We start from the raw sequence: 56,018 nt of genomic DNA on the forward strand, positions 1-56,018 counted from the left end.
CTCCCTGACATGGGTCCATCGTGCAATATTCTTCCACTCAGTGGAAGCGACCTGTCGGCTCATCCACCGCCGAAGCAGGATGCTTCCCATATGCGGACTCAAGTAGGGATCATCGGCGCCGGGCCTGCCGGCCTGCTCCTGTCGCACCTGCTCCACCTGCGCGGCATCTCCTCGGTGGTCCTGGAGAAACGCAGCCGTGACTACGTCGAGCGGCGGGTGCGAGCCGGGGTGCTGGAGCAGGGCACGGTCGACACGCTCATCGCGGCCGGCGTCGGCGAGCGCCTGCTCCGCGAAGGGCTGCCGCACCACGGCATCGAGCTCAGGTACGACGGCGAACGGCACCGCATCGCCTTCGAAAAGCTCGTGCCCGGCAGAGCCATCACCGTGTACGGCCAGCAAGAGGTGGTCAAGGACCTCATCGCCGCCAGGCTGGAGGCGGGCGGCGACATCCGCTTCGAGGTCGAGGACGTGGCGGCGCACTCCCTGGCGGACCGGCCGTACCTGACCTTCGGCGGTGAGCGGCTCGACTGCGACGTGATCGCCGGCTGCGACGGGTTCCACGGCGTGTCCCGGCCGGCCGTCCCGCCGGGCGTGCTGCAGACCTACGAGCGCGACTACCCGTTCGCCTGGCTGGGCATCCTGGCCGAGGCGACGCCGTCGTCGGACGAACTCATCTATGCCCGGACCGAGCGCGGCTTCGCCCTGCACAGCATGCGCTCGCCCACGATCAGCCGCTTCTATCTGCAGGTGCCGCCGGACACCGACGCGGCCGATTGGCCCGACGAGCGCGTCTGGGCCGAGCTGAGGACGCGCCTGGAGACCGTGCCCGGATTCACGCTGACCACCGGCGAGATCATCGAGAAGAGCGTCACGCCGATGCGCGGCTTCGTCACCGAGCCCATGCAGTACGGCCGGCTCTACCTGGCCGGCGACGCCGCGCACATCGTGCCGCCCACCGGCGCCAAGGGGCTGAACCTGGCCGTCGCCGACGTCCGGGTGCTCACCGAGGCACTGACCGCGTTCTTCCACGACGGCAGCACCGGCGCGCTCGACGGCTACTCGGCCGCCTGCCTGAAACGGGTGTGGCGGGCGCAGCACTTCTCCTGGTGGATGACCACGCTGCTGCACACCTTCGACTCCGACGACGCCTACGGGCGGCGGCTACAGCTGTCCCACCTGGACTATGTGACCTCCTCCGAGGCGGCGGCGACCACACTGGCGGAGAACTACGTAGGACTCCCCTGGTGAGCCGTAGGCAAGCGACCCCGCAACCGCGTATGCAAGCGACCCCCGCAACTGAAGGAACGCGATGACCCATCCGCCCTATCTGAGCCCAGGCTACGGCAGCACCGTCCTGCGCGCCCCCTCCCAGCCGCCGGTGGCGTTCAAGGCCGACCCGGACGCGATCGAGCTGACCAGCCCCGTCTTCGGCCACCAGGAGGTCGGCGCGCTCGACGCCGACCTGACCAGGCAGCACGACGGCGAGCCGATCGGCGAGCGCATCATCGTGACCGGCCGCGTCCTCGACGCGGGCGGGCGTCCCGTCCGCGACAGCCTGATCGAGCTGTGGCAGGCCAACTCCGCCGGCCGGTACGCCCACGCCGGCGACCAGCATCCAGCCCCGCTCGACCCCAACTTCACCGGCGGCGGCCGCTGCCTCACCGACGCGGACGGCCGCTACCGGTTCGTCACCATCAAGCCCGGCGCCTACCCGTGGCGCAACCACCCCAACGCCTGGCGCCCCGCCCACCTGCACTTCTCGGTGTTCGGCCAGGCGTTCACGCAGCGGCTCATCACCCAGATGTACTTCCCCGGGGACCCGCTGATGGCGCTCGACCCGATCTATCAGTCGATCCCCGACGAGTCGGCCAGGCAGCGCCTCATCTCCTCCTACGCCCACGACGTCACCGAGCCCGAGTGGGCGCTCGGCTACACCTTCGACATCGTGCTCGGCCGGACCCCGGTGGAGCCCTCATGACGACCCCCTCGCAGACGATCGGCCCGTTCTACTCCCACGCGCTGCCCTACCCGCACGACTGGGAGCTCGTCCCCGGCACCCACCCCGAGGCGATCACGCTGTCGGGCACCGTCCGGGACGGCGCGGGCGAGCCCGTGCCCGACGCGCTCCTGGAGATCTGGCTCGGCGACACCGGCGACCGGGGCGCCCTGCTCCGCGGCGACGGCCAGGTGTCCGGCTTCGGCCGCTGCGCCACCCGGCCCGACGGCGGCTACCGTTTCCGGCTGGCGCGGCCGGCCGGGCCGTACCTGTCGATGCAGGTCTTCGCGCGCGGCCTGCTGCGGTCGGTCCTCACCCGCGTGTACCTGGAGGACCGGCCAGATCCCTTCCTGGACGGCCTCGACCCCGACCGCCGCGCCACCCTCATCGCGACCGGGCCGGCCGGTGACCACCGGTTCGACGTACGGCTCCAGGGCGAGGGCGAGACGGTCTTCCTTGATTTTTGACGCGACTTCTGACGCGGGCCCGCCGTCCTGCTCGGACGGCGGGTTGCTGGCGCCGGTGCGGGCGGGCACCCGGGTGGAGGCGCTCACGTCGGATCGGGCGTGGGTGCGGGCCATGCTGGACGCCGAGGCGGCGCTCGCCCGTGCCCAGGCTCGCGCCGGCCTGATCTCCGGCGAGGCGGCGGCCTTGATCGACCGTACGGCGGCGGCGCTCACGGTGGACGCCGCCGACCTCGCCCGCCGCTCCCGCCAGTCGGCGGGTCCGGTCGTGCCCCTGGTCACCGACCTGCGCGCGGCCGTGTCCCGGGCCGGCGGCGAGGACGTGGCCCGCCTGGTCCATCTGGGGGCCACCACCCAGGACATCCTGGACACCGCCGCCATGCTGGTCGCCACCCGGGCGGTCGCCGTCATCACCGCCGACCTGGACGCCGCCCTGGCCCTCGTGGCCGACCTGGCCCAGCGTCACCGCACCACCGTGATGGCCGCCCGGACCCTCGGGCAGCACGCGGTGCCGACGACCTTCGGCCTCAAGGCGGCCGGCTGGCTCACCGGCCTCCTGCGCACCCGCGACCGCCTGCGCGCCCTGCCCCTCCCCGCCCAACTCGGCGGCGCCGCAGGCACCCTCGCCGCCCTGGTCGAAGCCACCCGCAGCGAGGCCGCCCGCAGCGAGGCCGCCCGCGAGGCCGCCCGCGGGGAGGCAGTCCGCGGGGAGGCCGCTGGTGATGCGTCGCTGCGGGTGCTGGCGCTGGTCGGGGTCTATGCCGAGGAGCTCGGGCTGGCGATGCCGCTGGCGCCCTGGCACGCGGAGCGGTCGGTGATCGGCGAGCTCGGGGCCGCGCTGTCCGGTACGGCGAGAGCCCTCGGCAAGCCGGCGACGGACGTGATCCTCATGGCCCAGACCGAGGTCGGCGAGGTCGCCGAGTCCTCGCAGGGCGGCTCCTCCGCCATGCCGCACAAACGCAATCCCGCCCTGTCGGTGCTGATCCGCTCGGCCTCGTTCCAGGTGCCCGCGTACGCGCAGGCGCTGGCCCAGGTGGGGGAGCACGAGCGGGCGGCGGGGGCCTGGCAGGCGGAGTGGGCGCCGTTGCGCGAGTGTCTCAGGCTGACCGGGGGCGCCGCCGAGACGGCCGTGGAGCTGGTCGGCGGGCTGCGGGTCTTCCCCGACAGGATGCGCGCCAACGTGGAGCTCACCGGCGGTCGCACGGTCTCCGAACGGCTCGCCGCCCACCTGGACAGGGACGACCTGCGCGCGATCCTGGACCGTGACGGCCCGCTCGACGTCCCACCGGACGCGCTGGACCAGGACGCCCCACAGGACCTGCTGGACCCGGCCGGCTACCTGGGCGCCGCCCCGGAGCTGGTCGACCGGATTCTCGCCGCCTACCGGGCGCGATCGTGAACGTCAGTATCGGAGTGAGCACGTGAAGCTGCATCACCGCCTCGACGGACCCGCCGACGGACCGCTGCTGATCCTCGGCCCGTCACTGGGCACCACCCTGGACGTCTGGCAGCCCCAGGTGCCGGCGCTGGCCGCCGCTTGGCGGGTGCTCAGGTACGACCTTCCCGGGCATGGCGACTCGCCGCCGGCCGAGGGGTTCACCATCGACGACCTGGCGCAGGCCGTACTGGATCTGGTGGATGAGCCGTACGTCGCGATGGGTGGGATCTCGGTCGGCGGCGCGATCGCCGCCACCGCGGCGGTCATGGCGCCGGAGCGGGTACGGAGCCTCGTCCTGTGCTGTTCGTCGGCCCGGTTCGGCGAGCCGGGGCCGTGGCTGGGACGGGCGGCGCTGGTGCGCGGCAAGGGCGTGACCTCGCTCGCGCCGGTCCTGGCGACGCGCTGGTTCTCCGCGGGCTACGACGGCGGCTGGGTGCTGGACATGCTGGGTCAGGTCGACACCGCGTCGTACGCCGCCTGCTGTGAGGCGCTGGCCGCCTTCGACCTGACGCCCCGTCTGCCGGAGATCGCCGCCCCGACGCTGGTCGTGGCCGGAGCCGACGATCCCGCCACCCCGATCGAGCACGCGCTCACCCTCGCCACCGGCATCCCGGGCGCACTGCTCGCGGCGGTGCCCGGAGCGGCGCACCTGGCGAGTGTCGAGCGCGCCGACGCGGTGACCCCCGCGATCCTGCGCCACCTCTCCCACACACCGGTGCCGACGGCCGGGACAGGGGACTCGCGGCAGGGGAGTGCCCAGGGGACGTCCGGGACGGAGGGTCCGGGGAGTGCCGATGGGGCGGCCGGGACGGGCGGCTCGCGGTGGGGGAGTGCCGATGGGGCGGCCGGGATGCGGACCCGGCGGGAGGTGCTCGGGGACGCGCACGTCGATCGTGCCATCGCCGCCACCACCGACTTCACCAGGGACTTCCAGAGTTTCATCACCCGCTACGCCTGGGACGAGATCTGGAACCGCCCCGGCCTGGACAGGCGGACCCGTAGTTGCGTCACGCTCACCGCACTGGTCGCGCACGGCCACCTCGACGAGCTCGCGATGCACGTACGCGCGGCCTTACGGAACGGCCTGACGCGCGAGGAGATCGGTGAGGTGCTGCTGCAGAGCGCCGTGTACTGCGGGGTTCCGGCGGCCAACGCCGCCTTCGGCGTGGCCCAGCGCACGCTCGCGGCCCTGGATGCGGAAGAGTAAAAGGGTTTTGTCATGGTTTAGGGTTTAAAGGGTGAATCTCCAGGAAGGCTGGGCCGCCTCGCCGCTGCGATCGGTGATGGACCTGCTCGGCCACACGCAGCTCGACAGAATGACCACCGAGCCGGGACTGGTGTCCGCGGTGGACCAGCACGCCGCCGAGCTGCGGGACGCGATCCCGATGGACCGCGAGACCCTGGGCGACTACGTGCTGGGATTCCTGGACGAGCTGCGCGACCGGGAGTGGATGTTCGACGGCGAGCTCGACGCCCCCGCGCTGCGGCTCACGGCGGCCTGCTGGCTCGCCAGGGAGTCAGGCTTCCTCGAAGACGGCCTACCGGCCTGAACGACCTGGCGTCCGGCGGCCCGTACGGCTGGCCGGCCTGTACGGATCACCGGCCTTCAACGGACTACCGGCCTGTACGGACTACCGGCCTTCAACGGATCACCGGCCTTCAACGGATCACCGGCCTTCAACGGACTACCGGCCTGACGGACCGGCCGGCCCCGGTACGCGAGCCGGCCGGTCCACAGGCGTTCAGGGCTGGTCGTAGCCCGACCGGGTGGCGCCGCCCGGCCCGGGGCCGGTGGTGCGGGTCGTCGGCTGCTCGGTCATCGAGGCGGCGTCTCCGCGACCTCGCTGGTACGCCTCGGCCTGTGCCCTGGCCTGGGGCGCCTCGGCCTCGACACGGCCGATCCACCGCTCCCACCGCTGCTGCATCGGCCGGATGAGACCGCCACCGATCCCGATGGCCGCGATCGCGCCGATGGTGGCGAGCACGGTGATCAGCACCGGTGTGGTGACCGCCGTGGCCACCCCGATCTGGGTCAGCGCGGCGATGATGCCGAGCGCCCAGATGAACACCTGGGCGGCGACGGCCAACAGGCGGCCGTACGACAGCCCGCCCAGTGCGCCCCTGATGACGTCGCCGACGGCCTTGGCTATCGCCCCGGCCACGACGATGATCACAATGGCGACGATGGCGCTGGGCAGCCATGCCACCACGCCGTTGAGCAGCGCGGAGATCGGGTTCGGCCCGAAGACGCTGAAGGCGATCTGCAGAGTGACCAGGATGATCGCGTAGAAGACGATCTTCCCGACCAGGCTGCTGGCGTCGTACTGGCTACGGGACAGCCACCGCTGCACGCCGCTGCGCTCCACCAGCCGGTCGAAGCCGACCCGCTCAAGGATCTTGTCGACGACCTTCATCAGCACCTTCGCGATGATCCAGCCGATGACGAGGATGATCAGGAACGCGATGAACCTCGGGACGAACGTCGCAATCTGCCGCCAGGCATCCGATATGCCTTGGCCTATGTTGATGTCCACGGTTTCCTCCTCCGAGGAGCCAATGCCAACGCGCTACCCGGTCAGAAGGCCGATCACGCACATAGCGTAATCAATGGGCTGCATTTTGCATTTTCGGGACAATTGACAGAGCGGCGTCTAGGTGAAGGCCTTGACCCGGCGAAGAACGAGAGCGGTGTCCACCGTCTGGACGCCGGCCAGGGCGCCGAGCCGGTCGCTCAGCCGCGCTCCACTGCGTCAAGCCCGGCGTCAGGTGCTGACCGGAGCTCTCTTGTCGCGGAAACCCGACACCGAAGCCTCGATCATGGGAGTCTTCCGACACGGCTCGCGAGGCGGATGACCGGTGCGGATCGGCTGAGCATGCGGACTCCGCATCCGGACTCCGCAGCCGGAGAATGGAAAAGCCCCAGGTCGGCGGGTGCCGAGATCTGGGGCTTTCGTGAGGTGGACGATACTGGGATTGAACCAGTGACCTCTTCCGTGTCAGGGAAGCGCTCTCCCGCTGAGCTAATCGTCCGTATTGAGTTAGGTCACTCAGAGCGGAAGACGGGATTCGAACCCGCGACCCTCACCTTGGCAAGGTGATGCTCTACCACTGAGCCACTTCCGCGTGGCGTTGCACTTTACTTTAGCGGATCCCGGAGGGTCCGCTGACCTACGCCGAGGTGGAGACGGGATTTGAACCCGTGTAGACGGCTTTGCAGGCCGCTGCCTCGCCTCTCGGCCACTCCACCAGGAGTTTGAACTCCGAGCGGAAGACGGGATTCGAACCCGCGACCCTCACCTTGGCAAGGTGATGCTCTACCACTGAGCCACTTCCGCGTGCGTCCGGCACTGCCGGTCACGGGAAAACCATATCGCCTTCGCGGAGTGCCCGTGTGCACGGAGAGGACTGTGAAGCCAAAATCAACGGATGATGCGTACGTCTTTCGCCCGGACGAACCCGACCCGGTGGCCGAGCTGGATCTGGTGGTAACGCAGGTCCCCCTTGACCATGACGTTCTTGGCCGGCTTGAACGACGTCGCCGACTGGTAGGTGCCGGTCAGGGTCTGGCCGACGGTGTAGGACTGGCCCTGGGGGATGGTGTACGGAAGCGGGACATGGGGCTGGAAAGCGGCCCCCGTGCCCCTATAAGCGGATTTTTCCGGGTACGCCCGGCCGTACACCTTGACGGTGGGTTTGATCGGAGTGACGAGCGGGCCTCGGGCCGGGATGGCGGTCGGCCGTGACGGCGGGTTGTGGAACCAGGCCTTCTGGCCGAGATACCAGATGGCCGTCCAGGCGCCGCGCCGCTCGGCGACCGCGTACCGCTGGCCGGTCGAGGCGCGGGCGCTGTGGTCGTAGACGCTGTACGTGCTGGGCTTGCCCACCCGCTTGCCGATGTCGTCGATCAGCTGGGCGCGGGGGTGCGGCTCGGTGCGCAGCCACACCACCGAGGCGCCGTGCGGGGGACACGCCCGGGCGGGCTTGGCGGACGTACAGCCGGTGAAGCGGGGCCGGTGGTCGTCGTAGGACGGCCGGATGAGGACCGACCCGCCGCCCTCCTGCCGCGCGTCCTCCTCGTACCACTGCTCCGGCGCGTCCTCCTCGTACAGCGCGTCCCAGCCGGGGCTCGCGAACCCGTCGTCGTACGGCGCGTCCACCTCCGACGGCGGCTCGTGCCAGGTGCCCTCGAAGGACCGGTCCCCGTCGTACGGCCGCTCCCGCAGGGCCTTATCGTAACGGCCGGCCCGGCCGAACGGCTTGCCCAGCAGGTCGAAGTAGTGGGCCCAGTCCCAGTAGGGGCCCGGGTCGTCGTGCATGGCGGGCAGGGTATCGGGGGTGGTGCCGGGGACGTTGTCGTGGCCGAGGATGTGGGCGCGGTCGAGCGGGATGTCGTGCTCGTCCGCCAGGTAGCGGACCAGGTCGGCCGAGGCCCGGTACATCGCCTCGGTGTACCAGGTGCCGCCCTTGGCCAGGTAGCCCTCGTGTTCGATGCCGATCGAGCGGCTGTTGACATCCCAGTTGCCCGCATGCCAGGCGATGTCCTTGCTCAGCACATGCTGGGCGACATGTCCGTCGTTGGAGCGGATCGTGTAGTGCCAGCTCACGTACTTCGGGTTCTTCACCAGCGTCGGGATGCCGGGGTAGGTCCCTTCGGTGTCGTGGATGATGATGTAGTCGATCGGCCGGGCGTGCGCGAGACGGTCGTGGTTGCCGTAGTCCTTCTTGCCGGTCCGCTTGTATGCGGCCGGCATCCACTCGCAGGTCAGCGTGTGCGGGCACTCGGCCCGGCTCGCCGCCCTGCGCAGCGGCGCGGGTGCCCGCAGGCCCGGGTCGGCCGGCAGTCGCACCACGGAGCCGTCGTCCGTACGGCGTGAGACTCCGTCGCGGATCACCGAGAGCACCTCGTCGGCGAAGCTCCGCGAGCCCGCGTACCGGGTGATCGCGCCGTGCCACTGGGCCGGGTCGGTGACGGGCCGCTCCTGGAAGGAGGCGAGCAGCGCGGCGCCGCCCCTGATGTTCGCGGCCGGATCGCTGCGCAACCGCGCCGCGCTGAGCCCGGTCAACCGCCCGGCCTCCCGCAACATCGCCCCGCCGCCACCAGCCTCCCGCAACATCGCCCCGCCGGTACCGGACGCACGCGCGCTCTCGGAGGCAGGGAGCTCGGTCCGCGGGGAGTCGGAGGGGGAGTGTCGCATCGGCCGGGCGGTGTCGCCTCGGGCGTCCCCGTGGGCATGATCGACCCCCGCCCGCTCCGGGCCGGGAAGGGCGGGAAGGGCGGTGAGGTCCACGAGGTGCATCGGCCCGTAGCCGCCCGCCGTGCTCGGCTCCCCGGCGTGCGCGTCCCAGCGTGACTGCAGGTAGGAGACGCCGAGCAGAACGCTCTGCGGCACCCCGTACTCCCTGGCCGCCGCGGCGAAGTCACCCTGCCGCCCCGGCTGCTGGCCCGGCACGACCAGGGCGCCGGCGGTGGCGGTGAGCGCGACCCAGAGCAGCATGACGAACCCCCACGTAAATGTCACGAGACGAACACCCACCGTAACCATTCCCCGATGGCGGTGGGTCAGACGGGGCGGGTGTTACGGGAGAGACAGGCCAATTCCTCACCATCTCGTGGTGCTTCACCCATATTCGCGTGGGTAAGCCGCTCAACCTCCCTGAACGAACGCGGAAGCACGTTAGGGCTAATTCCTGCCCGATTTCGGGCAGAAACTTGGCGTGGATCGATCAATCTGCGTAATGTCCTCCTCTGTGTCCACGGCACGGCATCCCTACGAAGACCTCATCGCCCACCTGACCAAGACCAGTCCCCTCGGTCCTGGTGAGGCGGCACGCGTGGTGGCCGACGTGCTGTCGTACTTCTCCGAGACGACCGAGGAGTTCGTACGGCGGCGCCACGGCGAACTGCAGGCCCGCGGCCTCACCAACGACGAGATCTTCCCCAGGGTCGCCGCGGAGCTACGGGCCCGCCGGGTGGCGGCCCCCGAGCTTTCCCTGCGGCAGCTACGCCGGATCATCTACGGATAGGAGACCTCGGATGTGCGGAATCGTGGCTTACATCGGGCCGAAGGACGCGGCCCCCATCCTGCTCGAAGGGCTGCAGCGGCTGGAATACCGCGGCTACGACTCCGCCGGGGTCGTGGTCTCCAACAAGGGACTCAAGCTGCGCAAGGTCAAGGGCAGGGTCGCCGACCTGGCCAAGGTGGTGCCGGCCCGGTTCAAGGGGACGCTCGGCATCGGCCACACCCGGTGGGCCACGCACGGCGTGCCGAGCGACGTGAACGCGCACCCGCACCTGTCGGCCGACGAGCGCATCGCGGTCGTGCACAACGGCATCATCGAGAACGCCGACGAACTGCGCGCCAAGCTGGGCGCCGACGGCGTGGTGTTCGCGTCCGAGACCGACACCGAGGTGCTCGCCCACCTGATCGCCCGCGCCGTCGACGAGAACGACTCGCTGGAGGAGGCCGTCCGCAAGTCCCTCAAGAGCGTGGTGGGGACGTACGGCATCGCGGTGATCGACGCCGAGCGGCCGGGTGAGGTGGTCGTGGCGCGCAACGGCAGCCCGATCGTGATCGGCATCGGCGAGAAGGAGATGTTCGCCGCCTCCGACGTGGCCGCGCTGGTCCGCTACACCCGCCAGGTGGTGCACCTGGAGGACGGCGAGCTGGCCGTGCTGCGCGCCGACGGCTTCCACACCTTCGCCAGCGACGCCAGGGAGACCGCCAAGGAGCCGCTGACCGTCGACTGGGACGCCGGCCACTACGACACCGGCGGCTACGAGCACTACCTGCTCAAGGAGATCTCCGAGCAGCCCGACACCGTCACCCGCACCCTGAGCGGCCGGCTCGACGAGCGCTTCAACGTCGCCCACCTGGGCGGGCTGAACATGGACGCCCGCGAGACCCGCTCCTTCCGCCGGGTGAAGATCATCGGCTGTGGCTCGGCCTACTACGCCGGCCAGATCGGCGCGCAGCTCATCGAGGAGCTGGCCCGCATCCCGGCCGACGCCGAGCCGGCCAGCGAGTTCCGCTACCGCAACCCCGTCGTCCACCAGGACACCCTCTACGTGGCGATCAGCCAGTCCGGTGAGACCTACGACACCCTGGCCGCCGTGCAGGAGCTCAAGCGCAAGGGCGGCCGCGTCATCGGCATCGTCAACGCCGTCGGCAGCGCCATCGCCCGCGAGGTCGACGGCGGCGTCTACCTGCACGCGGGGCCGGAGGTGTCGGTGGCCTCCACCAAGGCGTTCACCTCGACCGCGGTGGCGTTCGCGCTGCTGGCGCTGCACCTGGGCCGGGTGCGCGACCTGTCACCCGCCGACGGCCGGCGCATCTGCGAGGGCCTGCGCAGGCTGCCCGACCAGATCGGCGAGATCCTCACGCAGAGCGACAAGATCGCCCAGCTCGCGCAGAAGTACGCCGGCCACGCCAGCATGATGTTCGTGGGCCGGGTGCGCGGCTACCCGGTGGCCCGCGAGGGCGCGCAGAAGCTCAAGGAGATCTCCTACGTGCACGCCGAGGCCTACCCGGCCAGCGAGCTCAAGCACGGCCCGCTCGCGCTGATCGGCCCGGAGATCCCGACGGTGGCGATCGTCCCCGACGACGAGCTGCTCGACAAGAACCTCACCACGCTCGGCGAGATCCGCGCCCGGGGCGGCAACGTCCTGATGGTCGGCCACCGGGAGCCGGACGCCAAGCTGGCCGACGACGCCATCGTGGTGCCGAAGAACGAGATCGAGCTGGACCCGATCCTGCTGACGATCCCGCTCCAGCTCCTGGCCTACCACGCGGCCGTCGCGCTCGGCCGCGACGTGGACAAGCCGCGCAACCTGGCCAAGAGCGTCACCGTCGAATAGGCGGTAAGACAAGGCTTACCGTTCGGATGGGTCATAGTCGGATTCGGCCCTGTGTCCCCCTTGACACTGAGCCCATAGTGTCAGAAAGGTGTCCCAGTCCGACCCCCACACACCCAATGTCGCCCGGATGTACGACTACCTCCTCGGTGGCAAGGACAACTACGCGGTCGATCGTGAGGCCATCGACAGGCTGACGGACCTGATTCCGGAGGCGCTGCCGCTGGCCCGCGCCAGCCGCGGCTTCCTCCAGCGGGCGGTCCGCTACGTCGCGCAAGAAGGCGTGGAGCAGTTCCTCGACCTCGGCAGCGGCCTGCCCACGCAGGGCAACGTGCACGAGGTGGTGCCGCACGCCGTGGTCGTCTACGTCGATCAGGACCCGATCGTGGCGGCGCACGCGCGTGGGCTGCTGCGGGAGGAGCCCCGGGCGGTCTTCGTCGAGGACGATCTGCTCGACCTCGACCGGACGCTGGCGGACGTCTCCGGCTTCCTCGACCTGAGCGAGCCGGTCGCGGTGCTGATGGTGTCGATGCTGCACTCCTTCCCGGCCGCCAAGGGCCCGCACGGTGACCCGCATGCCATGGTGGCGCGGCTGCGCGAGGCACTGGCGCCGGGCAGCTATCTGGCGCTCTCGCACACCACCTCCAGCGGCCGGCAGGAGGGCGAGGCGGCCACCGACCGCAGTCCGGAGGAGATCCGCGCCTTCTTCGGCGACTTCGAGCTGGTGCCTCCGGGCCTGGTGCAGGCGGCCGACTGGCGCCCGGACCGGCCCCGGCTGGTGGGCGGACCGCTGCTGCCCTCGTACGTGCTGGCGGGCCTGGCCCGGAAACCGTAGCCCTATGTCCGACTTTTCGTGACCGAAACGGGTCGCGCCACTGATGTGTAACTCTGCGTCAAGTGTCAATAACTTGATGTAGGGGGTGCGGTCATGCGGCGAAGGCTGTTTCTCGCGGGCGGGCTGGGGGTGGCCGCCTGCCTGGCCGGCTGCGGCACCGAGCGGTACGTCCCGGGGGCGCGGCGACCGTACACGATCCGCGCGGGGGGAGAGCGGTGGCGTCCGGTGACGCGGGCGTTCGTGGGGGCGGTGCGCGAGGCCGGCTTCCCGGTGACCGGGCCGGGGCAGGCCGTCCGGCTCACCGTCACCGGGCTGCCGGCGCTCGCCGCGGCCGAGCTCAACGACGGGCAGACGCTGGTCGAGACGGCGACGCCGCTGGCCCGGCTGGCGGGCGAGGTCGAGGTCGTGCTCGTGCCCGCCGACTCCCGCTTCCGCACCTTCGACGACTTCGGCGCCCACCTGCTGGCCCGGCCCGGCCAGACGCCGCTGGCCGGCGGGCCCCTGGGGGATCCCGACCACCTGCTGTTCGGGCTGATCGCCAAGGGGGTCGGCGCCGACACCCGGCAGGTCGACTACACCGGCTACCCCAACAGCGCGGAGGCGGCCACCGCGCTGTTCGCCGGCCGCGCCGCCGCCGTCGTCGGCACGCTCGCCGACTGGCGCGCGCACATCGACCAGAAGCGGGTACGGGTGCTCGCCGTGTCGTGCGCCAAGCGCTTCCCCGGGCTGGACGCGCCGAGCCTGCTGGAGAGCGGGGTCCGCGTCGACTTCGCCAACTGGTGCGCCGTCGTCGGGCCGGCCGCCATGCCGGAGGAGGTGCACGCCCCGGCCGTCGGCATGTGCGAGGAGGTGACGGGGTCGACGGCCTGGCGGCGGGTGTGCCGTACCGGAGGGTGGCTGCCGATCCCGCTGGCGGGCGAGGAGTTCGTGCAGTGGCTGGCCTCGGAGGTCCGGCGGACCAAGGCCGTGATGCGGGACCTCGGGCTCCTGGGAGCCCGTTGAGCCACAAGATGCTGGGGTAGTTGCGGAAACTGCCACTAGATGTAGGATCCTGCTCGTCGCTGGTTCGCCTCCTGGAGGCGGAGCAAAAGGGAACCCGGTGCGATTCCGGGGCTGCCCCGCAGCGGTGAGCGGGAACGACCGCCGTCACACGCACTGGAGAGATCCGGGAAGCGACGGCCAGTAGGAGGATGCCAGGCGCCCGCAAGCCCGAAGACCTGCCGGTGATGAGAATGTCCAGGGCCTCGAGGGAGGGTCCGGGGGCGTCCGCGGCCGGCGTTCGAGGCGAGCCGCAGTGCTCTCGTGTGCCCTCATCGGGGATGAGCTCGCGAGGAGAGAGCACGTGACACAGATCGTTGAAGGTGATCGGCGGCTGGCCATCGAGGAGGCCGCCGCACGGGTGATCACCGACCCGGCCAACTCCCGGGTGGCCGCCCGGCTGCTGGCCGAGGAGATCGCCGAGGAAGCCGCCGGGCACGGGGTGCGCACGTTCGCCGAGTCCGTGGCCGCCACCCACGCCGCCGGGCTGGTCCAGGACGCGCTGGCGGCGTTCGTCGCGGCCAACGCCGCCGAACTGGACGCGCTGATCGCGGACGAGGCCGACGAGCGCTTCGAGTACTTCGGCCTGCGCACCGTCTACGACCGCTACCTGCTGCGCCACCCGGACACGCGGGCCGTGCTGGAGCGGCCGCAGCACTTCTTCCTGCGGGTGGCGTGCGGGCTGTCCACGACGGTCGCCGAGGCGGCCGAGCTCTACGCCCTGATGTCCACGCTGTCCTACCTGCCGAGCTCGCCGACGCTGTTCAACTCGGGCTCGCGGCGCCCCCAGCTCTCCTCCTGCTTCCTGCTCGACTCACCCCGCGACGAGCTGGAGGCGATCTACGACCGGTACGGCCAGGTGGCCAGGCTGTCGAAGTACGCCGGCGGCATCGGCATCTCCTGGACCCGGGTCCGCTCCCGGGGCTCGCTGATCAAGGGCACCAACGGGCACTCCAACGGCATCGTGCCCTGGCTGCGCACGCTGGACTCCTCGGTGGCGGCGGTCAACCAGGGCGGCCGCCGCAAGGGCGCGGCCTGCGTCTACCTGGAGACCTGGCACGCCGACATCGAGGAGTTCCTGGAGCTGCGGGACAACACCGGCGAGGACGCCCGCCGCACCCACAATCTCAACCTGGCCAACTGGGTGCCGGACGAGTTCATGCGCCGGGTGGAGGCGGACGAGCCCTGGTCGCTGTTCGACCCGAAACAGGTCCCCGACCTCACCGACCTGTACGGCGAGGCGTTCACCCGCGCCTACCGGGCCTACGAGGCCGACGGGCGATTCGTCCGCCAGATCCCCGCCCGGACCCTCTACGGCCGCATGATGCGCACGCTGGCGCAGACCGGCAACGGCTGGATGACCTTCAAGGACGCGGCCAACCGCACCTCCAACCAGACCGCCCGCCCCGAGAACGTCATCCACCTGTCGAACCTGTGCACCGAGATCCTCGAGGTCACCAGCGACGCCGAGACGGCGGTGTGCAACCTCGGCTCCATCAACCTCGCCGCCCACCTGCGCGCGGGCGACGGGATCGACTGGGACAGGCTGCGCGCGACCGTACGGACCGCCGTGCGCTTCCTCGACGTCACCATCGACCTCGGCTTCTACCCGACGCCCGAGGCCGCGGCGGCCAACGGGCGGTGGCGGCCGATCGGGCTGGGCGTGATGGGGCTGGCGGACGTGTTCTTCACCCTGCGGCTGCCGTTCGACTCGCCGCAGGCGCTCGCGCTGTCCACCCGGATCGCCGAGGAGATCGCGCTGGCCGCCTACGACACCTCCGCCGACCTGGCCGCCGAGCGGGGCCGGCATCCGTCGTACGACGACACCCGGGCCGCCGGGGGAGTGCTGCACCCCGACCACTACGGTGCCGCCGGCTCGCCGCGCTGGGACGCGGTGCGCGCCAAGGTCGCCGCCCATGGCCTGCGCAACTCCCTCATGCTCGCCATCGCGCCGACGGCCACGATCGCCTCCATCGCCGGCTGCTACGAGTGCATCGAGCCGCAGGTGTCCAACGTGTTCAAGCGGGAGACGCTGTCCGGCGAGTTCCTCCAGGTGAATCGCTATCTGGTGGCCGACCTCCAGGCGCGCGGCCAGTGGACCCAGCGGGTCCGCGACGACCTCAAGCGGGCCGACGGCTCGGTCCAGCACGTGCCCGGCATTCCCGAGGACCTCAAGGCCCTCTACCGCACGGCCTGGGAGCTGCCGCAGAAGGCGCTGATCGACCTGGCGGCGGCGCGGCAGCCGTACATCGACCAGTCGCAGTCGCTCAACCTCTTCATGGCCGAGCCGACCATCGGCAAGCTGTCGTCGATGTACGCCTACGCGTGGAAGAGCGGCCTGAAGACCACCTACTACCTGCGCTCCCGCCCGGCCACCCGCATCGCGCAGACCACCGTCCAGCGGGTCGCCCCGGACGTCTGCTCCCTGGAGAACCCGGAAACCTGCGAAGCCTGCCAGTAAGCCCCCCTTCTTCACGGAGAACCTCCTTATGCTGCTGGACCCTGGAATGGACCTCACGCTGCGCCCCATGCGCTACCCGGACTTCTACGAGCGCTACCGGGCCGCGATCCGCAACACCTGGACGGTCGAAGAGGTCGACCTGCACACCGACCTGGCCGACCTGGCCAGGATGACGGCCCAGGAACGCCACCTGATCAACCGGCTGGTCGCCTTCTTCGCCACCGGCGACTCCATCGTGGCCAACAACCTCGTGCTCAACCTCTACCAGCACGTCAACGCCCCCGAGGCGCGCCTGTACCTGAGCAGGCAGCTGTACGAGGAGGCCGTCCACGTGCAGTTCTACCTGACGCTGCTGGACACCTACCTGCCCGACCCCGAGGAGCGGGTCAAGGCGTTCGCCGCCGTCGACCACATCCCGTCCATCCGCGACAAGGCCGAGTTCTGCTTCAGGTGGATCGACTCCATCAACGGGATCGACCGCCTGGAGAGCCCCGGCGAACGCAGGCTGTTCCTGCTCAACCTCATCTGCTTCGCCGCCTGCATCGAGGGTCTGTTCTTCTACGGCGCGTTCGCCTACGTCTACTGGTTCCGCTCGCGCGGCCTGCTCAGCGGGCTCGCCACCGGGACGAACTGGGTGTTCCGCGACGAGTCCATGCACATGGAGTTCGCCTTCAGCGTCGTGGACACCGTCAGGGCGGAGGAGCCCGAGCTGTTCGACGACGAGCTGAGCGCTCAGGTGACCCGCATGATCGAGGAGGCCGTCGAGGCGGAGCTGGCCTTCGCCCGTGACCTGTGCGGCGACGGCATGCCGGGGATGAGCGTCGAGCAGATGCGCTCCTACCTGCAGTATGTCGCCGACCAGCGCCTGGCCAGGCTGGGCATGCCCGCCAGGTACGGCGCCGCCAACCCGTTCGCGTTCATGGAGCTGCAGGACGTGCAGGAGTTGGCCAACTTCTTCGAACGGCGTGTTTCCGCTTACCAGGTGGCTGTCGAGGGCAATGTGAGCTTTGATGAGACGTTCTAGGTAGTTTGGTGGGCTATTTCAGGAGGTTATGAGGGTGTCGTCGACGGCCCACTGGTTGATACTCGCCGGCTCCATCGCCGGCGTGATCCTGCTGGTGGAACTGGCCAGACGGATGCTCGTCAGGGCCGGGCGCAAGTGGGACCTGGCCCGTCACCTGGTGGAGCGCTGCACCTGGCCGATGTTCGCGGTGGCCGCGACGTTGACGTTCAGCCTGGGGTTCATCCCGTCGATGCTCGGCATCTCGCGTGAGGAACTGGCCGTCGGCGCCATGATCGAGCGAGTGGTCGAGGTCGCCTCGATCGCGGCGCTCACCTGGCTGATCATCCAGGCCAGCTACGCCTTCACGGACCTCGTCATGGACCGCCTGGTCCAGGTCGAGGGGGAGCGCAACCGGCGGGCCCGGCGGATTCTCACCCAGATCGGGCTGGTCCGCCGGGTCGCCACCGCCGCCGTCATCATCATCGCCTTCGGCGTCATGCTGTTCTCCTTCCCGCAGGTGCGGGCGCTGGGCGCCGGGCTGCTCGCCTCCGCCGGCATCGCGGGCGCCATCATCGGCATCGCCGCCCAGCCGACGCTCGGCAACATGGTCGCCGGCCTGCAACTCGCCTTCAGCGACGCGCTCCGCCTGGATGACGTGGTCGTGGTGGAGGAGGAGTGGGGCCGCATCGAGGAGCTCACGCTCACCTACGTGGTGCTGCGGCTGTGGGACGAGCGGCGGCTGGTCCTGCCCGTCTCCTACTTCACCCAGAATCCGTTCGAGAACTGGACCAGGCACGGCAGCCGGGTGGTCGCCGCGGTCTATCTGCGGGTCGACTGGGCGGTGCCGGTCGACAAGCTGCGCGAGGAGCTCTACCGGTTCATCCAGGACAGCCCGCTGTGGGACCAGAAGGACTGGACGCTCCAGGTCACCGACGTGCTGCCGAACGGGCTGGTGGAGTTGCGCGGCCTGATGAGCGCCGCGGACTCGGCCTCCGCCTGGGACCTCAAGTGCGACGTACGCGAGCACCTCGTCACCTACATCAGGGAGAACTACCCCGACGCGCTGCCCCGCTTCCGCATCGAGACGCCCGAGAGCCGCGCCGGGGTGCCATGGCGCAACGGCGGGCGTGGCTAGGCTCTGTGCGGTGGCCCGCGACGCTCTGTGAGGTGGCCCGCGCGGTTTATTCGGTGGCACCCGAGGCGATCACCGGGCTACCGTGGACAGCGTCCAGCAAGAAGAGTCCGGCACCAGGGAAGGCGGCAGCGGTGAGCGCACTGAAGTCCCCCCTTGAGGCGGGGCCGGCTGCCTGGTGATCTGAGACGGACACCAGGACGGCCGCCCAGGGTTTCCCTGAGGCGGCTTTCTCATGCCTTCATGTACGACCGAGTGTGGGGCAGTTCGGCCGCCCGCCTGCCTTGGGAGCAGGAGCATCGCAGGTTCGAATCCTGCCACTCGGACGACGGCCCTGAAAGAAGAGGGCCGCGGGTTCGGCCTGGCCGGTGGGAATGGCGCCCCCCGGCCGGACACGAGCCCTCGCCCCGGGCAAGGCCCACGCCAGCCCAGCCCGGGGCCCAAGCCGCTCTGGCCCAACTTGGCAAGAGGCGCCGCCCTCAGGAGGCGGAGGTTCAGGGTTCGACTCCCTGGGGCGGCACCCGGATGATCAGTTGCCGTCGCGCCCAGCGTGGCGTGCGGGTCGGGCTCGAAGGCCCTCCGTATAGTGATGGATCGATGACACTTCGTGATCACGGGGGGAATATCATGAGAAGTGCCCTTATCGCCGCGGGCGGGGCTCTGTTCGCCGCAGCAGCGCTCACCGCCGGCCTGGCGGGGCCGGCCACCGCGGCCGTCGAAGACCAGTCGACCCGGATCTGCGACATGCAGACGCAGGAGGTCAGGACCTGGCAGAACGTCTACGGCCCCGACAAGGTCGCGCAGGGGACGCGCGACGCCGCCGCCTGCCAGAACCAGCACGACCACGGTCATGGCCACCGTCACCACTACGACGGTTTCGACCACCATGGCCTGGACAGCTGGGCCCTCAGGTACGCGCTCCTGCGTGACGAGTGGCGTCTCAACGGCTGAGCGCCGTTCGGCCTGACCGGTCCCGGGAGCTCACGCCGAGCCCCGGGACCGTCCTGTGCCTGTCACTCTTCGTCTCGCTGTCCGTCTCGCTATTCGCCTGGCTCTTCGCCGGCCGCCCAGACGGCCTGGAACGCCGCCTCGCCGATCTCCGTCAGGTCCCAGATCTCCAGCGCCTGGTCGGTGAGGAAACCGTGCTCGTCCTGCAGGTGCCGCCACCAGTAGAGATGAACGCCACGCCGGGCGTCGATCTCGATCTGCCGGATCGCCCAGTGCTCGCCGTCGCCCTCGACGCTCTCGAACAGCCACACCCCGCCGTCGCCGTCATCCCCGCGCCAGTGGCGCCGGGGCAACTCCGACTCGCTGAGCTCTCGGATCCGGGGTTGGCGAAGATCTGGCAGCACCCCATCACTCTAGGCCCGTCCGGAAGCGGTCTCAGCGGTCGACGATCTCGTTCTTGCCGATGACGACGACGCCGCCGCGGGTGAGCGCGAAGCGGGTGCGGTCGTACTCCAGGTCGAAGCCGATGCGCGCGCCGTCCGGGATGACCACGTTCTTGTCGATGATGGCCTTGCGGACCACGGCGCCCCTGCCGATCTTGACGTTGTCCATCAGGACCGAGTCCTCGACCACCGAATGGGAGTGCAGCACCACCATCGGCGACAGGATCGACCGCAGGGCCAGGCCGCCGGAGATGATCACCCCGGGGGAGACCAGCGAGTCGATCGCCCGGCCCACCCGGTCGCCGTCGTTGTGCACGAACTTGGCCGGCGGCAGCGGGTCGTGGCCGGTGTGGATGGGCCACTTGTCGTTGTAGAGGTTGAAGATCGGGTGCGCGGCGATGAGGTCCATGTGGGCCTCGTAGTAGGCGTCGAGCGTGCCCACGTCGCGCCAGTAGCCACGGTCGCGCTCGCTGGAGCCCGGCACCACGTTGTGCGCGAAGTCGTAGACGTCGGCCCCGCCCGACTTGACCATCATCGGGATGATGTTGCCGCCCAGGTCGTGCTTGCTGGTCGGGTCGAGCGCGTCCTCCCGCAGCGCGTCGATCATCGCCTGCGTCTTGAACACGTAGTTGCCCATCGAGGCGAACACCTCGTCGGGCGAGTCGGCCAGGCCCACCGCGTCCTTGGGCTTCTCCCGGAACGCGACGATCCGGCGGCCCTGCGGATCGGTCTCGATCACGCCGAACTGATCGGCCAGCGACAGCGGCTGCCGGATGGCCGCCACCGTCACGTCCGCGCCCGACTCCTCGTGCTGCTCCACCATCTGCCGCGGGTCCATCCGGTAGATGTGGTCCGCGCCGAACACGATGACGTGCTCGGGCATCTCGTCGTAGATCAGGTTCAGATTCTGGAAGAGCGCGTCGGCCGAGCCGGAGAACCAGCGTGGACCCAGCCGCTGCTGCGCGGGGACCGGGGTCACGTAGTTGCCGAGCATCGACGACAGCCGCCAGGTGCGCGAGACGTGGCGGTCAAGGCTGTGGTTCTTGTACTGGGTCAGTACGACGATCTTCAAATAGTTGCCGTTGGCCAGGTTGGACAGCACGAAGTCGATGAGCCGATACATGCCGCCGAACGGCACCGCCGGTTTCGCCCGGTCCGCCGTGAGAGGCATGAGCCTCTTTCCCTCTCCACCTGCCAGCACGACCGCAAGCACCCTCCGGGACCTCATGCCCAGGACGCTACCCCCAATTGGCCCATCTATCGAAGAAACCTCGTCCGGCTCTCTCCCGCCGTGTCCCATTCTCCGGAGATATGTACGGCCATCGCCGCACGTTCGATCCCGGTGTCGGGGCTGTCGATGTGTCCTGAACGGGCGGCTTGCTCGTAAGGTCGTGTCATGCGTGTTGATCTGCTCAGCAGGGAGTATCCACCGGAGGTCTACGGCGGCGCCGGCGTGCACCTGGAGTACCTCGCCAGGGAGTTGCGCAAGCTGGCCGACGTGCGAGTCCGGTGTTTCGGGGCCGAACGGGACGAATCTGGCGTGTCCGCCTATCAGGTGCCGGGTGGGCTGGAGTCCGCGAACGCGGCCTTGCAGGTGCTCGGCGTGGACCTGGAGATGGCCGCCGCGTGCGCGGGCGCGGACGTCGTGCACTCGCATACCTGGTACGCCAACTTTGCCGGGCATGTCGCGAAGATGCTGCACGGCATCCCGCACGTCGTCACCACGCACAGCCTGGAGCCGCTGCGCCCGTGGAAGGCCGAGCAGCTCGGCGGGGGCTACGCGATCTCGTCGTGGGCCGAGCACACCGCCCTGGCCGCCGCCGACGCGGTGATCGCGGTGTCGGAGGGGATGCGCCGCGACGTGCTGGCCGCCTACCCGGGGATCGACCCGGCCAAGGTGAGCGTCATCCACAACGGCATCGACACCGCTGAGTACGCACCGGACGACGGCCACGAGGTCCTGAGAAAGCATGGCATCGACCCCGCCCGGCCGTACGTCATCTTCGTGGGGCGGATAACCCGGCAGAAGGGGCTCGTCCACCTCCTGCACGCGGCGCGGTCCTTCGCCCCCGACGCGCAGCTCGTGCTCTGCGCGGGCGCGCCGGACACCCCGGAGATCGAGGCCGAGGTCGCCGGGCTGGTGCGCGGCCTGGACCGGGAGGGCGTGTTCTGGATCTCCGAGATGCTGCCCAAGCCGCAGATCATCCAGTTGCTCACGCACGCCGCCGTGTTCGTCTGCCCCTCGGTGTACGAGCCGATGGGCATCGTGAACCTGGAGGCGATGGCGTGCGAGACCGCCGTGGTCGCCACCGCCACCGGCGGCATCCCCGAGGTGGTCGCCGACGGCGAGACCGGCCTGCTGGTGCCCATCGACCAGGCCCCCGACGGCACCCCGCACGACCCGGGCCGCTTCGCCGCGGACCTGGCCGAGCGGGTCAACGCCCTGCTGGGAGACCCGGCGCGGGCCGCGGCCATGGGGCGGGCGGGCCGGGTGCGCGCCGTCGAGCACTTCTCCTGGGAGCGCGTCGCGCGCCGCACCGCGGACCTGTACGCGTCACTGCGCGAAACGGGCTGATTGGGTCTTGTAGCGGCCCTGCTTCGGGCTCACTCTGGGCGGCAGGAGGCAGTGAGATGTCGCACCCGCTCGGAGTCAGCCGGCCAGATCTCGAAGTCACCGACCTGCCCACGCCCGAGGAGGTCTTCAAGGTCTCCCGGATCGGGCCCTTACAACTGTTCAAGTACGCCGTGGGGCCGAGCCTGATCGCCCTCGGCATCTCCATCGGCAGCGGCGAGTGGCTGCTCGGCCCGCTGAGCGTGGGGCAGTACGGCTTCGTCGGCGTCGGCTGGGTCATCCTGGTCTCGGCGATCCTGCAGACGTTCTACAACGTCGAATGCGCCCGCTACGTCATGGCGACCGGGGAGACGCCGGTGGTCGGCTGGGGCCGGGTGCCGCCCGGCTGGCGGCTGTGGATCCCGCTCTCGGTCCTGATCGTCATCTTCGCGTTCATCGCCGGCGGCTGGGCCGCCTCGGCGGGGCAGGGCGTGTACGCGCTGGTGCACGGCACGATCCCGCCCGCCGGCGCCGAGGAGCCCCGGCTGTGGGCCATCGCCCTGCTGGTGCTGATCTTCCTGATCACCGCGCTGGCCCGCCGGATCAGCCGCGCGCTGGAGCTGGCCAACTGGCTGATGGTGAGCGCCATCCTGCTCGCCCTGCTCGCCATCGACCTGCTCGTGGTGCCGTGGGAGCTGTGGTGGGAGGGCATCCGCGGCTTCTTCACCTTCGTCGCCCCGCCCGCCGGCATCACCGCCACCCAGCTCGGCGCGCTGGCCGGCTTCACCGCCCTCGCCTCCGGCCTCAACTGGTACGTCCTCGGCCACTACCGCGACAAGGGTTACGGCATGGGCCACCGGGCCGGATACATCTCCGGGCTGCGCGGCACCCGGAGCGAGATCCTGGCCAGCGGCGTCACCTTCCCCGACAACGACCTCAACCGCGGGCTGTGGCGCCGGTGGTACCGCCTGCTGATGGTGGACATGTGGGGCGTCTTCTTCGTCGGCGCCATCCTCGGCATGCTGCTGCCCACGCTCCTCATGGCGCAGGCGGTCCAGCTCTCCGGTGAGACGCCCACCCGGGCCAACGTCCCCACGTTCGTGGCCGCCGCGCTCGGCGACGAGTACGGGCAGACGGTCTTCTACGTGGGGCTGGTGCTGGGGGTGCTGATCCTGTTCTCCACCCAGCTGGGCATCTTCGAGGCGATGGTGCGGGTGACGACCGACGCCGCGCACGCCACCAGCCCACGCCTGCGCCGCCTGGTCGAGGGGGATCCGCGCCGGTTCTACTACCCGTTCATGATCACTCTGCTGGTGGTCATCTCCATCGTCATCCACCTCAGCCTGCCGGTCGCGCTGGTGGAGTGGTCGGCGAACATGTCGAACCTGGGCGCGCTGATCTACCCGTTCTTCCTCATGTACCTGAACAGCAAGCTGCCCCGGCCGGCCCGGCCACGGCCCTGGCACTACGTCATCCTGGGGCTGAACTTCCTGTTCTTCGGATTCTTCTTCGTGAACTTCATCGCCGACTTCATCGGCGAGCCGCTGATCACCTTCTGACCTGACCTGACCTGTCCCGCCGCGCTCCGGGCGCGGCGGGCAGGCGGCTAGCGCGCCGGTTCGAGGACGACGATCGGAATCTCCCGATCGGTCTTCTTGGTGTACTCGTCGTAGTCGGGCCAGGCCGCGGTCATCAGCCGCCAGAGCTCAGGCCGCTCCTGGCTGCCGGCCGTACGGGTGGCGGCCCTGAACGTGTCGCCCTTGATCTGTACCTCCACTTCGGGATTGACCTGCAGGTTCTTGTACCAGTCGGGGTGGTCGGGATCGCCGCCCTTCGACGCGACGACCACATAGCTCTCGCCATGCGGCTGGTAGATCAGCGGCGTCGTATATGGCTTGCCTGACTTGCGGCCTTTGGTGGTCAGGAGAAGAACCGTGGTGTTGTTCCAGTCGTGTCCCTCCGCGCCGTCGGTTTCCCGATAGCGCTGGACATGTTCCTTGCCGTAGAGCATGTGGGTTCGCCTACCCCAGCAGTCCGTGACCTCACCATCACGCTCAGGGACTTGTACGAAGAGTTGACGACCCCGGACCTCGCTCATGCGCGATCCGGTCCTGTACGGCGGGGCCACGCTGGTGAGAGCCTTTCCCCATGAACGCTCCGCCCGGACCTCTCGCTGCCCGTATCGAGGAGTTCGAACGGACCGCCGACCCCAGACTGGTGCTGTCCGGGGCCGCGCTGACCGAGGCCGAGCGGGCGATGCGGGCCTGCACCGGCGAGGCGGCCGACGCCGCGATCTGGCGTCTGATCAGCAGACTCCACCTGGCCCGCTACCGGCTGGACGGATCCGGCGGCGAGGCGGCCGTGGCAGGGGTGTTCCTCGCCGCCGCCGCCGTGGTCGACCCCGGCGGGATGCCGGAGACGACGAACGTCCCCTCGGCCGACGCGCCACAGACCTGGGCGGAGCTGGTCGACGAGGTCCTGCACCACGTGGATCCGGACACCTCCCCGCATGTCGGGCTGCTGCTGCACGCCCTGATCCGCCGCGCGCTCAGCACGCCGTCGGCGCAGGTGTGCGACCAGCTGGTGGAGTCCCTGCTGCGGGAGACGATGGAGGACCCCCATCCTTCCTGGGCGCCGGAGGCGCTGGCGATCCTGGGCGGCGGGCTGTTGCGGCTGTTCGCGGCCACGGGGGAGCCGGAGGCGCTCGACGACGCGGTCCACGTACACCTCAGGGCCGCCCTCGGCGGGCCCGGTGGCGCCCGCCGCCTGCGCGAGCTGGCGGGGGTGCTCGGCCTGGCCCTGCCCGGCGACCCCGAGCTGATCGGCGCCCACCTGGTGGCCGCCCAGCGGCGGCCGGGCGGCCACGAGCGGTCCCAGGCGCTGCTCGCCCTGTTCGACCTGGCCCAGTCCCGGGCCACCGCGTCGGCCGCCGACGCCGACCTGCTGGCCTTCATCCGGATCGGGCAGGCCACGCTGGACTTCTGGCACGACGACCACCCCCACCCGCGCGTGGTCGCCGGCTACGCCGCCGGACTGGTCGAGTGGTACGTCGTCACCGGCGACATGCGGTCGCTGGAGGCGGGCCGGGAGATGGCGGAGGTGCTCGGCACCCCCGTGCGGGAGATCCCCGACAGGCTCGGCCGCGACCAGCTGACCCGGCTCGGCCTGCTCGCGAACCGGCGCCTGCGGCGCTGGCGGGTGGGCGACGACCCGGCCGACCTGGAGGTCGCGATCCAGACTCTGCGCCAGGCGGTCGCACGTACCTACGCCGGTCACCCGGACCGGCCGCGGCTGCTGTGCGACCTGGCCGGCGCGCTGGTCCAGCAGGCTGGGCTGGGAGAGCACCCGGGCGAGGCGACGGCCGCCGCCCGCTCGGCCGTCGCGGCCTGCGGCGAGGACGACCCGCTGCGCCCGCGAGCCCTGCTGCTGCTCGGCCAGGCCCTGCGCCTGGACCTGAGCATGACCGCCGCCGACGAGGGCATCGCCGCGCTCCGCGAAGCGCTCGCCGCCGACCAGGAGCCGTCGTTCCTGGCGGAGGCGTACGGCCTGATGTCCGAGCTGCTGCGCCGGCGGGCGATGGACGGCGACGAAGGCCGCGAGGCCGATCTCGACGAGGCCGTGACCACCGCCCGCCGGGCCGTCGAGGCACACGACCGCCCCAAAACCCTGAGCACCCTCGTCAAGGCCCTCCTCCAACGCTTCAGAGAACCCACCCCCCACCCCACCACAGCCCCGCACCCCACCGCGGTTCCGCACGCCGCCCCCCACACCACGGCCGCTACGCGGGGCGCTGCCCCGTACGGCGCTGCCCCGCACGCCGACGGCACCCCCGACCTTCTTGACACCGCTGACCTCGCTGAGGCGCTGGGGCTGGCCAGTCGCGCGCAGGGGGACCGTGAGCTGCGTACCCAGCTTCGCTGGGCGCTCGAGGAGACGGACCTGCTGACGCGGCCCCCGGGCGAGGATCTGGCGCGGGCGGCGACGCGGCTCGCGCTGGTGTACGACGAGGAGGAGACGGCGCGCTTGCTGCTCCGGATCGGTGAGCGGCACGCCCGGGTGGCGGGCGAGGCCGGCCCCTTCCTGGCGGCCACCGCCGTCCAGCTCGCCGAGCGGGAGCGGCTCCGGCTCGCGATCGAGCTGCTCGAACGGGCCGGGCCGGCGTTCACCACGGCGGGCGAGCCGGTCGAGGCCGCCGACGCGCTCTCCCTTGTCGGCAGCCACCACCAGGAGCTTGGCGAGTGGGAGCCGGCGCTGCGCGCCTACCAGCGCGCCGCGGCGGCCTACCGCGAGCTGAGCGAGGGCCCCGGGGAGGCGGCACAGGTCGGCAAGATGGGCGCCGTGGCGGCCCGGGCAGGCGACCCCCAGCGGGCCATCGAGCTCCACGTACGGGCCGCCGCCTTGAGTGCCCAGGCCGGACTCGCCGCCGAAGAGGCGTCCCACAGAAGTGATGCGGCCGCCGCCTACCTCGCCGCGGGCGACCCCGGCGCGGCACGGGAGTGCGCCGGCCGGGCCCGTGAGCTGTACCAGGCACTCGGCCAGGCCGAACGGGCGGCGGCTGCCCTGATCGACAGCGCGCGAGCCTGCGTGGAGCTGGGACGCCTGCCCACCGCCGCCGAGCTGATCACCACCTGCGCGGCCGAGCTGGAGGCCCTCGGCGCCTGGGACGACGCCTGCCAGGCGCTGGACTCGCATGCGCGGCTGCTCTACAGGCTGGGACATGCCGAACACGCGGCCGCCTGCGAGACGAGCATCGTCGACATCGTGCGCCGGCACGGCCAGCGGCGTGACCCTGCCGACGAATGGCTGCACATCGCCCGCCGCCGGCACGCGCGCGGCGACCTGCCGGCCGCCAGACGCGCGTTCGAGCTGGCCGAACGGGCCTACAACACCATCGGCGACGCCGACGGCCTCGCCGGCGTCCGCTACGACCTCGGCGTCCTTGGCTACGGCGACAACGCCCTGGAACAGGCGGCCCAGGACTTCGCGACAGCCGCCGAAGCGTACGCCCGCCTACGGGCAGGGTCCGAAGAACCCGCCCCCCGAGGAGGGGCCGAGAGGCCCGCTGCCCCCCGGGCGGGAACAGAGGAGTCCGCCATCTCATGGGTGGGGGCCGAGCCTGCTGCCCAACAGGTGAGGGCCGAGGACTCCGCCGCCCCCTGGACGGCAGCCGAGGACTCCGCCGCCCCGTGGACGGGAGCCGAGGAGTCCGCCGCCCCACGGGCAGGGGCCGAGGAGCCCGCCGTCCCGCGGGCAGGGGTCGAGGAGTCCGCCGCACGGCGGGCAGCGGTCAAGGAGTCCGCCGCCCGCACCATGCGCGGCGTCTGCCTGATGGAGCTGGACCGCTTCGACGCCGCGGCGGCCGAGTTCCACCGGGCGTTGGAGCTCGCGGCCGGTGAGCGGGATCTGACGGCGCTGTACTCCGTCACGCTGGCGGAGGCGGAGCTGGCGATGATGACCGATCGGCTCGCCGAGGCGGAGACCGGGCTGCTCGCCGCGCACGGCCTGGCCACCGGCGACCCGGTGCGCGAGGCGATCGTCAGAGAGCGGATGGCGCGGCTCGTCTCGCACACCGGCGACCCGGAGACCCTGCGCCTCGCCGGCGCGAGCTTCCGCGACCACGGCCGGCCACACCTCGCCGCCCTCGTCTGCCTCCGGCTCGGCTTCGCCTTCGAAGCCCGTGGCGACCTGTCCCGCGCCAGGGCCGCCTTTGAGGAAGGTCTCGCCGCCCTCGCCGAGGAGACGCTGACACCCCTCCCCGACGCGCCGTACGAGGTGCTGGCGGGCCGCACGGCCGGGCTGGTCCCGCGCGCCGTGACCCGCCTGGCGGCGATCCAGCGCACCCTCACCACCCCCGCCCTCGACCGCCATCACCTCTCCACTCCCACTCCCGACCGCCACCACATCTCCCCACCCTTCCCACGAGCCGGCGGCACCAGCCCCGCCCTCCGGGCTGAGGCCTCGGATCTGGCGCGTGGCGAGGGTGATCCGGTGCTCGGAGGTGAGGTGTCGGATCTGGTCCGTGGCGGGGGCCATCCGGTGTTCGGGGGTGAGGTGTCGGATCTCGTTCGTGGCGGGGGTGATCACGCGTTCGCCGGTGAGACGTCAGATCTCGCCCAGCCCGCCTCGTGGAGTGGCCCTGAGTCTGTCCAGGGCACTTCGCGGAGTGGCACTGAGTCGGCCCAGGCCGCCTCGCGGAGTGGCACTGAGTCAGCTCAGGACATCTCGCGCGGTTCCGTGATCCCGGACGAGCTCGCCGACCTGGCACGTGCCCTCTCGGGGGCCGGCAGCGTCGATCTCGCGCTGCCGGGCGAGTTCGACGGGCGATTGCGCGTTGAGGGGGCCGAGAGCGGGATGACTGAGGCGCAGGAGGACGAGAGGTCGGCCGGTCCGGCGTGATCGTGCTGAGAGCAGCACCGCGATCCTCGCGGGGGGGAGCGGGCGCGGTCAGAGGTGGAGACGACCGCACGGTGAGCAGGTCGCGGTCAGAGGTAGGGGCGGGTCACGGTGACCAGGTCGCGGTCAGAGGTAAGGGCGGGTCACGGTGACCAGGTCGCGGGCGGCGTGCCGGGTGTCGACGTAGAGGGCGGTGTCGGGGGTGCGCTCGCGCACGTCGCGGTCGCGGATCGCGAAGACCGCGGGCGCGACTCCCACGTCGCCGTAGCGGACGGTCACGGCCGCGCCGATGGCCTGCCGCATGTCGGCGAGCACGCCACGGGCCGTGTGCCCGGCCCCGGAGGCCGCGAGGTGGCCGAGCATCGCGGCGAACCGGGACTCGGCCTCCGCCTGGGGCCGCTGCTCGGGCAGCACCGGACGGTCGAGCCAGAACACCTTGCCCGCCAGGAAGGCGTCATAGCTCACGCCCTCGTGGCTGAGCGTGCGCGCCGTGTCGGCGAGCAGCTCGCCGAACTCCGCCAGCTCGGCCCGCGGCGGCAGGTCGGCGGTGACGAACAGGGGCACGATCAGCGAGTCCAGCATGGGGCTGCCTTCCCTCCTTGAGGAGCCTCATCGTAGAGCGCCCCACCGACAATCTCCGCGCCCACCGCCCGGCGCGTCCCACCCGCCGTGCCCACCGCCCCCGCGCGTCCTCTCCTTCCGCGTACCGCCCCCGCGCATCCTCACTCGCCGCGCGCCAAGCCACGGGCGGCAGAATCTGTCGGGTACGAAGCCGCGGGGGATGTCATCCGTCGGGGGCCGAGGTGCGGGCGGCGTTGGTGAGGCGGGTGGAGACGAGGCGGAGGTGGGCCGGTAGTTCGGGTGGTTCGTGTACCTCGAAGGGGGCGCCCAGGGAGACGAGCCAGGAGGCCAGTTCGTCCAGTGAGTTGGCGCCGCCGATCACGAGGCAGGTGGTGGCGTCGATGGGCTCGACGGTGGCCGCGGCGGGGGTGGACCGCTCGGCGACGGCCTCTGCGGACGCGTGTACGGTGAAGCGGCCCTGATAGCGGTAGGGGGCGTTGGAGAGCTTCCGGGAGGCGTACCCGGCGAGGTCGGGGTCGGGGGGCTCGCGCGGGGTGAAGCGCGGACCGCCGGGGGTGCGCAGCCGGAGCCGGTCGACCCGGAAGATGCGCCAGTCGTCGCGCCCGGTGTCGTAGGCGACGAGATACCAGCGGCGGCCGGTGGCGACGAGCCGGTACGGCTCGACCGTGCGGGTGCCGGCGGTGCCGTCCGGCTTGCTGTAGTCGAAGCGCAGGCTCTGGTGGTCGCGGCAGGCGGCCGCGATGGCTGACAGCGTGTCCGCGCCGACGGTGGCGGGCCCGCTCAGCGGTACGGTCATCGACCGCAGGGCGTTGACCCGGTGCCGCAGCCGGGCGGGCAGCACCCGTTCGAGCTTGGCCAGCGCACGCAGGGAGGTCTCCTCGATGCCGGCCACGCTGCCCTGCGCGGCGGTGCGCAGCCCGACGGCGACGGCGACCGCCTCCTCGTCGTCGAGCAGCAGCGGCGGCAGGTCGTGCCCGGCGCCGAGCCGGTACCCGGCCAGCCCGGCGGTGGCGTGCACCGGGTAGCCGAGCTCGCGCAGCCGGTCCACGTCGCGGCGGACGGTGCGGCCGGTCACGCCGAGCCGGTCCGCGAGCTCAGCGCCGGACCAGTCACGAGGGGTCTGCAAGAGGGACAGGAGTTTGAGCAGCCGGGCGGACGTTTCCCACATGTCCGCCAGTATCCCGCCCACCTAGGACCGTAGTTGTCCTAACCGGGGCCTAACGTAGTCCACATGAGCAACGACATTCACCCTTTCACCATCGATATCCCGCAGGCCGACCTGGACGACCTCCGTGAGCGCCTGGCCCGGACCCGCTGGCCGGACGAGCTGGACGGCGCCGGATGGCCGTACGGCGTGCCCGTCTCGTACGCCAGGCAACTGGCCGCCTACTGGCGTGACGGCTACGACTGGCGGGAGCATGAGGCGGCGCTGAACGCGTTCCCGCAATTCACCACGGAGATCGACGGCCAGAACGTGCACTTCCTGCACGTGCGCTCGCCGGAGCCGGACGCGCTGCCGCTGCTCGTCACGCACGGCTGGCCGGGGTCCGTGGTCGAGTTCATGAACGTGATCGGCCCGCTCACCGACCCCCGCGCGCACGGCGGCGACCCCGCCGACGCCTTCCACGTCGTGGCCCCCTCCATCCCGGGCTTCGGCTTCTCCGGGCCCACCGTTGAGCGTGGCTGGGATCTGAACAGGGTCGCGCGGGCCTGGAAAGAGCTGATGCACCGCCTCGGCTACGAGCGCTACGGCGCCCAGGGCGGCGACTCGGGCGCGACCATCTCGCCCCAGCTCGGCAGGATCGACCCCGAGCGGGTGGTGGGCGTGCACGTCAACGGCGGTCTCGGCTTCCCCTCCGGCGACCCCGCCGAGTTCGAGGGCCTGTCGGAGGCCGAGCTGGCTCGGCTGGGCGCCTACACCAACCAGGACGGCGCCGGCTACGCGATGCTCCAGTCCACCCGTCCGCACACTTTGGCCTACGGTTTGCACGACTCCCCGGCCGGGCAGCTCGCGTGGATCGCCGAGAAGTTCAAGGAGTGGACCGACCCGGCCCACGACCTGCCCGAGGACGCGGTGGACCGCGACCAGTTGCTGACCAACATCAGCCTCTACTGGCTGACCGGCACCGCCGGCTCCTCGGCCCGCCTGTACAAGGAGAGCGCCGCGTCCTGGGGGCGGCCGGTCGAGCCGTCCACGGTCCCGCACGGCGTGGCGGTCTTCCCCGGCGATCCCGGCGTCCGCCGCATCGCCGAGCGCGAGCACAAGGTGATCCACTGGTCGGAGTTCGGCAGGGGCGGCCACTTCGCCGCCATGGAGGCCCCGGACCTGCTCGTCGGCGACGTCCGAGCCTTCTTCCGGCTGGTGCGCTGACCGCTCAGCGCTCGGCCCACTCGCCGTCCAGCGCGGCGTGGATGACGGAGTCGCGCCAGCCGGCCGGGGTGGACACGTGATGGCGCAGGCGGCCCTCCTCCACCATGCCCGCGGTGAGCATGGCGAGCTGGGCCGGCAGGTTGGCGGGGGAGCGGGCGCCCCAGACGCGGTGCAGGCCGAGCTGCTTGAAGCCGAACGCCAGCAGCAGCCGGACCAGGTCCGTGCCCATGCCGCGTCCCCACCGGTCGGGGCGCAGGCCCAGGCCGATCTCGGCGCTGTGCGGGCGCTCGGCGTCAATGTGCAGGCGGGCCACGCCGATCACCTCCTGGCTCTCGACGTCGAGCACCGCCAGCACGTACAGCAGGCGCGGCTCGGCCGCCGCGGAGCGCACGCCCTCCTCGACGAGCGCGGCGACCTGCTGGAGAGTACGGGGGGAGAAGGGCATGTACTGGGTCGCCTGGGGATCGCCGTAGACGGCGTGCAGCGCGGCGACGTCCGCCTCGGTGACCTCGCGAAGCCACAGACGCGTCCCGGTGCACACAACTTGCCGCATGCGCAGAAGGTAACGCGAGATCACCGATCTTGACAAGCCTTGTCAAGTAGCGAGTTGACTCCCGTAAGCTCGCGCGACAAGTTCGGCGATGGCGCTGTGCGCGCCGAGCGGCTCGGCGTGTCCCGCGCCGGCCTGGCCGGCGGCCTTCTCCACGACGTCGGCGGGGGCCTCGTGGCCGATCAGGCAGGGGGCGATGGCCAGTCGCTCGGCGCCGGCCGCGCGCAGCCGCTCGGCCGCCAGCGGGACGCCGGGCTCGCTGTCGAGCGAGGCGGCGATCACCGGCAGGGTGAGCCGGGAGGCCAGCAGCACCGCGGTGGGCTGCACGGCGTGCACGGCCCGCTCACCGCCGACCGTGCCGAGGATGACGCCGTCGACGGGGCTGTAGACGTTCAGCAGGCGAACGCGGTCGGCCCTGGCCAGGCCGCGCTCGGCGAGCCTGATGTGCAGCGCCTCCGCCAGCAGCGGGTGCGGGCCGAGGGCTTCGGTCACGGTCGCGCCGGATCCGCTCGCCGCGACGGCCTTGTTGATCTCCGCCAGGACGATCGGGTCGTCCCAGGTGACCAGAGGCACCACGACGGCCTGGCGGTCCGCCGGTAGCGATTCGGTCAGCGTGTCGACGGCGGTGAGCCGTACTTCGATCTGGGGGTTGTCCACGCGCACGACGGCGGCGATCTCGGCGGCCACGCCCGACGCGCTGCCCGGGGCGGCCAGCACGAGAACGGGCGCGTCCGGTGGCAGGGACGTGGGGACGGGGCGTCGGTGGCGGCCGCCCCCCGGCCGGGGGGAACGTTCGCGTACAGGGAGGCTCACAGGCGCGCAGTTTATGCGCAAAGGGGGTGCGACGTTCCAGAAAACGGCGGCGATTCCGTTACAACGGCCGGTAAATGTGACTAAGATCACGTCGAAACGCCCGAATACGTTGACTTACTGGCATAAAACGTCAGACTCAGCAGTAACTAGAAACGCGTTCTAGAGCGACAGTCAACTCCGTCCCGGAGGATGGGAATGAAGCCGTTCTATGTCCGCGAGCTCAGTGTCTACCCGGTGGGCGGCCGGCGGGTCCGCCTGCTGGCGATCGCGGTGCTGGCCAGCCTGGTGGCCAACTTCGAGACCACGATCGCCACGATCCTGCCCCTGCTGATGACCGACCTCGGCATGTCGCTGGAGGAGTACGGTCTGATCGCGGCCCTGTCGGTGCTGGTCGGCGGGCTGTCGGCGGGGGTCGGCGGCATTCTGTCCGACCGGTGGGGGCGGGTCGCTCTGCTGGTGCCGACGCTGACCGTCACCGCCGCGTGCAACTTCCTGCTCGCCACCGTCGACTCGGTCGGCTCCCTGCTCGCCGTCCGCTGCCTGATGCTGTTCATCGAGGGGGCGGGGATCACCATCACCGCGTCGCTGGTGCGCGACTTCTCCCCTCGGGTGGGGCGGGCGCAGGCGTTCGGGTTCTGGACCTGGGGGCCGGTCGGCGCCTCGTTCCTGGCCTCCGCGCTGGCGAGCTTGACCCTGCCGCTGTTCGGCAACGCCTGGCAGTCGCAGGCGATCATCATGGGCATCGTCTCGCTGACGCTCTGCGCGATCATCATCTGGCAGATCGCCGAGCCGTCGGCCGCGCTCCGCGCGCAGGTGATGGGCGCCGAGTCGGCGGTCAGCGTCACCGAGAAGATCGACCCGGGCCGGGTCAGGGAGCTGTTCAGGCATCCGCACCTGTGGGCGCACGTGTTAGGCAACACCGGCTGGCAGGTGCTCTACTGGACCTTCGCCATCTTCGGCCAGACGATCCTGGTCACCTCCTTCGCCATGGACGCGGCCACCGCCAACGGCGTCGTGGCGCTCGGCATCGTGCTCAACGCGGTGGCCGTCATCCTGGTCGGGCGGATCTCGGACCGGCTGCAGCTGCGCAAACCCTTCACGGCGGCGGGGACGCTGCTGACCATCGCCGCGCTGGCCTACTTCGTCGGCCTCTTCGGCCGTGACGTCTCCACCCCGCACGTCATCGTGGTCTGGGCGCTGCTCTACCTGGTGCTGGGCATCGCCTACGTGCCGTGGATGGCGAACTTCTCCGAGAACGCCGAGGACGTCGACGCCCGCCTGCAAGGGGCCGCGCTCGGCATCTGGGGGATGGTCGTCCGCGTCATGATCGTGGCCCTGCTGGTGATCTCGCCGCTGGTCGTCGCCGCCGGCGGGTGGCAAACCTGGCTGCTGGTCGCGCTGGCCGGCCAGGTGGTCTTCCTGGCCGCCATGCTCGTCTTCAAGGGCCGATGGCGGGCGGCGCCCAAGGTCGCCGCCTGAGGGGACGAGCCCGCCGTCCGGGGAGGTCTGAGGGGACGAGCCCGCCGTCCGGGGGAGGCTTGAGGGACGAGCCCGCCGTCCGGGGAGGCCGTGCCGGACGGCGGGCGCCCCCGCCACGGGAATGGTCAGCGAGTGGGCACCACCACTGCCTGCGGGTTGCCGGGGGCGTAGACGGTGATCCCCTGCGGCAGCGCCTTCAGCTTGTCGATCTCCGCGCAGGCCGGGCACTTGTCGTAGCCGTTCTGCCTGGCCTGGTTCGCGTCCGCCTCCGCCCTGGCCTGCGCCACCCTGGCCTGCGCCTCCGAGACGGCGGCGTTGGCGGCCAGCGAGCGGTCCACCGCCTGCTGCACCTCCCCGGGCAGGGTGACCTTCACCAGGGTGAACCGCAGGCCGGTCAGGAAGTCGCCGCCCAGCGTCCGCGGCAGGTCGCGGGCGAGCGCGGCGTTGACGCCGTTCTGCACCGTGGCGATGTTGATGTTGCTGTCCCGCGCCTTGAGCGCGGAGCTCTCCAGCAGCGCGCACGACGGCACCAGCTCGGCGCAGCGCATGGCCCCGACCTGGGCGCGCAGCGCGTTGTCGATCACCGGCCGGACCGCCTGGCCGAAGAAGGCGGACCAGCCCTCGTCGCCGTCCCACGCGTACAGGGAGCTGTCGTCCTGACTGCGGTAGGTACGGGTGCCGTACTTGTCGTCGAACGACTTCAGCGTCGCGTGGTCCAGGTTGAGCGTGAAGTAGAGGGTGCCTTCGATGCCCACGTTCACGCCGTCGCTGCTGGGCACCGTCACCACGTCCACGCCGAGGGTGGTGGCGCGCTTGGCGTCCGCGGTGATCGTGTAGAACCGCTGCTGCGCCGGGTAGCTGTGCGTGGACGACCACAGGCCGGCCCAGGTCAGGCCGGAGCCGGGGTCGATCACCTGGCGGATCCGGGTGTCGTCGAACGGGCCGCCGTCACGGACCACGGTGACGACGCCGGGGTCGGTGCTCTCCAGGCCGGTGACGACCCCGAGCAGGAGAGGGAGCGCGATGATGGCGGCCACGACGGCCAGGACTGTCCTCAACTCGGGCCTCCACGCGGGCGGCGGTGGCAGCCGCCGCCCGCGGCTTTCGCGGCGAACTTTCGGAGGGACGACCTCAGACGTGCTGCGGCACGTCGGCGGGGTCGAGGTCGTGGGACTCCGGCGCGATGGCCAGGCCCACGGCGGTGATGGCCAGCGCGGCCACCACGTAGACGGACACCGCGACGGTGGTGCCGAAGGAGTCGAACAGCTTGATCGCGATGATCGGGGCGAGCCCGCCGCCCACGATCCCGGCGACCTGGTAGCCCATCGAGGCCCCGCTGTAGCGCAACCTGGTGCTGAACAGCTCGGCGATGAAGGCCGCCTGCGGGCCGTACATCGCGGCGTGGCAGAGCAGCGCCACGGCGGCGGCGAGCACGATCAGCGGGAAGGATCTGGTCTCCAGCAGCGGGAAGAACGCGAACACCCAGATCGCGGCGCCGATGACGCCCGCCAGGTAGACCCGCCGCCGGCCGAAGCGGTCCGACATCGAGCCGAACAGCGGGATGAGCCCCAGTTGCAGCGCCGAGGCGATCAGCACCGCGTTCAGCCCGAGGTCGCGGTCGAGGCCCAGCGGGCCGGTCAGGTAGACCAGGATGTAGGCGGTGAAGGTGTAGAAGGCCACGTCCACGCCGATGCGCGCGGTGAAGGCCGACAGCAGCGCCCGGGGGTGCGTGCGCAGCACCTCGACCAGCGGCATCCTGGCCTTCGCGCCCTTCTGCTCGACCTGGGCGAACAGCGGCGACTCGGTGATCCGCAGCCGTACCCAGAGGCCGACGAACACCAGCACGCCCGACAGCAGGAACGGCACCCGCCAGCCCCATGACAGGAAGGCCGCGTCGGACAGCGTGGCCGACAGGATGGTGAGCAGCGCGGTCGCCAGCACATAGCCGGCGGGCACGCCGACCTGCGGCCAGCTCGCGTTGAAGCCACGGCGGCGCGGGTCGCCGTGCTCCAGCGACATGATCACGGCGCCACCCCACTCGCCGCCGAGCCCGAGGCCCTGCGCGAACCGGAGGACGGCCAGCATGATCGGCGCGAGCACGCCCACGCTGTCGTAGCCGGGCAGCACCCCGATGAGGAACGTGGAGATGCCCATCAGCAGCAGCGTCACGACCAGCACGGTCTTGCGGCCGTTGCGGTCGCCGAAGTGCCCGAAGATGATCCCGCCGAGCGGCCGGGCCACGAACGCGACCGCGTTGGTCGTCAGCGCCAGCAGGGTCGCGTTGAGCGGGTCGAAGGTAGGGAAGAACAACTTGCCGAAGACCAGCGTCGCCGCGGTGGTGTAGAGGAAGAAGTCGTACCACTCAAGCGACGTGCCGATCAGACTCGCGAGGATCACCCGCCGGGTCTGTGGGGTGGAGCCTGCCATCCCTCGCTCCTTCCGTGGGGGGACTGGTTCCACCATAAAAATCGTTGAACAATTCGACAAGGGTTTTGTTCAATGATTTCCTGAATCCGTGAAAGACGCCGCCGCCGACCTCGCGCAGGACCGCTCGCGTCTCGGACGTAGCAGCACGGCCGAGCGCGTGGCGGACATCCTGCGTGACCGCATCATCGAAGGCCTGTTCAAGCCCGGCCAGCGTCTGTCGGAGGAGTCGATCTGCGAGGCGCTCGGCGTGTCGCGCAACACGCTGCGCGAGGCCTTCCGGCTCCTCAGCCACGAGCGGCTGCTCGACCACCGGCTCAACCGGGGCGTGTTCGTGCGGGTCCTGTCCGCCGAGGACGTCGCCGACCTCTACCAGGTGCGCCGGGTGATCGAGGGCATGGCCGTGCGCCGCAAGCCGACCGAGCAGGCCCTGCGGGTGATAAGAGAGGCGGTCGCCGACGCCGAGCGGGCCGCGGGGGACGACGACTGGCAGGCCGTCGGCACCGCCAACATCCGCTTCCACCAGGCTCTGGTGACGCTCAACGACAGCCCCAGGCTCAACGAGGCGATGCGGCAGCTGCTGGCCGAGCTGCGGCTCGTCTTCCATGTCATGGAGAATCCGCGCGCCTTCCACGAGCCGTTCGTGGCGCGCAACCGCGAGCTGCTGGCGCTCATCGAGGCCGGCGAGCCCGACCGGGCCGCCGCCGCCCTGGACGCCTACCTCGACCACGCCGAGCAGTTGCTCATGCACGCCTACGAGCCGAACCGCTAACGTTCCCGGATGGACAGGCTTTTCACTCTCGACGAGGCCCGGGCACTGATGCCGTCGATCATCGAGGACGCCCGCAAGCTCATCGCCGCGCGCGCCGACCTCGCCGAGATCGCCTTCGACCGTGACACCCCCGGCGGCTCCCGCCTCGGCGGGCTGCCGGAGCTCAAGGCCGCCGAGGCACGCATCCAGGAGATCGTGAGCGCCTGGAGCGAGCAGGGCGTGGAGGTGAAGGGCATCGCGCCCTTGCTGCTGGACTTCCCCTCGGTGCTCGACGGCGTGTCCGTGCGCCTGTGCTGGATCGAGCCCGAGCCGGAGCTCGGCTGGTACCACCGCAGCGAGCTCGGCTTCCCTGGCCGCCGCCCGCTGCCGTCCTGACCTCGCCGAAGCGTGTCCGACCTGTGACAACCGGTCAGTGAGCTGCCGACTCTAAATGGGTGAGCGAAAGGAACACCCATGAGGCTCACCTCTGCGACCGCCGCCCTCCTGGCGTCCGCGGTCCTCGCCGGGGCGGTGGCCGCACCAGCCTCCGCGCACACCCGCACCGGCCCCTCACTCGCCCCGACCGGCCCCTCACTCGCGCGGGCGGTCTGGATCAAAGCCTGCGGCGGCAACCCGTGCGGACACTGGCGGCTCAAGCTGCGCGACGGCCGCACGATCACCGTCCCCGACGCCGCCGCGACCAAGGTGGACGCCCGCGGCAGGCGCACCACCGACATCGGCGTCTTCGCCGTCAGCGGCGACGGCCGGACCGTTCTCTACGAGCGGGCATCCGATCACCGCCTGGTCGTCCGTCCGGTCGCGGGCGGCCCCGGCACCGCGCTGCCCCGCTCGCTGGCGCCCAGGAGCACCGCCTCGATCACCGTGCAGCTGTCACCCGCCGGGGACCGGGTGCTGGTCGACCACGGGGACGAGCACGGACGCGTGCCGACCAAGGTCTTCACCGTCGGGACCGGCGAAACCACCGAGCTGCCCGGCCGCGACAGACCGCTCGGCTTCAGCGCCGACGGCGACGAGGTGCTGACCCGGCGCGACGGCGGCGACAACACCGCCACCCTGGTCGCGCACCGGCTCGACGGCACCTCGACCAGGCGCACGCCGCCCCAGGTCGTGGAGCGAGCCGCCGTCACGACGCTGGCCGCCGACGGCAGGACGGTCGCCGCGTTCATCTGGGGTGACAGCGAGAAGAAGAGGGCGCCACGGCTGCGTCTGTACGACCTGGAGACCGGGGAGCTCTCCAAGGGCGTGGACCTGGCGCTCACCCCGGCCGGCACGCCGTACTCCGCCCGCTGGACGGCGGACGGCGGGCTCACCGCCCTGGTGACGACGGAGCACGACGGCGGGGCAGCGGTGGTACGGGTGCTCACCGTCGACCCCGGGACGGGCGCCGTCAAGCAGCGCGACACGTACACGATCGGCAAGTCCAGGTACGCCTTCTACGCGGCGGGAGAGACGGCATGAGAATCACGATCGCCCTGCTGGCCGCCGCGATGCTCGCGGCGCCGATGACCGCCCCGGCCGCCGCGCAGGCGGAGCCGCACCACCACGAGAGCATCCGGTACGCCTCCGTCAAGGGCTGCACGATCAAGGGAGGCGGTGAGGTCCCCTGCGGCCACTGGCGTCTGGTCCTGCACAGCGGAGAGCGGCGCGTCCTGCGTGACGCCCAGGTCGTGGCCCGGCTGGCGAACGGCAAGTCCGCCGTCTACCCGCCCGCCCCGATCTCCGTCAGCGGCGACGGCCAGAAGGTCGCCTACCTCACCCGTGCCGGTGGCCTGGCCGTACGGACCCTGGACGGTGACGTCAAGCTGCTGCCCGCCGGCGCGCTGCCCCGCCGGGACCAGGAGTTGATCAAGCTGCAGCTGTCCGGCGACGGGTCCAGGCTCGCCGTCGGCGTCAGCGGCGACCGCTACGGGACCCGCGTCTACGACACCGCCAGCGGCGCCCGGCTGGGCAGCATCGCCGGGCCGCACCAGCTGGCCGGGTTCAGCGGGGACAGCGGGGAGCTGCTCACGACCCTGAACGGCGAGGAGGAGGTCACCGACCTGGCCGTCAACGCCGACACCGGCGAGCGGCTCACCCGCGTCACCCCACCGCAGATCATCGTCGGCAACGCCCCGCAGGCCCTGTCCGGCGACGGCCGGACCGTCGCCGTCCTCACCGCCGGAAAATCCCGGCTCGTGCTGTACGACGCGCAGACGGACCAGCTGCTCAAGCGGCAGCGGGTCAAGCTGCCGGCCGGTGAGGTGCACATGCTCGACTGGACCGGTGACCGGCAGGTGACCGTGCACCTGCTGCGATCCGTGGGCAAGGAGAGCCGGATGGTGATCGCGCAGATGGACACCGAGACCGGCGCGGTCACCATCAGGGACCGCTACACGCTCCTGAAGGACACCTTCGTCTTCGCCTCCTGCGGCGGCTGAGAACGGGTCGGGCGGTGCGGATTCCCGCCGCCCGACCGTCTTCGCGTGCTCAGCGGGTACGGCGATCGGGGAGCATGTCGTCGTCAGGGATGGCCGCCACCCGGCTGCGCTCCGCCGATTGCGCGTCCGCCCATCGACGCAGGGTGTCGGTCGCCGCCGCGCGATCCGCCTCCGACAGCCGGGCGATGTTGGCGCCGTGGTTGGCGCCGGGCGCGACGTACAGGGCGGAGTCGCGCCTGCTCGGCGTGAAGCGCTCGGCGCTCCACGGATCGTTCTCGCCGTAGACGAACAGGATCCGCTCCGACCGGGTGCGCACCCAGTGGTCCACGTCCAGCATCGGCCCGGGATCGTGCCGGGAGCGCAGCTCGGCGGGGAGCACCGAGTTGGGCTGGTAGAGGCCGCGGTGGCGCACCAGCCCGCGCAGGTGCCGGAACTCCAGGTCGGGCCAGCCCAGCTGGGTGGCCGCCTGGTAGTAGTAAGGCGTGTAGTAGTCCAAGCCCTGGTCGGTGTAGAACCCGAAGAAGGCGACACCGTCGATCCAGGCGTAGAGCTCCTCGTCCGTGGCGGTCACGGGCGGCACGGCGGCGCAGTCGGCCTCGGTGGAGTATTGCCAGAACGCCCACACCGTGTCGAGGATCGTCATCTCGAACGACCGGTCCGCGCTGCCGAGCGTGCGCGCGAAGGTGTAGCCGTTGCGCGCGGCGTCCGCCTCCAGCAGCGCCACCATCCGAGCGCGCCGCTTGAGCGCCTCACGCTGCACGCCGTCCAGCGCCGCCCGGCAGGACGCGGAGCCGACGCGGGCGAAGAACCTGTCGTAGAGGTGATCCTGGGGATTGCGCGGGTCGTTCGGGGCGACGTAGGCCACCACGCCGTCCACGTCGCCGGGGTAGAAGCGCCGGTGGTAGACGGACGTCATGCCGCCCTTGCTCGCGCCCGTCTGGATCCACCTGCCCGAGTAGACCGTCTTGAGCGCCTGGACGATCCGGTGCTCGTCCGTCGCCTCCTGCCAGATGGTCAGGTCGTCCCAGTCGGCCGGCGCCGGTCGCGAGGAGCGGAAGAACCGGTGCTCGACGGAGACCTGGTTGCCGTCGACCAACTGCGTCGGCTCCGTACGCGAGGCCGTGGGGTTGACGGGCAGGCCGTAGCCGCCGGTGTAGAGGACCACGGGGGCGTCGGCCGAGCGGTGCAGCAAGGTGAGCCGCTGCTCGAACGTGCCCCGGCGCGGATGCCGGTGATCGACCGGCTGGGTGAAGGACAGGACGAAGAACCGGTAACCGGCCGGCTGCGACTCCGACACCACGGTGAGTCCCGGGATGGCGGTGAGCTTGTCGAGCAGGTCGTCCCGCACCACCACGGACGCCGGGGCGGCCGGCTCGGCGGCTGCGGGAAGAGGCTGAAGACCGAGCGCCGTCACGACGGCCATCGATGCCGCGAGCGCGGCCAGGCTCAGGGATCGCATGGGCGAGCTCCTTCGGGGGGACCTGTGTCGCCCGACGGTATACCGATCAAGGCCGACCGAACAACGCTCCGCACTCCCCATCGAGGCCGCTGTCAGCCGACATCGGCGATGACGGTGCAGCGACGCCGTCCCCCCCGTGCCGTCGGCAGAATCCGCATGGACGCTCAGTCGAATGTGTGTTTGAACGATCGCGTACACTCGAAGGCATGAGAGCTGTATTCCAAGCGTCTCTGCTGGGTGTGGACGAGGAGCTCGGGTTCGGGCGGCTCGGTTCGGCGGTCCGCAGGACGTCGCTGGAGCGGGGCGCGTGGCTCGATGTCCGGCCCGGCTGGGTCGCCGGGGCGGACACCCTGTTCGAGCGGCTGGCCGAGACGGTGCCGTGGCGGGCGGAGCGGCGCAAGATGTACGACAAGGTGGTGGACGTGCCGAGGCTGCTGAAGTTCTACGACGAGGACGAGCCGCTGCCGGACCCGATGCTGGACGACGCCCTGCGCGCGCTCAACGACCACTACGCCGCCGAGCTCGGCGAGCCGTTCCGCACCGCGGGCCTGTGCTTCTACCGCGACGGCCGCGACAGCGTGGCCTGGCACGGCGACACCCTCGGCCGGGGCAGCTCCGAGGACACCATGGTGGCGATCGTCTCGGTCGGCAGCCCCCGCCCGCTGCTGCTACGGCCACGCGGCGGCGGCCCGTCGATCCGCCACGACCTGGGCCACGGCGACCTGATCGTGATGGGCGGCAGCTGTCAGCGCACCTGGGAGCACGCGATCCCCAAGACGGCCCGCCCGACGGGCCCGCGCATCAGCGTCCAGTTCCGCCCCCGGGGCGTGCGCTGAGCGCCTGGCGCATTCGTCTCGCGGCCGAGTTCTCCGTTTCCGTCGTCGCGTCCCGCGCTGACCGGTCCGGAACCAGGGGAGATGACCGTTGCGCAGCAGTGAACTGGCCGCTCTCGCCGGAGTCACCGTCCGCAACGGGCGCGGGCTGACGTTCGGGCAAGCGGTCGAGGCGGTGACGGCCGCGATGGACAGCAAGGCGATGTGGCCGGTCGCGATCGCGGGCATCGCGGAGCTGAAGGCAGGCAAGGGTGACAGCCTGCTGAAGCTGCGGGACAGCTACCACGGGCGGACCGCCGACGGCGGCTACCCCGACTCGCTCGAGGCCACGTTGGCGACGACAAGCTCAGCGCCAGGGATCGAGGGCATGCTTGCCGCGTGTCCGGCCTGCTTCGAGTCGCCGCAGCACGGCCGGCCCCTCCGCCAGGGGGTGCACCTGGGGGGTGCCGGGCGGGTACACGCCGTGGGCGATGAGTGCCTCGATCTCGACCAGCAACGACCGGTAGAGGGACGGCTGCCGCAGCGCCAGCGCACCGATGTGCAGACCCTTGATCTGGACCTGGTGGGTGAAGATCAGGTCATGCGTGGTCAGAGCGGCATCGCCGGAGGCGGCACCGAGTACGACAACGCGTCCGACGAACGGTTCGGTGACCGACAGGCTGACCTCGAACGTGGTCCGTCCCACCGATTCCAGTGTGAGGTCGACCCCGCCGGTCAGGCGGGTGATCTCCTCAGCCAGATCGGGGCGCGTGGGGTCCAGGACTTCGTCGGCGCCAAGGGCCTTGACGGCGCCGTGCTTCGCCGCCGACGCCGTGGCGATCACCCGCGCCCCGTAGTGGCGAGCGAGGCGAACCGCGGCCTGCCCCACGCCGCCGGCCGCGGCGTGAACGAGCACCACCTCACCGGCCTTGATCTCGCCCAGCGGCTTCAGCGCCGCCAAGGCGGTGGCCCAGTTGAGCACCAGGCCGAGAGCTTCGGCATCGCTCCACCCGGAAGGCACGGGAAGCACGCCCGCGGCCGGCATCGTCATGTACTGCGCGAAGGCGCCCGGGCCCACTCCGACGACATGGGTGCCGAGGGGCAGCGGGCTCTCGACGTCCGGGCCGACACCCACGATCTCGCCGGCGGCTTCGAAGCCCGCCACATAGGGTGCCTGCGGGCCCCCGCCGTACGTTCCGTGGGACTGCATGACGTCAGCGAAGTTGATCCCGGCGGCCCCCACGCGGATCAGGTAATCGCCGACCCCCGGGGTGGGTCGGCGCCGATCGGTCGTGAGGGTCAGATCGTTCGGTCCGCGGTGCGATCGCTGGACCAGTGCTCGTACCGTCTGCTCAGTAGGGTGCTGCTGCGCGTCCATCTCCATGCGTCGAAGGTAGGAGTCTGACACTTGCGTCAAGGTCAAGCGGCGGTCATAGATCAGGGCGGCGGGCCTCGCGAAGGTAGGCGTCGAGAGCCGCCTGCTGATCGCTGAGAAGGGCGATACGTGCCGCGAGCCGATCGCGATGCCTCTGCACCTCGTACAGGAACTCCGCGCGCACCACATCAGTGCCGACGGCGGGTTCGTCGGTGAGGCGGGGCAGAGCGTCCCTGATCAACCGCACGGGCAGCCCGGACTCCAGCAGCGAGCGGATGATGAGCACCCGGTCGATCGTGGACTGGCAGTAGTCGCGGAACCCATTGCTGCGGCGACCAGGGACGATCAAGCCCTCGTCCTCGTAGTGCCGCAACGATCGCGCACTCGCGCCGCTGGCTCTGGAGGCTTCGCTGATTTTCACACCTGTGAGCAACGTCCTGGTGCCCCGCGCTCTTCCAGCACTCACCGGCCCCGCGCTCTTCCAGCACTCACCGCTACGACGAAGCGGGCAATCGGTGGTGCCCGAGGGTGAGGCGGGCCACCCGGCCCTGCTCACCGGAGGCCCAGCACGACAGGTCGCGCGTGCACGCCACCGTGTCGAACGAGCCGGTGTCGAACGTCCGCCAGGTCCTCCCGCCCGTGTACGTGACGTCGCTGCCCGACGGTCCGACGGCGATGGCCGCGAAGGGCGTGTGGGGCAGCCAGGTCACGCCGGATCTGTAGGCCGGCGGCGGCGTGGCGGCGGCCTTCCAGGTGGCGCCGCCGTCCCCGGACACCGCCGCCGCGCTGGGCGACGCCTGGTCGGGCCGGTAGTCACCGCCCACCGCGACACCGTGCCGCGCGTCGCGGAAGGCCACCGCGAACACGCCGCGCGCCGGGTCGGCCGCCGGGATCGGCGTGTCGGCCACCGTCCAGGTGCGCCCCCGGTCCCGTGAGTGGAACACCCGCGAGCGCTCGGCCCCGCCACTGGCCAGCCACACGTCCCGCCCGCCGGAGGTCACCAAACACTGCCCGCTCGCCGCGAACCCCGCCTCACCGGGCAGCGCCTCGGGCATGCCGCCGGCGGGCAGCACCTGCCAGCTCCGCCCGCCGTCCTCGGTGGCGAGAATCCTGAACCTGCCGTCCACCGGGTCGCTCATCGCCAGCCCATGCCGCTTGTCGAAGAACGCCACGCAGTCGTAGAAGGCCCTCGGCTCGTCGTTGGTGAAGGTCTGACTCCAGGTACGGCCACCGTCCTCGGTCCGGTAGATCCGCGAGTCGGCGCCCTCACCGATGGACAGCACCACGGCCCGGCGCGCGTCGAACGCTTCCACGTCCCGGAACTGCAGGCCGTCGGTGCCGGGCGGAGAGACGTCGAGCCAGGTCCGCCCGCCGTCGACGGTACGCAGCACGGTGCCTTCCGACCCCGAGGCCCACACCACGTCCCGGCTGACCGGCGACAGCCCTCGCAACCGCGCGGTCACCCCGGTCTCCTTCAACTCCCAGCCGGGAGCCGGCGTGGCGGCGGCATGGGCGGTCAGCGGGGTCGCGCCGACCAGAAAGGCCGCTGACAGCACGCTCAACGCACACCGAAGTCTCATGTCAGGCAAACTAGCTCAAAGGATCACCACCGTCCATGGCCGGTGGATCTTCCCACGTCAACGAGCGCAGGGCCCTCGTTACCGCCGCCCGCCGAACGCCCAGTCGTGGACCTCGATGGCGGCGTACCGGTCCGGGGTCAGGACGGCGCGTGCCGCGTCCGGGTCCGGGGCCCGGATCAGCAGTGCCGTACCCAGCCAGGTGGTGCCGTCGTCGGACAGCAGCGGCCCGTACGCGATCAGTTCGTCCTGGTCGGGTGGCGGGACGAGGTCGGCGGGTTCCCCGGAGCCGAGACCCAGCACCAGGTAGCGGTTGCCGCCCTCGCGGCCGCCGGGAAAGTCCCACATGGTGCGCCCCAGCACGTTGCGCCACCGGCGCACCAGCACGTCCCGGTATACCCCGGCCTGGTAGTTGGGCTCGTCGAAGGCGAACGCGCGCGCGGTGGCGGGATCCGGCAGGTCGACGATGTGCACGCTGCCGGTGACCGTGTCACTGTCGAAGGTCGGGCCACGGGCGATCAACTCCGCCGCGTACCGGTCCATATAGGACCAGTGCTCTTCCACCAACGTGTCCCGCAGCGGCATGGAGTCAGGACGATCACGGTGATAACAGAAGAATTCCATGCCGAAACTCCTACCATGGAGCGCGGCGACGGCTCCTGCCGGTCATCTGTTCGGCCCTGAGAAGGACTTCACGGAGTGGGCGTACGTCACAGGAGCGATCAAGCCGGGACAGCGAAGAGCCCCAGACTCCCGGTGTGTGCCGTGAGCTGGGGCGTCAAGCATGGTGGACGATACTGGGATTGAACCAGTGACCTCTTCCGTGTCAGGGAAGCGCTCTCCCGCTGAGCTAATCGTCCTTGGAGGTGGAGACGGGATTTGAACCCGTGTGGACGGCTTTGCAGGCCGCTGCCTCGCCTCTCGGCCACTCCACCAAGTGACTTACTTAGAGCGGAAGACGGGATTCGAACCCGCGACCCTCACCTTGGCAAGGTGATGCTCTACCACTGAGCCACTTCCGCGTTGCCCATTAACTCTAGCGGGTTCCGCGACCGGATGCTCACTTCAGGCGGCGGGCGACACTTCGCTCGGTCGCGGGCAGGGCGAGGAAGATCTCCAGGATGCGGGTGAGGCGGTGCACCTCGATGCGGTGGAAGGCGGGGCCTTCGCTCCGGGCCAGCAGGAGGGACAGGGCGAGCGGCGGCAGCGGGGCGTGGATGACGTGCAGGCCGCCTTCGAGTGTGCGGGCCGTCGGGCGGGGCGGGACCGGCTCGGGCGGCGCCACCTGCTTCGGGGCGCGCCAGCTCGCGTAGACGACGTCGCGCTCGGTCGCGGTGGCCGCCCAGTCGGCGCTGAACAGCACCGGCAGCGAGTCGACGAGCGTCTTCAGCGCCCGGTCGCCCGCGGTGGTGATGTATTTGAGTATCTCCAGCTCGGGGTAGGTGCCGGGGGCCTCACGGGTGCTCCAGACGCCTTCGACCGTCACCTCGGGCACGCCCGCCAGGCCGTCGAGCAGCGCTTGTTTGGACGCCTCGTCGGGACAGTGCACCGTGAGGTCGTCCACCGCCCGGCCGGCGCCTCGTTCGAGGACCGTGACCTGGGTGATGTCGGTGCCGGCGGCGCCGAGGACCCTGGTGATCTGGGCCAGCGAGCCGGGCTTGTCGGGCAGCGTGATGCGCACGCGTAGAAGCATCCATCCCTCCCCGAGCGAGATGCCGGTTCACACACTATCCGGCGAATACCGCTCACGGCTCGACCTGCGCTACAACTGACGGGGTGAAGATAGGGCCGATCGAGGTGTGGCCGCCCGTGGTGCTGGCGCCGATGGCGGGCATCACGAACGCGCCGTTCAGGGCGCTCTGCCGGGAGCAGGGCGCGGGGTTGTTCGTGTGCGAGATGATCACGACGCGCGCCCTGGTGGAGCGCAATCCGCGGACGCTGCGGATGGTCAGGTTCGCCGGGTCGGAGTCGCCCAGGAGCATCCAGCTGTACGGAGTGGACCCGGACACGGTGGGCCGCGCGGTCAAGATGATCGTCGAGGAGGACCTGGCCGACCACATCGACCTCAACTTCGGCTGCCCGGTGCCCAAGGTGACCAAGCGAGGTGGCGGCTCCGCGCTGCCGTACAAGCGCAATCTGCTGCGGCGGATCCTGCGCGCGGCCGTCGCGAACGCGGGCCCGCTGCCCGTGACGATGAAGATGCGCAAGGGCATCGACGAGGACCACCTCACCTATCTCGACGCGGGCCGCATCGCGGTCGAGGAGGGGGTCGCGGCGATCGCCCTGCACGCCCGTACGGCGCGGCAGCACTACGGCGGGGTGGCCGACTGGGACGCGATCGCGCGGCTCAAGGAGGCGGTGCCCGAGGTCCCCGTGCTGGGCAACGGTGACATCTGGAGCGCCGACGACGCCCTGCGCATGGTGGCCGCCACGGGGTGCGACGGCGTCGTCGTGGGCCGGGGCTGCCTGGGGCGGCCGTGGCTGTTCAAGGACCTGGCGAACGCGTTCGACGGCAGCCCCGAGCGGGCCCGGCCGACGCTCGGCGAGGTGGCCGCGGTGATGGCCAGGCACGCCGAGGGGCTCACCGACTGCTTCGACCTCGAGCGTTACGCGGTGACGGACTTCCGCAAGCACGTCGGGTGGTATCTCAAGGGGTTCACGGTCGGCTCCGAGCTGCGCCGCGCGCTGGGCACCGCCGAGACGCTCGACGGGCTGCGCGAGAGCCTGGCCAGGCTGGAGCACGACCAGCCGTGGCCGCCTAATACCGACACCCCGCGCGGCAAGTCCGGCGAGCGGTCCAAGGTCTACCTGCCCGACGGCTGGCTGGACGACCAGTGGGACTGCGACGTGTCACAGGACGCCGAGTCCGACATTTCCGGCGGTTAGTGCGGGGCAGGCGGCCTCCACGCCGCCGGCGGTCAGTGCGGGCCGGTGATCTCCACGCCGCAGGGGCCGCCGCCGGTGGCGGTCTCCAGGGGGGCCGGGGCGCCGGACATGGTGAGGGTGCGGTAATAGCCGGAGATGCGCTCGGCCGAGCGGCCGACGTAGTGGCAGATGAAGCTGCGCCGGAACCGGTCGGCTGTGGTGTTCGGCTCCGAGCCGTGCACCAAACTGCCGTTGAAGAACAGCACGTCGCCCGGCTCCATGTCGATCGGCACCCTGGGCAGGCCGGGCGGCGGCGGGACGAAGTCCCTGGTGAAGGAGACGCCCGGGTCGGCCTCCTCCGGGCAGAACAGGTCCATCCGGTGCGTGCCCGGCACCACCTCCAGGCCGCCGTTCGCCCGGTCCACCCGATCCAGCGCCACCCACGCCGCCACGCAGGTCCCCGGCTCGACCCGCAGGTAGAAGTTGTCCTGGTGCAGCGCCTGCCCCCTGGCTCCCGGCGGCTTGAAGTAGAACATGCTCTGGGCTGCTAGCGGCTCCTCGCCGAGCAGCTCTTCGAGCACCGCGCCGAACCGGGCGTCGAGCAGGTAGCGCAAGGCCAGAGCGTTCACCTGGTGCGGGTGCATGACACGCGGGTAGTCGCGCAGGATGTCGTACGGCCTGCCGGGCTCCTGCGGCTCGGGGGAGAAGTGGCCGGGGATGGGCCCTCCGGCGTGCAGCGCCATGAACTCCTCGCGCAGCCCGGCCACCTCGTCGGGCGACAGCATCCCGGGGACGAGGACGTGGCCCTGGTCGTTGAAGTCGTCGAGTCTCATGGCGTTCACGCTAGGCGGGGGGCGCGTGCGAGGGTATGACGGTGACCGCTGAGAACATGCCTGTTCCTGCTGCCGAGCTGACCATCGTGGGCCACTACGACCAGCCTTCCGGCTACGCCACCCGCCGGGCGTCGGGGGCGCCGAGCTGGCTGCTGATGTGGACGCAGGCGGGGGCGGGGCACGTCGAGCAGTCGGGGGTGTCGTTCCTGGCGGCGCCCGGCGACCTCGTGGTGCTGGGGTCGGGGGCGGCGCACCACTACCGGGTGGCGCCGGGAGCCGCGCGGTGGCGGTTCTGGTGGGTGCACTTCCAGCCGCGTCCGTCGTGGCCGGGGTGGCTGGCGCCGCACGCCGCCGCTCCCGGCTGCCACCGGGTGGCGGGCGTCGCACCGGCCCTGCACGAGCGCATCGACCACGCCTTCGTACGCGCACTCCGCGACGCCCGCTGGCTACCTCCCTCAGCGCTGGAGAACGGCCGGCCCGGGGCGCCGGAGCACAACCCGCCCTCGGCCAGGGAGCACGGTCCGCCCGCCGTGACCGGAGGGCCGCCGGTCACCGCCATCGCCGGGTCCGTGGCGGCGCGGGAGCTCGTGCTCGGGGCCGTGGAGGAGGTGCTGGTGCTGGTCACCGCCTCGGCCCGCCCAGGTGGGGAGAGCGGGGACGCCCGGATCCGCCGCGCGCTCGCGCTCATCGCCGCCGAGCCGGGCGCGCCGCACTCGGTCGACTCCCTGGCGAGGGCCGTGGCGCTGTCCCCGTCCCGCTTCGCGCACCTGTTCACCGCCGAGACGGGCCGCACCCCGATGCGGGCGCTGCGCGAGGCCCGGATGCGGCACGCGGCCACCCTCCTGGACGCGACGGACCTGGACATCGGGCAGGTCGCCGCCGCGTCCGGCTTCGTCAGCCCGTTCCACTTCAGCCGCGCCTTCAGACGTGCCTACGGCCTGCCGCCCCGCGACTACCGAGCCCGCTGACGGCGATCCATGTCATTCTCAACCATGGTCACAACTCTGCTGTTATCCGCCGCCCTGGCCGTCTCGGCCACCGTCGGCATCCCCAACGGCTTCATGCTGTACGACAAGGCCGCGGCCAAGAAGGACGACAACCCGGAGCACAGCTGGCGGGTGAACGCCAAGAAGAACGCCAAGCTGGTGCTCAACCCCTGCGACAAGGCCAAGCTCGCCCAATCGGGGCGCAAGGCGGCCAGGACCCTCGTCTACACCGCCGTGCCCGACTACTCCAAGTCCGAGCAGGTCATCCTCTACTCCTCCCGCTCGGCGGCCAAGAAGGCGCTGGGCGACCTGCACCGGGCCGTGCGCGCGTGCGGCTCCTCCGGCTACCGCTACTCCAGCAGCGCCGTACGCCTCGGTGACGGGGCGCTGGCCGTCACCGGCCAGGCCTACCGGGGCCGGAAGGTCGCCATCGGCGGCGAGCGCGGCCTCGTCACCCGCCGCGGCAACGCGCTGCTGATCTACACCGTGGGCGGCGAGTGGAGCAAGCCGGCCAAGGCCGACTTCACCCAGCAGACCAAGGACACCAAGCGGATGCTGGCGAAGATCTGCCGCATCGCCGCCTGCTGATCAGTCCTGTGCGGCAAATGTCTCGATCTTGAGACATGGTCATGACGCTACGCCGACCTTTCCGGCGCGACACTTGAGGAACAAGCGTGTGCCGGGGCGCCCTTGCCAGTCCGTTCCGGCGCACGCTGATCTTTTTTCAGAGCCTGTTGAGCCCGATCACGTGGACGACCGCGCGCCCCTCCTCGTCGGAAGCGGCCAGGTCGACCTGCGCGTCGATGCCCCAGTCGCCGTCGCCCGCCGGATCCTTGATCGTCTGGCGGACCTTCCACAGGCCGCTCTCCTCCGCGATGCGCAGCAGCGCGGGCCCGCGCGCGTCGGCGTCGGTGAGGATCTCCTCGTGCTCGTCGTAGTAGGCGTCCAGCGCCGCACCCCAGTCGACGTCCGGCGCCAGCTCGGCCAGCTCCCGCTCCTTCTCCAGCGAGCAGAGCTCCACCAGCCGGAACATCGCGTTGCGCACGAGCACCCGGAACGCCCGCGCGTTGCCGGTGACCGGGCGGACCTTCGTCTCCAGCGCCTGGCGCCGCTCCAGTGCCTCGTCCGGGTTGGCCAGCTTCTCCCACTCGTCGATCAGGCTGGAGTCGACCTGGCGGACCAGCTCGCCGAGCCACTCGATGAGGTCGACCAGGTCCTCGGTCTTGAGATGCTCGGGGATGGTACGCGACAGCGTGCGGTAGGCGTCGGCCAGATAGCGCAGCACCGTGCCCTCGGACCTGGACAGCTCGTAGAACTGGATGTACTCCCCGAACGTCATCGCCCGCTCGTACATGTCACGCACCACCGACTTGGGGCTGACCGTGTAGTCGCCCACCCACGGATGCCCCTGCCGGTAGGTCTCGTACGCGCCGAGCAGCAGGCTCTCCAGCGGCATCGGGTACATGATCTCGGCGAGCGCCTCCATGCGCTCCTCGTACTCGATGCCGTCGGCCTTCATCTCCGCGACGGCCTCGCCCTTGGCCCGCTTGAGCTGGGCCGACAGGATCTGGCGCGGGTCGTCCAGGATGGACTCCACGATCGAGACGAGGTCCAGCGCGTACGACGGCGAGTCGCGGTCGAGCAGCTCGAAGGCGGCCAGCGCGAACGTGGACAGCGCCTGGTTGAGCGCGAAGTCGTCCTGGAGGTCGATCGTCAGTCTGGCCCGCCGGCCCTGGTCGTCGGGCTCGGCGAGCTGCTCGACCACACCGCCGGCCAGCAGCGAGCGGTAGATGGCGATGGCCTGGCTGATGTGCCGCCGCTGCCACTTGCGGTCCTCGTGGTTGTCGGTCAGCAGGTGCTTCATCGCCTGGAAGCAGTCGCCCGGCCGGTTGATCACCGCCAGCAGCATGGCGTTGCTCACCTTGAACCGTGAGTTGAGCGGCTCGGGCTCGGCGTTCTGCAGCTTCTCGAACGTCTCCTCGCTCCAGCCGACGAACCCCTCCGGCGGCTTCTTGCGGGCGTAGCCGCGCCGGCGCTTGGGATCGTCGCCGATCTTCGCCAGCGCCTTGGCGTTCTCCACGTCGTGCTCGGGCGCCTGGCAGGCGACGTAGCCGATGGTGTCGAAACCGGCCCGCCCGGCCCGGCCGGCGATCTGGTGGAACTCGCGGGCCCGCAGCCGCCGCACCTTGTTGCCGTCGTATTTCGACAGGGCCGTGAACAGCACCGTCCTGATCGGCACGTTGACGCCCACCCCGAGGGTGTCGGTGCCGCAGATGACCTTCAGCAGCCCGGCCTGCGCCAGCCGCTCCACCAGCCGCCGGTATTTGGGCAGCATCCCGGCGTGGTGCACGCCGATGCCGTGGCGCACCAGCCGCGACAGCGCTCGGCCGAAGCCGGTGGTGAACCGGAAATGGCCGATCATGGCGGAGATGGCCTCCTTCTCCGCCTTCGTCGCCATGTTGATGCTCATCAGCGACTGGGCCCGCTCCATCGCGGCCGCCTGGGTGAAGTGCACCACGTAGACGGGCCCCTGGCCGGTGCTGAGCATCTCCTCCAGCGTCTCGTGCAGCGGGGTCATCCGGTAGGAGTAGACCAGCGGCACCGGCCGCTCGGCGTGCTTGACCACCGCGGTCGGCCGCCCGGTGCGCCGGGTCAGGTCGCGCTCGAACATCGACACTTCGCCCAGCGTCGCCGACATCAGAATGAACTGCACGTTGGGCAGCTCCAGCAGCGGCACCTGCCAGGCCCAGCCGCGATCCGGCTCGGCGTAGAAGTGGAACTCGTCCATCACCACCTGGCCGATGTCGGCCGCCGCGCCGTCCCGCAGCGCCACGTTGGCGAGGATCTCCGCCGTGCAGCAGATGATCGGCGCGCCCGGGTTGACGCTGGCGTCGCCGGTCATCATGCCGACGTTCTCGGTGCCGAAGACCGCGCACAGGTCGAAGAACTTCTCCGACACCAGTGCCTTGATCGGCGCGCTGTAGAAGGTGCGGATGTCCTTGGTCAGCGCGGCGAAGTGGGCGCCCTGGGCGACGAGGCTCTTGCCCGAGCCGGTCGGCGTGGCCAGGATCAGGTTGCTGCCGGACACCACCTCGATCAGCGCCTCCTCCTGCGCTGGATAGAGGGTGAGCCCCCGTTCGGAGTTCCAGGACACGAACGCGTCGAAGATGGCGTCGGGCTCGGCATCGATGTCTTCGGGCAGGCGGTCAATGAGAAGGCTCACACACCTATCCTGCCGAAGTTCACAGCATGGTCGGACCGGTCTTACCGCCTCAAGTCGAGTTGGAGCAGAACGGTGTCCAGCCACCGGCCGTGTTTGAACCCCACATTCCGCAGCCGGCCCGCCTCCTCGAACCCGAAGGCCGCGTGCAGTTTCACCGACGCCGGGTCACCGCTGTCGGCGATCACCGCGACGAGCTGACGGGCCTCGGTCCCTGCGGCGGCGGAGATCAGCTCACCCAGCAGCAGCCGGCCCAGCCCCCGCCCGGTCGCCTCCGGCGCCAGGTAGACGCTGTCCTCAAGGGTGTGCCGGTAGGCGGGCTTGGGCCGATATTGACCGAGGTAGGCGTACCCCAGCACCTCGCCGCCGTCCTCGGCCACCAGGAACGGCAGGCCCGCCGCGGCGATCGTGGCCGCCTTCGACCGCCACTGCGCGAGCCCTGGCGGCGTCTCGTCGAAGGTGGCCACGCTGCCGGTCACATAGTGGGCGTAGATCGCGGCGACGGCGGGCAGATCGGCGTCCGCGAGGGGGCGTATCAGCGTCATGGCAGGTCATTCTCCCCGCCCCGCTCACAGCTGGGCGCGCGGGCCCGTCACCAGCAGTCCGCCGAGGATCGCCAGGATCGCCACCACCGGGGTGAGCCCCGGCGCGAACCCGGCCACCGTCAGCGCCAGCACGCCGCCCCCGACGAGCCCGGTCGCGGCCAGCGCGCTGCCCCAGGTGGCCTTCCCGTACGGCAGCGCGAGCGGCTCCTCGAACCGGGCGAAACCCTTCAGCAGCGGCCACATCGTCAGCCCGAGCAGGGTCAGCCAGATCGGCCAGCCGGCGAGCCAGAAGGAGCCGCCGGGCGTGGGCGTGTCCAGGCGCATCCCGATCACGACCACGCCGGTCACCACGAACAGGGCCGGCATGTGCCACAGGTACGCCGTCATCATCCGCGGCCCGGCCCAGGCCAGCGGGCGGTGGATGGGCAGGCGCAGGAGCCACGGCCGCAGCAGCGTCGCCAGCCCGATCTGCCCCACCGAGACGGCCAGGATCGCCAGCGTGGGCGGCGCCATGTTGGACATCCCGGCCCCCGGCAGGCCGATCATGCTGCCCGGGTAGGGTCCGAACGCCACCAGCAGCGCGGCCGCCCCGAAGCCGCCGGCCGCCATCAGCCACGGGGCCGGGCCGCCACGGGTGAGCCGCCCCTCGGCGTACAGGAAACCGAGCTGGTGGACCGCCAGCCAGACGAACACCACGTTCAGGTAGCCGAGCGCCTCGAACCCGGTCGAGAAGCGCAGCACGTCCGTCAGCACCGCACCGGCCGCCAGCGCGACCGGCACCCGCGGCCCGTACCGGGCGTGCAGGCCCAGCAGGTACGGCGTGGCCGTGACGGCGATCAGATAGACGGCCAGGAACCACAGGAGCTGGCCGGTGAGCTTGGCCCCCACCTCCAGCGGCTGGGCGGGCACGCCGAGCGTGAGCAGCAGGTGCGGGAGCGGGATCCACACCGCCGCCAGCGGCAGCAGCGGCCAGGCCAGTCGCCGCAGCCGGACGACCAGCCACTGAGGGCCGTCGTGCGCGGCGCGGCCGAAGCTGATCGCGTTGGCCGCGCCGCCCGCGAAGAACACCAGCGGCATCACCTGGCTGAGCCAGGTGACCACCCAGAGGCCGGGCGTCGCCAGCGCGTTCCCGGTGGTCAGCCGGCTGCCGTCGAAGGACAGCACCGGGATCGTCCAGTGCTGGAACACCACCGCGGCCATGCCGAGCACCCGCAGGATGTCGAGGAACGGGTCCCTGCCCCGTGCCGGCGCGGCGGTGCGCGAGGGTGCGGCTCGCTCCAGCAGGACGGTCATGGGGGCCTCGCTTCGGTGGGGGAGTGGTGCACTCAAGGCTCCCGCCGGGACCGGTTCCGCACATTGACGAGGACCGCCGTCTTACGGTCGCCTTCCCGTCACCACCCCCGGTAGGGCTGGCCTCACCCTCAGAGGTAGGTGTACCGGGTCGAAAAGGTGCCCAGGGGGATCTAGCGTGTGAGCCATGCGCTCCCTGATGAGGCGTGTCCTGCTGGACACCCGCTACACGCTGGTGGGGTTCCCCACGACCGTGATCACCTTCGCCCTCATGCTCGCCGGCCTGGCCGCCGGCGTGGGCACCGCGATCGCGTGGATCGGCGTGCCGGTGCTCGCGGGCACGCTCATGGTCGCGCGCGGCTTCGCGGACGCGGAGCGCGGATGGCTGTCGGACGTGCTCAAACGCCCTCCGGTACGGCCCCGCTACAAGCCCGCCCCGGTGGGCGCGGGACGCTTCCGCAGGCTGATCAATCCGCTCACCAGCGGGCAGTCCTGGCTCGACCTGCTGCACGGCATCGTGAACTTCCCGATCGCGCTCGTCGCGTTCGTCCTCACCGTGGTCTCCTGGGCGATCCCCTTGGCCGGTCTGACCTACCCGCTCTACGGGATCGTCACCTCCCGTATCCCCGGCAACGTGGAGCTGCCCGAGCTGCTGGGCCTGGGCACCGGATACCTGGTCAACGCGATCTTCTACGTCAGCGTGGGGCTGTTCTTCCTGTTTCTCCTGCCGTTCACCGTGCGCGGCGCCTCGCTGCTGCGGGCCGGGCTCGGCCGGGTGCTGCTGACCGGCGTCGCCGAGCTGCACACGCGCATCGACGACCTGGCCGAAGGGCGGGCCGCCGCCGTGTCGGCCGAGGCCAACGCCCTGCGCAAGCTGGAGCGCGACATCCACGACGGCCCCCAGCAGCGCCTGGTGTCGCTCGCCATGGAGCTGTCCAGGGCGCAGCGCCAGCTGAACAAGGACCCGCAGGCGGCCCAGGCGACCATCAGCTCCGCGATCACCGCCACCCGCGAGACGCTCGACGAGCTGCGCGCCCTGTCGCGCGGCATCGCCCCGCCCATTCTGTCCGACCGCGGCCTGGCCCCCGCACTCG

Annotated in this window: 50 protein-coding genes, 9 tRNA genes and 1 riboswitch (2 of these 60 cut by a window edge); of the genes, 30 read left to right on the plus strand and 29 right to left on the minus strand. The window is 71.0% G+C overall.

Annotated features, from left to right (window positions below; translation table 11 throughout):
• Window positions 1–11: the 5' end (the start) of an IclR family transcriptional regulator gene (locus IEY87_RS36685; RefSeq protein WP_189143453.1), read on the minus strand. 745 nt of this gene lie to the left of the window's left edge; only the first 11 of its 756 coding nucleotides appear in the window; the start codon lies at window positions 9–11; its stop codon lies beyond the left edge, outside the window.
• Between the two features lie 79 nt (window positions 12–90).
• On the opposite strand from IEY87_RS36685, the gene pobA reads away from it, so the two are divergent.
• The 6 genes from pobA to IEY87_RS36715 all read left to right on the plus strand — a co-directional run bounded on the left by pobA (window position 91) and on the right by IEY87_RS36715 (window position 5,448).
• The gene (gene pobA, locus IEY87_RS36690) at window positions 91–1,248 is read left to right on the plus strand and encodes a 4-hydroxybenzoate 3-monooxygenase (RefSeq protein WP_189143454.1); all 1,158 of its coding nucleotides are present in this window, start codon (window positions 91–93) and stop codon (window positions 1,246–1,248) included.
• A 61-nt stretch (window positions 1,249–1,309) separates the two neighbouring features.
• The gene (gene pcaH, locus IEY87_RS36695; protein ID WP_189143455.1) at window positions 1,310–1,978 is read left to right on the plus strand and encodes a protocatechuate 3,4-dioxygenase subunit beta; all 669 of its coding nucleotides are present in this window, start codon (window positions 1,310–1,312) and stop codon (window positions 1,976–1,978) included.
• On the plus strand, window positions 1,975–2,463 hold the full coding sequence (locus tag IEY87_RS36700; protein ID WP_189143456.1) for a dioxygenase family protein: 489 nt from the start codon (window positions 1,975–1,977) through the stop codon (window positions 2,461–2,463). Before pcaH ends, IEY87_RS36700 begins: the two co-directional genes overlap by 4 nt.
• Window positions 2,453–3,859: a lyase family protein gene (locus IEY87_RS36705; protein ID WP_225277602.1), complete on the plus strand. Its 1,407-nt coding sequence runs from the start codon at window positions 2,453–2,455 to the stop codon at window positions 3,857–3,859. The genes IEY87_RS36700 and IEY87_RS36705 overlap by 11 nt, the downstream gene beginning before the upstream one ends.
• Window positions 3,860–3,881: 22 nt before the next feature.
• Entirely contained in the window at window positions 3,882–5,105 is a 1,224-nt protein-coding gene (gene pcaDC, locus IEY87_RS36710; protein WP_189143457.1) for a bifunctional 3-oxoadipate enol-lactonase/4-carboxymuconolactone decarboxylase PcaDC, read from the plus strand.
• Window positions 5,106–5,136: 31 nt separating this feature from the next.
• A complete protein-coding gene (locus IEY87_RS36715) occupies window positions 5,137–5,448 on the plus strand; it encodes a DUF6401 family natural product biosynthesis protein (protein ID WP_189143458.1) in 312 nt (103 codons plus the stop codon).
• Between the two features lie 192 nt (window positions 5,449–5,640).
• On the opposite strand, the gene IEY87_RS36720 is transcribed toward IEY87_RS36715, so the two are convergent.
• The 6 genes from IEY87_RS36720 to IEY87_RS46315 all read right to left on the minus strand — a co-directional run bounded on the left by IEY87_RS36720 (window position 5,641) and on the right by IEY87_RS46315 (window position 9,417).
• On the minus strand, window positions 5,641–6,426 hold the full coding sequence (locus IEY87_RS36720; RefSeq protein ID WP_189143576.1) for a mechanosensitive ion channel family protein: 786 nt from the start codon (window positions 6,424–6,426) through the stop codon (window positions 5,641–5,643).
• A 430-nt stretch (window positions 6,427–6,856) separates the two neighbouring features.
• A tRNA-Val gene (locus IEY87_RS36725) sits at window positions 6,857–6,928 on the minus strand.
• A 21-nt stretch (window positions 6,929–6,949) separates the two neighbouring features.
• Window positions 6,950–7,021: transfer RNA gene (locus IEY87_RS36730), tRNA-Gly, on the minus strand.
• A gap of 53 nt (window positions 7,022–7,074) precedes the next feature.
• A tRNA-Cys gene (locus tag IEY87_RS36735) sits at window positions 7,075–7,145 on the minus strand.
• Window positions 7,146–7,161: 16 nt separating this feature from the next.
• Window positions 7,162–7,233, minus strand: a tRNA-Gly gene (locus IEY87_RS36740).
• 84 nt (window positions 7,234–7,317) lie between these two features.
• Window positions 7,318–9,417, minus strand: coding sequence for an N-acetylmuramoyl-L-alanine amidase (locus IEY87_RS46315; RefSeq protein ID WP_225277601.1), 2,100 nt, complete (start codon window positions 9,415–9,417; stop codon window positions 7,318–7,320).
• A 229-nt stretch (window positions 9,418–9,646) separates the two neighbouring features.
• Between IEY87_RS46315 and IEY87_RS36750 the strand changes: the two genes are divergently transcribed.
• The 10 genes from IEY87_RS36750 to IEY87_RS36795 all read left to right on the plus strand — a co-directional run bounded on the left by IEY87_RS36750 (window position 9,647) and on the right by IEY87_RS36795 (window position 19,170).
• Window positions 9,647–9,922: a hypothetical protein gene (locus IEY87_RS36750; RefSeq protein ID WP_225277600.1), complete on the plus strand. Its 276-nt coding sequence runs from the start codon at window positions 9,647–9,649 to the stop codon at window positions 9,920–9,922.
• Between the two features lie 10 nt (window positions 9,923–9,932).
• Complete coding sequence (gene glmS, locus IEY87_RS36755) at window positions 9,933–11,753, plus strand: glutamine--fructose-6-phosphate transaminase (isomerizing) (protein WP_189143460.1); 1,821 nt, start codon at window positions 9,933–9,935, stop codon at window positions 11,751–11,753.
• 88 nt (window positions 11,754–11,841) lie between these two features.
• On the plus strand, window positions 11,842–12,585 hold the full coding sequence (locus IEY87_RS36760) for an SAM-dependent methyltransferase (protein WP_225277599.1): 744 nt from the start codon (window positions 11,842–11,844) through the stop codon (window positions 12,583–12,585).
• Window positions 12,586–12,678: 93 nt separating this feature from the next.
• Window positions 12,679–13,587, plus strand: coding sequence for a Bug family tripartite tricarboxylate transporter substrate binding protein (locus IEY87_RS36765; RefSeq protein ID WP_189143461.1), 909 nt, complete (start codon window positions 12,679–12,681; stop codon window positions 13,585–13,587).
• A 43-nt stretch (window positions 13,588–13,630) separates the two neighbouring features.
• A riboswitch (cobalamin riboswitch) is annotated at window positions 13,631–13,824 on the plus strand.
• 103 nt (window positions 13,825–13,927) lie between these two features.
• Window positions 13,928–16,084 carry a ribonucleoside-diphosphate reductase subunit alpha gene (locus tag IEY87_RS36770; RefSeq protein ID WP_225277598.1) on the plus strand — a complete coding sequence of 719 codons (2,157 nt, stop codon included), beginning with the start codon at window positions 13,928–13,930 and terminating at the stop codon, window positions 16,082–16,084.
• A gap of 28 nt (window positions 16,085–16,112) precedes the next feature.
• Window positions 16,113–17,108 carry a ribonucleotide-diphosphate reductase subunit beta gene (locus IEY87_RS36775; RefSeq protein ID WP_189143462.1) on the plus strand — a complete coding sequence of 332 codons (996 nt, stop codon included), beginning with the start codon at window positions 16,113–16,115 and terminating at the stop codon, window positions 17,106–17,108.
• Window positions 17,109–17,142: 34 nt separating this feature from the next.
• On the plus strand, window positions 17,143–18,222 hold the full coding sequence (locus IEY87_RS36780; RefSeq protein ID WP_225277597.1) for a mechanosensitive ion channel family protein: 1,080 nt from the start codon (window positions 17,143–17,145) through the stop codon (window positions 18,220–18,222).
• A gap of 248 nt (window positions 18,223–18,470) precedes the next feature.
• Window positions 18,471–18,545, plus strand: a tRNA-Pro gene (locus tag IEY87_RS36785).
• A 118-nt stretch (window positions 18,546–18,663) separates the two neighbouring features.
• Window positions 18,664–18,739 (plus strand) — tRNA-Leu (locus IEY87_RS36790).
• Between the two features lie 107 nt (window positions 18,740–18,846).
• On the plus strand, window positions 18,847–19,170 hold the full coding sequence (locus tag IEY87_RS36795) for a hypothetical protein (RefSeq protein ID WP_189143463.1): 324 nt from the start codon (window positions 18,847–18,849) through the stop codon (window positions 19,168–19,170).
• Between the two features lie 89 nt (window positions 19,171–19,259).
• On the opposite strand, the gene IEY87_RS36800 is transcribed toward IEY87_RS36795, so the two are convergent.
• Window positions 19,260–19,571 carry a hypothetical protein gene (locus IEY87_RS36800; protein WP_189143464.1) on the minus strand — a complete coding sequence of 104 codons (312 nt, stop codon included), beginning with the start codon at window positions 19,569–19,571 and terminating at the stop codon, window positions 19,260–19,262.
• Between the two features lie 31 nt (window positions 19,572–19,602).
• A complete protein-coding gene (gene glgC / locus IEY87_RS36805; protein WP_189143465.1) occupies window positions 19,603–20,838 on the minus strand; it encodes a glucose-1-phosphate adenylyltransferase in 1,236 nt (411 codons plus the stop codon).
• 168 nt (window positions 20,839–21,006) lie between these two features.
• Between glgC and glgA the strand changes: the two genes are divergently transcribed.
• Together glgA and IEY87_RS36815 are read left to right on the plus strand one after the other, a co-directional pair.
• A complete protein-coding gene (gene glgA / locus IEY87_RS36810; RefSeq protein WP_189143466.1) occupies window positions 21,007–22,185 on the plus strand; it encodes a glycogen synthase in 1,179 nt (392 codons plus the stop codon).
• A 56-nt stretch (window positions 22,186–22,241) separates the two neighbouring features.
• The gene (locus tag IEY87_RS36815) at window positions 22,242–23,720 is read left to right on the plus strand and encodes an Nramp family divalent metal transporter (RefSeq protein ID WP_189143467.1); all 1,479 of its coding nucleotides are present in this window, start codon (window positions 22,242–22,244) and stop codon (window positions 23,718–23,720) included.
• Window positions 23,721–23,767: 47 nt separating this feature from the next.
• On the opposite strand, the gene IEY87_RS36820 is transcribed toward IEY87_RS36815, so the two are convergent.
• Complete coding sequence (locus IEY87_RS36820; protein ID WP_189143468.1) at window positions 23,768–24,172, minus strand: nitroreductase family deazaflavin-dependent oxidoreductase; 405 nt, start codon at window positions 24,170–24,172, stop codon at window positions 23,768–23,770.
• A 137-nt stretch (window positions 24,173–24,309) separates the two neighbouring features.
• On the opposite strand from IEY87_RS36820, the gene IEY87_RS46850 reads away from it, so the two are divergent.
• Window positions 24,310–28,557, plus strand: a complete 4,248-nt coding sequence (locus tag IEY87_RS46850) for a hypothetical protein (protein ID WP_189143469.1) — start codon at window positions 24,310–24,312, stop codon at window positions 28,555–28,557.
• A gap of 123 nt (window positions 28,558–28,680) precedes the next feature.
• Here IEY87_RS46850 and IEY87_RS36830 read toward each other — a convergent pair whose 3' ends face one another.
• Window positions 28,681–29,136: a hypothetical protein gene (locus IEY87_RS36830; RefSeq protein WP_189143470.1), complete on the minus strand. Its 456-nt coding sequence runs from the start codon at window positions 29,134–29,136 to the stop codon at window positions 28,681–28,683.
• Between the two features lie 202 nt (window positions 29,137–29,338).
• Window positions 29,339–30,304: a helix-turn-helix transcriptional regulator gene (locus IEY87_RS36835; RefSeq protein WP_189143471.1), complete on the minus strand. Its 966-nt coding sequence runs from the start codon at window positions 30,302–30,304 to the stop codon at window positions 29,339–29,341.
• A gap of 63 nt (window positions 30,305–30,367) precedes the next feature.
• On the opposite strand from IEY87_RS36835, the gene IEY87_RS36840 reads away from it, so the two are divergent.
• Entirely contained in the window at window positions 30,368–31,507 is a 1,140-nt protein-coding gene (locus IEY87_RS36840; protein ID WP_189143472.1) for an epoxide hydrolase family protein, read from the plus strand.
• A gap of 4 nt (window positions 31,508–31,511) precedes the next feature.
• Here the strand turns inward: IEY87_RS36840 and IEY87_RS36845 are convergent, their stop codons facing one another.
• Together IEY87_RS36845 and IEY87_RS36850 are read right to left on the minus strand one after the other, a co-directional pair.
• Complete coding sequence (locus tag IEY87_RS36845) at window positions 31,512–32,060, minus strand: GNAT family N-acetyltransferase (protein ID WP_189143473.1); 549 nt, start codon at window positions 32,058–32,060, stop codon at window positions 31,512–31,514.
• Between the two features lie 42 nt (window positions 32,061–32,102).
• Window positions 32,103–32,870 (minus strand): sirohydrochlorin chelatase, encoded by a 768-nt coding sequence (locus IEY87_RS36850; RefSeq protein ID WP_225277595.1) that lies wholly within the window; start codon window positions 32,868–32,870, stop codon window positions 32,103–32,105.
• 195 nt (window positions 32,871–33,065) lie between these two features.
• Between IEY87_RS36850 and IEY87_RS36855 the strand changes: the two genes are divergently transcribed.
• Window positions 33,066–34,349: an MFS transporter gene (locus IEY87_RS36855; protein WP_189143474.1), complete on the plus strand. Its 1,284-nt coding sequence runs from the start codon at window positions 33,066–33,068 to the stop codon at window positions 34,347–34,349.
• 125 nt (window positions 34,350–34,474) lie between these two features.
• Here the strand turns inward: IEY87_RS36855 and IEY87_RS36860 are convergent, their stop codons facing one another.
• The gene (locus IEY87_RS36860) at window positions 34,475–35,407 is read right to left on the minus strand and encodes an SPFH domain-containing protein (RefSeq protein WP_225277594.1); all 933 of its coding nucleotides are present in this window, start codon (window positions 35,405–35,407) and stop codon (window positions 34,475–34,477) included.
• Window positions 35,408–35,480: 73 nt separating this feature from the next.
• Entirely contained in the window at window positions 35,481–36,776 is a 1,296-nt protein-coding gene (locus IEY87_RS36865; protein ID WP_189143475.1) for an MFS transporter, read from the minus strand.
• Window positions 36,777–36,864: 88 nt separating this feature from the next.
• Between IEY87_RS36865 and IEY87_RS36870 the strand changes: the two genes are divergently transcribed.
• The 4 genes from IEY87_RS36870 to IEY87_RS36885 all read left to right on the plus strand — a co-directional run bounded on the left by IEY87_RS36870 (window position 36,865) and on the right by IEY87_RS36885 (window position 39,962).
• Window positions 36,865–37,545, plus strand: a complete 681-nt coding sequence (locus tag IEY87_RS36870; protein WP_189143476.1) for a GntR family transcriptional regulator — start codon at window positions 36,865–36,867, stop codon at window positions 37,543–37,545.
• 9 nt (window positions 37,546–37,554) lie between these two features.
• On the plus strand, window positions 37,555–37,920 hold the full coding sequence (locus IEY87_RS36875) for a DUF2203 domain-containing protein (protein WP_189143477.1): 366 nt from the start codon (window positions 37,555–37,557) through the stop codon (window positions 37,918–37,920).
• 78 nt (window positions 37,921–37,998) lie between these two features.
• Window positions 37,999–39,003: a hypothetical protein gene (locus IEY87_RS36880; protein ID WP_189143478.1), complete on the plus strand. Its 1,005-nt coding sequence runs from the start codon at window positions 37,999–38,001 to the stop codon at window positions 39,001–39,003.
• Window positions 39,000–39,962, plus strand: coding sequence for a WD40 repeat domain-containing protein (locus IEY87_RS36885; protein ID WP_189143479.1), 963 nt, complete (start codon window positions 39,000–39,002; stop codon window positions 39,960–39,962). The genes IEY87_RS36880 and IEY87_RS36885 overlap by 4 nt, the downstream gene beginning before the upstream one ends.
• A gap of 49 nt (window positions 39,963–40,011) precedes the next feature.
• Here IEY87_RS36885 and IEY87_RS36890 read toward each other — a convergent pair whose 3' ends face one another.
• Window positions 40,012–41,421 (minus strand): S28 family serine protease, encoded by a 1,410-nt coding sequence (locus IEY87_RS36890; protein ID WP_189143480.1) that lies wholly within the window; start codon window positions 41,419–41,421, stop codon window positions 40,012–40,014.
• Between the two features lie 206 nt (window positions 41,422–41,627).
• Between IEY87_RS36890 and IEY87_RS36895 the strand changes: the two genes are divergently transcribed.
• The gene (locus IEY87_RS36895) at window positions 41,628–42,257 is read left to right on the plus strand and encodes an alpha-ketoglutarate-dependent dioxygenase AlkB (RefSeq protein ID WP_189143481.1); all 630 of its coding nucleotides are present in this window, start codon (window positions 41,628–41,630) and stop codon (window positions 42,255–42,257) included.
• A 343-nt stretch (window positions 42,258–42,600) separates the two neighbouring features.
• Here the strand turns inward: IEY87_RS36895 and IEY87_RS36900 are convergent, their stop codons facing one another.
• The 8 genes from IEY87_RS36900 to IEY87_RS36935 all read right to left on the minus strand — a co-directional run bounded on the left by IEY87_RS36900 (window position 42,601) and on the right by IEY87_RS36935 (window position 46,878).
• Complete coding sequence (locus IEY87_RS36900) at window positions 42,601–43,611, minus strand: NADPH:quinone oxidoreductase family protein (RefSeq protein ID WP_225277593.1); 1,011 nt, start codon at window positions 43,609–43,611, stop codon at window positions 42,601–42,603.
• A gap of 52 nt (window positions 43,612–43,663) precedes the next feature.
• Window positions 43,664–44,164 carry a MerR family transcriptional regulator gene (locus IEY87_RS36905; protein ID WP_308426473.1) on the minus strand — a complete coding sequence of 167 codons (501 nt, stop codon included), beginning with the start codon at window positions 44,162–44,164 and terminating at the stop codon, window positions 43,664–43,666.
• On the minus strand, window positions 44,103–45,188 hold the full coding sequence (locus IEY87_RS36910; RefSeq protein ID WP_189143484.1) for a WD40/YVTN/BNR-like repeat-containing protein: 1,086 nt from the start codon (window positions 45,186–45,188) through the stop codon (window positions 44,103–44,105). The genes IEY87_RS36905 and IEY87_RS36910 overlap by 62 nt, the downstream gene beginning before the upstream one ends.
• Before the next feature lie 78 nt (window positions 45,189–45,266).
• The gene (locus IEY87_RS36915) at window positions 45,267–45,809 is read right to left on the minus strand and encodes a YciI family protein (RefSeq protein ID WP_189143485.1); all 543 of its coding nucleotides are present in this window, start codon (window positions 45,807–45,809) and stop codon (window positions 45,267–45,269) included.
• 161 nt (window positions 45,810–45,970) lie between these two features.
• Window positions 45,971–46,045 (minus strand) — tRNA-Val (locus tag IEY87_RS36920).
• 1 nt (window position 46,046) lies between these two features.
• A tRNA-Cys gene (locus IEY87_RS36925) sits at window positions 46,047–46,120 on the minus strand.
• Between the two features lie 15 nt (window positions 46,121–46,135).
• A tRNA-Gly gene (locus IEY87_RS36930) sits at window positions 46,136–46,207 on the minus strand.
• A gap of 38 nt (window positions 46,208–46,245) precedes the next feature.
• Window positions 46,246–46,878 (minus strand): ACT domain-containing protein, encoded by a 633-nt coding sequence (locus IEY87_RS36935; RefSeq protein ID WP_189143486.1) that lies wholly within the window; start codon window positions 46,876–46,878, stop codon window positions 46,246–46,248.
• An 83-nt stretch (window positions 46,879–46,961) separates the two neighbouring features.
• Between IEY87_RS36935 and dusB the strand changes: the two genes are divergently transcribed.
• Window positions 46,962–48,071 (plus strand): tRNA dihydrouridine synthase DusB, encoded by a 1,110-nt coding sequence (dusB, locus tag IEY87_RS36940; protein ID WP_225277592.1) that lies wholly within the window; start codon window positions 46,962–46,964, stop codon window positions 48,069–48,071.
• A gap of 32 nt (window positions 48,072–48,103) precedes the next feature.
• Here dusB and IEY87_RS36945 read toward each other — a convergent pair whose 3' ends face one another.
• Window positions 48,104–48,883: a phytanoyl-CoA dioxygenase family protein gene (locus IEY87_RS36945; RefSeq protein ID WP_189143487.1), complete on the minus strand. Its 780-nt coding sequence runs from the start codon at window positions 48,881–48,883 to the stop codon at window positions 48,104–48,106.
• 56 nt (window positions 48,884–48,939) lie between these two features.
• Between IEY87_RS36945 and IEY87_RS36950 the strand changes: the two genes are divergently transcribed.
• Window positions 48,940–49,851: a helix-turn-helix domain-containing protein gene (locus IEY87_RS36950; RefSeq protein WP_225277591.1), complete on the plus strand. Its 912-nt coding sequence runs from the start codon at window positions 48,940–48,942 to the stop codon at window positions 49,849–49,851.
• A 24-nt stretch (window positions 49,852–49,875) separates the two neighbouring features.
• Window positions 49,876–50,457, plus strand: a complete 582-nt coding sequence (locus IEY87_RS36955) for a hypothetical protein (RefSeq protein WP_189143489.1) — start codon at window positions 49,876–49,878, stop codon at window positions 50,455–50,457.
• A 136-nt stretch (window positions 50,458–50,593) separates the two neighbouring features.
• On the opposite strand, the gene IEY87_RS36960 is transcribed toward IEY87_RS36955, so the two are convergent.
• The 3 genes from IEY87_RS36960 to IEY87_RS36970 are packed head-to-tail and all read right to left on the minus strand — an operon-like array spanning window position 50,594 to window position 54,927.
• Window positions 50,594–53,092, minus strand: a complete 2,499-nt coding sequence (locus IEY87_RS36960; protein ID WP_225277590.1) for a DEAD/DEAH box helicase — start codon at window positions 53,090–53,092, stop codon at window positions 50,594–50,596.
• A gap of 41 nt (window positions 53,093–53,133) precedes the next feature.
• Entirely contained in the window at window positions 53,134–53,634 is a 501-nt protein-coding gene (locus tag IEY87_RS36965; protein WP_189143490.1) for a GNAT family N-acetyltransferase, read from the minus strand.
• Window positions 53,635–53,658: 24 nt separating this feature from the next.
• Complete coding sequence (locus tag IEY87_RS36970) at window positions 53,659–54,927, minus strand: acyltransferase family protein (protein ID WP_189143491.1); 1,269 nt, start codon at window positions 54,925–54,927, stop codon at window positions 53,659–53,661.
• 184 nt (window positions 54,928–55,111) lie between these two features.
• Here IEY87_RS36970 and IEY87_RS36975 point away from each other — a divergent pair, with 184 nt between their 5' ends.
• Window positions 55,112–56,018, plus strand: the 5' portion of a protein-coding gene (locus IEY87_RS36975; protein WP_189143492.1) for a sensor histidine kinase. It continues 341 nt past the right edge of the window; 907 of the gene's 1,248 nt are visible here — the first part of the coding sequence; it begins with the start codon at window positions 55,112–55,114; its stop codon lies off the right edge, out of view.

It is taken from the genome of Nonomuraea glycinis (genome assembly GCF_014646515.1).
In the GTDB taxonomy this organism is placed as follows: Bacteria; Actinomycetota; Actinomycetes; order Streptosporangiales; family Streptosporangiaceae; genus Nonomuraea; species Nonomuraea glycinis.

Bases quoted from the DNA above. Each gene is read 5' to 3' on its own strand.
- IEY87_RS36890 (WP_189143480.1), bottom strand. From the start codon at position 41,421: ATGCGATCCCTGAGCCTGGCCGCGCTCGCGGCATCGATGGCCGTCGTG.
- IEY87_RS36820 (WP_189143468.1), bottom strand. From the start codon at position 24,172: ATGCTCTACGGCAAGGAACATGTCCAGCGCTATCGGGAAACCGACGGC.
- IEY87_RS36950 (WP_225277591.1), top strand. From the start codon at position 48,940: ATGCCTGTTCCTGCTGCCGAGCTGACCATCGTGGGCCACTACGACCAG.
- IEY87_RS36945 (WP_189143487.1), bottom strand. From the start codon at position 48,883: ATGAGACTCGACGACTTCAACGACCAGGGCCACGTCCTCGTCCCCGGG.
- IEY87_RS36845 (WP_189143473.1), bottom strand. From the start codon at position 32,060: ATGCGGCAAGTTGTGTGCACCGGGACGCGTCTGTGGCTTCGCGAGGTC.
- pcaH (WP_189143455.1), top strand. From the start codon at position 1,310: ATGACCCATCCGCCCTATCTGAGCCCAGGCTACGGCAGCACCGTCCTG.
- IEY87_RS36970 (WP_189143491.1), bottom strand. From the start codon at position 54,927: ATGACCGTCCTGCTGGAGCGAGCCGCACCCTCGCGCACCGCCGCGCCG.
- IEY87_RS36700 (WP_189143456.1), top strand. From the start codon at position 1,975: ATGACGACCCCCTCGCAGACGATCGGCCCGTTCTACTCCCACGCGCTG.
- IEY87_RS36765 (WP_189143461.1), top strand. From the start codon at position 12,679: ATGCGGCGAAGGCTGTTTCTCGCGGGCGGGCTGGGGGTGGCCGCCTGC.
- IEY87_RS36910 (WP_189143484.1), bottom strand. From the start codon at position 45,188: ATGAGACTTCGGTGTGCGTTGAGCGTGCTGTCAGCGGCCTTTCTGGTC.
- IEY87_RS36965 (WP_189143490.1), bottom strand. From the start codon at position 53,634: ATGACGCTGATACGCCCCCTCGCGGACGCCGATCTGCCCGCCGTCGCC.
- IEY87_RS36835 (WP_189143471.1), bottom strand. From the start codon at position 30,304: ATGTGGGAAACGTCCGCCCGGCTGCTCAAACTCCTGTCCCTCTTGCAG.
- IEY87_RS36855 (WP_189143474.1), top strand. From the start codon at position 33,066: ATGAAGCCGTTCTATGTCCGCGAGCTCAGTGTCTACCCGGTGGGCGGC.
- IEY87_RS36895 (WP_189143481.1), top strand. From the start codon at position 41,628: ATGAGAGCTGTATTCCAAGCGTCTCTGCTGGGTGTGGACGAGGAGCTC.
- IEY87_RS36915 (WP_189143485.1), bottom strand. From the start codon at position 45,809: ATGGAATTCTTCTGTTATCACCGTGATCGTCCTGACTCCATGCCGCTG.
- IEY87_RS36885 (WP_189143479.1), top strand. From the start codon at position 39,000: ATGAGAATCACGATCGCCCTGCTGGCCGCCGCGATGCTCGCGGCGCCG.
- IEY87_RS46850 (WP_189143469.1), top strand. From the start codon at position 24,310: ATGAACGCTCCGCCCGGACCTCTCGCTGCCCGTATCGAGGAGTTCGAA.
- glgA (WP_189143466.1), top strand. From the start codon at position 21,007: ATGCGTGTTGATCTGCTCAGCAGGGAGTATCCACCGGAGGTCTACGGC.
- IEY87_RS36775 (WP_189143462.1), top strand. From the start codon at position 16,113: ATGCTGCTGGACCCTGGAATGGACCTCACGCTGCGCCCCATGCGCTAC.
- IEY87_RS36795 (WP_189143463.1), top strand. From the start codon at position 18,847: ATGAGAAGTGCCCTTATCGCCGCGGGCGGGGCTCTGTTCGCCGCAGCA.
- glgC (WP_189143465.1), bottom strand. From the start codon at position 20,838: ATGAGGTCCCGGAGGGTGCTTGCGGTCGTGCTGGCAGGTGGAGAGGGA.
- IEY87_RS36900 (WP_225277593.1), bottom strand. From the start codon at position 43,611: ATGGACGCGCAGCAGCACCCTACTGAGCAGACGGTACGAGCACTGGTC.
- pobA (WP_189143454.1), top strand. From the start codon at position 91: ATGCGGACTCAAGTAGGGATCATCGGCGCCGGGCCTGCCGGCCTGCTC.
- IEY87_RS36875 (WP_189143477.1), top strand. From the start codon at position 37,555: ATGGACAGGCTTTTCACTCTCGACGAGGCCCGGGCACTGATGCCGTCG.
- IEY87_RS36935 (WP_189143486.1), bottom strand. From the start codon at position 46,878: ATGCTTCTACGCGTGCGCATCACGCTGCCCGACAAGCCCGGCTCGCTG.
- IEY87_RS36865 (WP_189143475.1), bottom strand. From the start codon at position 36,776: ATGGCAGGCTCCACCCCACAGACCCGGCGGGTGATCCTCGCGAGTCTG.
- IEY87_RS36880 (WP_189143478.1), top strand. From the start codon at position 37,999: ATGAGGCTCACCTCTGCGACCGCCGCCCTCCTGGCGTCCGCGGTCCTC.
- IEY87_RS36840 (WP_189143472.1), top strand. From the start codon at position 30,368: ATGAGCAACGACATTCACCCTTTCACCATCGATATCCCGCAGGCCGAC.
- IEY87_RS36815 (WP_189143467.1), top strand. From the start codon at position 22,242: ATGTCGCACCCGCTCGGAGTCAGCCGGCCAGATCTCGAAGTCACCGAC.
- glmS (WP_189143460.1), top strand. From the start codon at position 9,933: ATGTGCGGAATCGTGGCTTACATCGGGCCGAAGGACGCGGCCCCCATC.
- IEY87_RS36955 (WP_189143489.1), top strand. From the start codon at position 49,876: ATGGTCACAACTCTGCTGTTATCCGCCGCCCTGGCCGTCTCGGCCACC.
- IEY87_RS36830 (WP_189143470.1), bottom strand. From the start codon at position 29,136: ATGCTGGACTCGCTGATCGTGCCCCTGTTCGTCACCGCCGACCTGCCG.